General features: G+C 56.0%; 52 protein-coding genes and 1 pseudogene. 24 read left to right on the top strand and 29 right to left on the bottom strand.

The window, feature by feature from the left end; all coding sequences use genetic code 11:
- Window positions 1-232: 232 nt before the first annotated feature.
- Entirely contained in the window at window positions 233-1,804 is a 1,572-nt protein-coding gene (locus RMR24_RS12475; protein WP_310615405.1) for a YifB family Mg chelatase-like AAA ATPase, read from the bottom strand.
- Window positions 1,805-2,015: 211 nt separating this feature from the next.
- Between RMR24_RS12475 and RMR24_RS12470 the strand changes: the two genes are divergently transcribed.
- The 5 genes from RMR24_RS12470 (at window position 2,016) to glcF (ending at window position 7,247) form a co-directional block, all read left to right on the top strand.
- A complete protein-coding gene (locus RMR24_RS12470; protein WP_310615404.1) occupies window positions 2,016-2,774 on the top strand; it encodes a TorF family putative porin in 759 nt (252 codons plus the stop codon).
- A 30-nt stretch (window positions 2,775-2,804) separates the two neighbouring features.
- Window positions 2,805-3,143: a P-II family nitrogen regulator gene (locus tag RMR24_RS12465; protein WP_104796868.1), complete on the top strand. Its 339-nt coding sequence runs from the start codon at window positions 2,805-2,807 to the stop codon at window positions 3,141-3,143.
- A 16-nt stretch (window positions 3,144-3,159) separates the two neighbouring features.
- Window positions 3,160-4,626, top strand: coding sequence for an ammonium transporter (gene amt, locus RMR24_RS12460; protein ID WP_310615403.1), 1,467 nt, complete (start codon window positions 3,160-3,162; stop codon window positions 4,624-4,626).
- Between the two features lie 191 nt (window positions 4,627-4,817).
- Window positions 4,818-5,981 (top strand): glycolate oxidase subunit GlcE, encoded by a 1,164-nt coding sequence (gene glcE / locus RMR24_RS12455; RefSeq protein WP_310615402.1) that lies wholly within the window; start codon window positions 4,818-4,820, stop codon window positions 5,979-5,981.
- A 21-nt stretch (window positions 5,982-6,002) separates the two neighbouring features.
- Window positions 6,003-7,247 carry a glycolate oxidase subunit GlcF gene (gene glcF / locus RMR24_RS12450; protein ID WP_310615401.1) on the top strand — a complete coding sequence of 415 codons (1,245 nt, stop codon included), beginning with the start codon at window positions 6,003-6,005 and terminating at the stop codon, window positions 7,245-7,247.
- A gap of 30 nt (window positions 7,248-7,277) precedes the next feature.
- On the opposite strand, the gene RMR24_RS12445 is transcribed toward glcF, so the two are convergent.
- The 3 genes from RMR24_RS12445 to lplT are packed head-to-tail and all read right to left on the bottom strand — an operon-like array spanning window position 7,278 to window position 10,003.
- Window positions 7,278-7,763, bottom strand: a complete 486-nt coding sequence (locus tag RMR24_RS12445) for a glutathione peroxidase (protein ID WP_310615400.1) — start codon at window positions 7,761-7,763, stop codon at window positions 7,278-7,280.
- The gene (locus RMR24_RS12440; RefSeq protein WP_310615399.1) at window positions 7,760-8,677 is read right to left on the bottom strand and encodes a DMT family transporter; all 918 of its coding nucleotides are present in this window, start codon (window positions 8,675-8,677) and stop codon (window positions 7,760-7,762) included. The genes RMR24_RS12445 and RMR24_RS12440 overlap by 4 nt, the downstream gene beginning before the upstream one ends.
- Window positions 8,678-8,695: 18 nt before the next feature.
- The gene (gene lplT / locus RMR24_RS12435; RefSeq protein WP_310615398.1) at window positions 8,696-10,003 is read right to left on the bottom strand and encodes a lysophospholipid transporter LplT; all 1,308 of its coding nucleotides are present in this window, start codon (window positions 10,001-10,003) and stop codon (window positions 8,696-8,698) included.
- Between the two features lie 100 nt (window positions 10,004-10,103).
- On the opposite strand from lplT, the gene alr reads away from it, so the two are divergent.
- Window positions 10,104-11,201 carry an alanine racemase gene (alr, locus tag RMR24_RS12430; RefSeq protein WP_310615397.1) on the top strand — a complete coding sequence of 366 codons (1,098 nt, stop codon included), beginning with the start codon at window positions 10,104-10,106 and terminating at the stop codon, window positions 11,199-11,201.
- 7 nt (window positions 11,202-11,208) lie between these two features.
- On the opposite strand, the gene RMR24_RS12425 is transcribed toward alr, so the two are convergent.
- Window positions 11,209-12,021: an aldolase/citrate lyase family protein gene (locus tag RMR24_RS12425; protein WP_310615396.1), complete on the bottom strand. Its 813-nt coding sequence runs from the start codon at window positions 12,019-12,021 to the stop codon at window positions 11,209-11,211.
- A gap of 98 nt (window positions 12,022-12,119) precedes the next feature.
- Between RMR24_RS12425 and radA the strand changes: the two genes are divergently transcribed.
- From radA to RMR24_RS12370, 11 genes are all read left to right on the top strand, one after another.
- A complete protein-coding gene (gene radA, locus RMR24_RS12420) occupies window positions 12,120-13,496 on the top strand; it encodes a DNA repair protein RadA (protein WP_310615395.1) in 1,377 nt (458 codons plus the stop codon).
- A gap of 62 nt (window positions 13,497-13,558) precedes the next feature.
- Window positions 13,559-13,939, top strand: coding sequence for a DUF1924 domain-containing protein (locus RMR24_RS12415; RefSeq protein ID WP_310615394.1), 381 nt, complete (start codon window positions 13,559-13,561; stop codon window positions 13,937-13,939).
- Window positions 13,940-13,950: 11 nt separating this feature from the next.
- Complete coding sequence (locus tag RMR24_RS12410; RefSeq protein ID WP_310615393.1) at window positions 13,951-14,421, top strand: diheme cytochrome c; 471 nt, start codon at window positions 13,951-13,953, stop codon at window positions 14,419-14,421.
- Window positions 14,418-15,026, top strand: a complete 609-nt coding sequence (locus tag RMR24_RS12405) for a cytochrome b/b6 domain-containing protein (protein WP_310615392.1) — start codon at window positions 14,418-14,420, stop codon at window positions 15,024-15,026. The genes RMR24_RS12410 and RMR24_RS12405 overlap by 4 nt, the downstream gene beginning before the upstream one ends.
- Window positions 15,001-15,657 (top strand): winged helix-turn-helix domain-containing protein, encoded by a 657-nt coding sequence (locus tag RMR24_RS12400; protein WP_310615391.1) that lies wholly within the window; start codon window positions 15,001-15,003, stop codon window positions 15,655-15,657. The genes RMR24_RS12405 and RMR24_RS12400 overlap by 26 nt, the downstream gene beginning before the upstream one ends.
- Window positions 15,658-15,672: 15 nt before the next feature.
- The gene (locus RMR24_RS12395; RefSeq protein ID WP_310615390.1) at window positions 15,673-17,016 is read left to right on the top strand and encodes an ATP-binding protein; all 1,344 of its coding nucleotides are present in this window, start codon (window positions 15,673-15,675) and stop codon (window positions 17,014-17,016) included.
- A 33-nt stretch (window positions 17,017-17,049) separates the two neighbouring features.
- Window positions 17,050-17,481, top strand: coding sequence for a glycerate kinase (locus RMR24_RS12390; protein WP_310615389.1), 432 nt, complete (start codon window positions 17,050-17,052; stop codon window positions 17,479-17,481).
- 89 nt (window positions 17,482-17,570) lie between these two features.
- Entirely contained in the window at window positions 17,571-18,524 is a 954-nt protein-coding gene (locus tag RMR24_RS12385; RefSeq protein WP_310615388.1) for a branched-chain amino acid transaminase, read from the top strand.
- Between the two features lie 2 nt (window positions 18,525-18,526).
- Window positions 18,527-18,730 (top strand): zinc-finger domain-containing protein, encoded by a 204-nt coding sequence (locus RMR24_RS12380; RefSeq protein WP_310615387.1) that lies wholly within the window; start codon window positions 18,527-18,529, stop codon window positions 18,728-18,730.
- Window positions 18,726-19,775, top strand: a complete 1,050-nt coding sequence (gene waaF, locus RMR24_RS12375; RefSeq protein WP_310615407.1) for a lipopolysaccharide heptosyltransferase II — start codon at window positions 18,726-18,728, stop codon at window positions 19,773-19,775. The genes RMR24_RS12380 and waaF overlap by 5 nt, the downstream gene beginning before the upstream one ends.
- Window positions 19,776-19,788: 13 nt before the next feature.
- Window positions 19,789-20,616, top strand: coding sequence for a glycosyltransferase (locus tag RMR24_RS12370; RefSeq protein WP_310615386.1), 828 nt, complete (start codon window positions 19,789-19,791; stop codon window positions 20,614-20,616).
- A gap of 2 nt (window positions 20,617-20,618) precedes the next feature.
- Here the strand turns inward: RMR24_RS12370 and RMR24_RS12365 are convergent, their stop codons facing one another.
- The 4 genes from RMR24_RS12365 to RMR24_RS12350 all read right to left on the bottom strand — a co-directional run bounded on the left by RMR24_RS12365 (window position 20,619) and on the right by RMR24_RS12350 (window position 25,030).
- Window positions 20,619-21,623 carry a nitronate monooxygenase gene (locus RMR24_RS12365; protein WP_310615385.1) on the bottom strand — a complete coding sequence of 335 codons (1,005 nt, stop codon included), beginning with the start codon at window positions 21,621-21,623 and terminating at the stop codon, window positions 20,619-20,621.
- Between the two features lie 19 nt (window positions 21,624-21,642).
- Complete coding sequence (locus RMR24_RS12360; RefSeq protein WP_310615384.1) at window positions 21,643-22,881, bottom strand: HAMP domain-containing sensor histidine kinase; 1,239 nt, start codon at window positions 22,879-22,881, stop codon at window positions 21,643-21,645.
- 4 nt (window positions 22,882-22,885) lie between these two features.
- The gene (locus RMR24_RS12355; protein ID WP_310615383.1) at window positions 22,886-23,593 is read right to left on the bottom strand and encodes a response regulator transcription factor; all 708 of its coding nucleotides are present in this window, start codon (window positions 23,591-23,593) and stop codon (window positions 22,886-22,888) included.
- Window positions 23,594-23,656: 63 nt separating this feature from the next.
- On the bottom strand, window positions 23,657-25,030 hold the full coding sequence (locus tag RMR24_RS12350; protein ID WP_310615382.1) for an AmpG family muropeptide MFS transporter: 1,374 nt from the start codon (window positions 25,028-25,030) through the stop codon (window positions 23,657-23,659).
- 36 nt (window positions 25,031-25,066) lie between these two features.
- On the opposite strand from RMR24_RS12350, the gene RMR24_RS12345 reads away from it, so the two are divergent.
- Entirely contained in the window at window positions 25,067-25,894 is an 828-nt protein-coding gene (locus RMR24_RS12345) for a M48 family metallopeptidase (RefSeq protein ID WP_310615381.1), read from the top strand.
- A gap of 7 nt (window positions 25,895-25,901) precedes the next feature.
- Here the strand turns inward: RMR24_RS12345 and RMR24_RS12340 are convergent, their stop codons facing one another.
- From RMR24_RS12340 to RMR24_RS12315, 6 genes are all read right to left on the bottom strand, one after another.
- Window positions 25,902-27,395: a HAMP domain-containing sensor histidine kinase gene (locus RMR24_RS12340; protein ID WP_310615380.1), complete on the bottom strand. Its 1,494-nt coding sequence runs from the start codon at window positions 27,393-27,395 to the stop codon at window positions 25,902-25,904.
- A gap of 14 nt (window positions 27,396-27,409) precedes the next feature.
- On the bottom strand, window positions 27,410-28,048 hold the full coding sequence (locus RMR24_RS12335; protein ID WP_310615379.1) for an MBL fold metallo-hydrolase: 639 nt from the start codon (window positions 28,046-28,048) through the stop codon (window positions 27,410-27,412).
- A gap of 68 nt (window positions 28,049-28,116) precedes the next feature.
- A complete protein-coding gene (locus RMR24_RS12330) occupies window positions 28,117-29,895 on the bottom strand; it encodes an ATP-binding protein (protein WP_310615378.1) in 1,779 nt (592 codons plus the stop codon).
- 15 nt (window positions 29,896-29,910) lie between these two features.
- Window positions 29,911-30,552 carry a response regulator transcription factor gene (locus tag RMR24_RS12325; protein WP_310615377.1) on the bottom strand — a complete coding sequence of 214 codons (642 nt, stop codon included), beginning with the start codon at window positions 30,550-30,552 and terminating at the stop codon, window positions 29,911-29,913.
- A gap of 105 nt (window positions 30,553-30,657) precedes the next feature.
- Window positions 30,658-31,116 carry a LysR family transcriptional regulator gene (locus tag RMR24_RS12320; RefSeq protein ID WP_310615376.1) on the bottom strand — a complete coding sequence of 153 codons (459 nt, stop codon included), beginning with the start codon at window positions 31,114-31,116 and terminating at the stop codon, window positions 30,658-30,660.
- Window positions 31,040-31,378 carry a hypothetical protein gene (locus tag RMR24_RS12315; protein WP_310615375.1) on the bottom strand — a complete coding sequence of 113 codons (339 nt, stop codon included), beginning with the start codon at window positions 31,376-31,378 and terminating at the stop codon, window positions 31,040-31,042. The genes RMR24_RS12320 and RMR24_RS12315 overlap by 77 nt, the downstream gene beginning before the upstream one ends.
- A 169-nt stretch (window positions 31,379-31,547) precedes the next feature.
- Between RMR24_RS12315 and RMR24_RS12310 the strand changes: the two genes are divergently transcribed.
- Window positions 31,548-31,703, top strand: coding sequence for a hypothetical protein (locus RMR24_RS12310; RefSeq protein ID WP_310615374.1), 156 nt, complete (start codon window positions 31,548-31,550; stop codon window positions 31,701-31,703).
- 66 nt (window positions 31,704-31,769) lie between these two features.
- Here the strand turns inward: RMR24_RS12310 and RMR24_RS12305 are convergent.
- The 3 genes and pseudogenes from RMR24_RS12305 to RMR24_RS12295 all read right to left on the bottom strand — a co-directional run.
- Window positions 31,770-31,928, bottom strand: a pseudogene (locus RMR24_RS12305) (hypothetical protein); the annotation flags it as partial.
- Complete coding sequence (locus RMR24_RS12300) at window positions 31,927-32,289, bottom strand: nuclear transport factor 2 family protein (protein WP_310615373.1); 363 nt, start codon at window positions 32,287-32,289, stop codon at window positions 31,927-31,929. The gene RMR24_RS12300 and the pseudogene RMR24_RS12305, both read right to left, overlap by 2 nt.
- Window positions 32,279-32,518 carry a VOC family protein gene (locus tag RMR24_RS12295; RefSeq protein ID WP_310615372.1) on the bottom strand — a complete coding sequence of 80 codons (240 nt, stop codon included), beginning with the start codon at window positions 32,516-32,518 and terminating at the stop codon, window positions 32,279-32,281. Before RMR24_RS12295 ends, RMR24_RS12300 begins: the two co-directional genes overlap by 11 nt.
- A 313-nt stretch (window positions 32,519-32,831) precedes the next feature.
- Between RMR24_RS12295 and RMR24_RS12290 the strand changes: the two genes are divergently transcribed.
- Window positions 32,832-33,584 carry an outer membrane beta-barrel protein gene (locus tag RMR24_RS12290; protein ID WP_310615371.1) on the top strand — a complete coding sequence of 251 codons (753 nt, stop codon included), beginning with the start codon at window positions 32,832-32,834 and terminating at the stop codon, window positions 33,582-33,584.
- Between the two features lie 67 nt (window positions 33,585-33,651).
- Here RMR24_RS12290 and panD read toward each other — a convergent pair whose 3' ends face one another.
- From panD to RMR24_RS12255, 7 genes are all read right to left on the bottom strand, one after another.
- Window positions 33,652-34,056, bottom strand: coding sequence for an aspartate 1-decarboxylase (gene panD, locus RMR24_RS12285; RefSeq protein WP_310615370.1), 405 nt, complete (start codon window positions 34,054-34,056; stop codon window positions 33,652-33,654).
- Between the two features lie 82 nt (window positions 34,057-34,138).
- Window positions 34,139-35,419: a TIGR03862 family flavoprotein gene (locus RMR24_RS12280; protein WP_310615369.1), complete on the bottom strand. Its 1,281-nt coding sequence runs from the start codon at window positions 35,417-35,419 to the stop codon at window positions 34,139-34,141.
- Window positions 35,420-35,446: 27 nt separating this feature from the next.
- Complete coding sequence (locus tag RMR24_RS12275; RefSeq protein ID WP_310615368.1) at window positions 35,447-35,674, bottom strand: DUF2789 family protein; 228 nt, start codon at window positions 35,672-35,674, stop codon at window positions 35,447-35,449.
- A 68-nt stretch (window positions 35,675-35,742) separates the two neighbouring features.
- Entirely contained in the window at window positions 35,743-35,985 is a 243-nt protein-coding gene (locus RMR24_RS12270; RefSeq protein ID WP_310615367.1) for a hypothetical protein, read from the bottom strand.
- A gap of 118 nt (window positions 35,986-36,103) precedes the next feature.
- Window positions 36,104-36,391 (bottom strand): hypothetical protein, encoded by a 288-nt coding sequence (locus tag RMR24_RS12265; protein ID WP_310615366.1) that lies wholly within the window; start codon window positions 36,389-36,391, stop codon window positions 36,104-36,106.
- 130 nt (window positions 36,392-36,521) lie between these two features.
- Window positions 36,522-37,652, bottom strand: a complete 1,131-nt coding sequence (locus tag RMR24_RS12260) for an OmpA family protein (RefSeq protein ID WP_310615365.1) — start codon at window positions 37,650-37,652, stop codon at window positions 36,522-36,524.
- Between the two features lie 34 nt (window positions 37,653-37,686).
- Entirely contained in the window at window positions 37,687-39,159 is a 1,473-nt protein-coding gene (locus tag RMR24_RS12255) for an ice-binding family protein (RefSeq protein WP_310615364.1), read from the bottom strand.
- Between the two features lie 206 nt (window positions 39,160-39,365).
- Between RMR24_RS12255 and RMR24_RS12250 the strand changes: the two genes are divergently transcribed.
- Window positions 39,366-39,680: a BON domain-containing protein gene (locus RMR24_RS12250; protein ID WP_310615363.1), complete on the top strand. Its 315-nt coding sequence runs from the start codon at window positions 39,366-39,368 to the stop codon at window positions 39,678-39,680.
- 60 nt (window positions 39,681-39,740) lie between these two features.
- On the opposite strand, the gene RMR24_RS12245 is transcribed toward RMR24_RS12250, so the two are convergent.
- Window positions 39,741-39,962: a glycine zipper 2TM domain-containing protein gene (locus tag RMR24_RS12245; RefSeq protein ID WP_310615362.1), complete on the bottom strand. Its 222-nt coding sequence runs from the start codon at window positions 39,960-39,962 to the stop codon at window positions 39,741-39,743.
- Between the two features lie 182 nt (window positions 39,963-40,144).
- Between RMR24_RS12245 and RMR24_RS12240 the strand changes: the two genes are divergently transcribed.
- From RMR24_RS12240 to RMR24_RS12230, 3 genes are read left to right on the top strand one after another with little or no spacing between them, the layout of a single operon-like run.
- On the top strand, window positions 40,145-40,483 hold the full coding sequence (locus RMR24_RS12240) for a hypothetical protein (protein WP_310615361.1): 339 nt from the start codon (window positions 40,145-40,147) through the stop codon (window positions 40,481-40,483).
- Entirely contained in the window at window positions 40,483-40,866 is a 384-nt protein-coding gene (locus tag RMR24_RS12235) for a hypothetical protein (protein WP_310615360.1), read from the top strand. Before RMR24_RS12240 ends, RMR24_RS12235 begins: the two co-directional genes overlap by 1 nt.
- Window positions 40,863-41,057, top strand: coding sequence for a hypothetical protein (locus RMR24_RS12230; RefSeq protein WP_310615359.1), 195 nt, complete (start codon window positions 40,863-40,865; stop codon window positions 41,055-41,057). The genes RMR24_RS12235 and RMR24_RS12230 overlap by 4 nt, the downstream gene beginning before the upstream one ends.
- Here the strand turns inward: RMR24_RS12230 and RMR24_RS12225 are convergent.
- The 3 genes from RMR24_RS12225 to RMR24_RS12215 form a co-directional block, all read right to left on the bottom strand.
- A complete protein-coding gene (locus tag RMR24_RS12225; protein ID WP_310615358.1) occupies window positions 41,011-41,730 on the bottom strand; it encodes a Crp/Fnr family transcriptional regulator in 720 nt (239 codons plus the stop codon). The two genes, RMR24_RS12230 and RMR24_RS12225, sit on opposite strands and share 47 nt — an antisense overlap.
- 124 nt (window positions 41,731-41,854) lie before the next feature.
- On the bottom strand, window positions 41,855-42,010 hold the full coding sequence (locus tag RMR24_RS12220; protein ID WP_310615357.1) for a DUF3309 family protein: 156 nt from the start codon (window positions 42,008-42,010) through the stop codon (window positions 41,855-41,857).
- Between the two features lie 81 nt (window positions 42,011-42,091).
- Window positions 42,092-42,883, bottom strand: a complete 792-nt coding sequence (locus RMR24_RS12215; RefSeq protein WP_310615406.1) for an exodeoxyribonuclease III — start codon at window positions 42,881-42,883, stop codon at window positions 42,092-42,094.
- Window positions 42,884-42,902: the final 19 nt, after the last annotated feature.

Below are 42,902 nucleotides of genomic sequence, written 5' to 3'. Positions count from 1 at the left end.
TTTGGTATCGTTCTTCTCGGCTGAGGTGCTTGTACATTGGGCAACTTCGACTTGGCGGTTAAAGCGGCCATGATGCTCTCGCATCCTCAGCCACCTATAACCAGTTCATCTTTGTTGCACTTCGTCCTTGAATCCGCCGAAGATGAATTGACGACGGGAATGTCGCAAAGAAATTTCAGCAGATGCACACAAAAGTGTGACGAGTGCCACATGGTGAGTTTGTGAGGTGCGCTCAGTGCGACACAAGCACGCGCCGGTATTGCAGCGCTTCGGCCACATGTGCCACTTGCAAGTTGGCGCTGTCAGCCAAGTCTGCAATGGTGCGTGCCACGCGCAACGCACGGTGTGTGCTGCGGCTAGACCAGCCCAGCTTGGTGGCTGCATTTTGTAAAAACGTGGCTGCTTGCGCGTCAAGGTGCATGTGCGCTTCTAGCGCTTGACCTTGCAAGCCTTGGTTGGGCGTGCCTTGTCGCGCCAGCGCTTTGGCGTGCGCTGCCAAACAACGCGCACGCACGGTGGCGGTGGATTCACCGGGCACGCTTTGCATCAACACCTCGGTGGCCAGCGTGGGCACTTCCACCTGCAAGTCGATGCGGTCTAGCAAGGGGCCGCTGAGCTTGCCTTGGTAACGCGCCACTTGGTCGGGTGTGCAGCGGCAGGTTTTTTGGGTGGAGCCCAAGTAGCCACAGGGGCAAGGATTCATGGCGGCTATCAGCTGAAACCGCGCAGGAAACTTGGCCTGCGTGGCCGCGCGTGAGATGGTGATGTGGCCGTTCTCTAGCGGTTCGCGCAAAGCTTCGAGCGCGCTGCGCTTGACTTCAGCTAGCTCGTCTAAAAATAGCACCCCGTTGTGCGCCAACGAAATTTCGCCTGGCCGCGGCGGCGTGCCGCCACCTACCAATGCCACCGAGGTGGCAGTGTGGTGCGGGCTGCGTGTGGGTCGTTGCATCCATTGGTTCAACTCAAACCGGCCAGCGAGGCTGGCGATGGCAGCGCTCTCTAGCGCGTCGTCCAGCGACATATTTGGCAACAAGGCTGCGAAGCGTTGCGCCAGCATCGACTTGCCAGTGCCGGGCGGTCCTACTAATAAAAGAGAGTGCCCGCCTGCCGCTGCAATCTCTAGGGCGCGGCGTGGCCCCGCTTGGCCTTTGACGTCGGCCAAGTCGGGGCCGTGCTTCATGGCTTTGACTTGCAAGACTGGCGCTTGAATGCGGCACCAGCCTTCGGAGGTGTGCACTGGGTGCGTGTTGGCTTCTTCCCGCTTGGCCACCAAGCCTTTCATCTCGGGCTTGGCAAAGCGCGCCACCACATCGCTCAGGTGTTGGGCACGGTACACCTCGGCGGTCGGCACCAAGGCGGCTTCTTCCGCACTCACGGGTGGCAACACCAACCGTGTGCGCACGCCCGCGCCGCGCAAAGCCAGCCCCATGGCCAGCGCGCCGCGCACGGGCCGCAGCTCGCCCGAGAGGGACAACTCGCCCGCAAACTCGTGCAGCGCCAAGGCCGCTTCGTCCAAAAGGCCATGGGCCGCCAAGATGCCCAAGGCAATGGGCAAATCAAAACGACCCGAGTCTTTGGGCAGGTCAGCGGGGGCGAGGTTGACCGTGATGCGCTTGTTTGTTGGAAAGTCCAGCCCCGCGTTTTGAATGGCACAGCGCACCCGCTCACGGGCCTCTTTCACTTCGGTGTCCGCCAAGCCCACGAGCGTGAAACTGGGCAGGCCGTTGGCCAAATGCACCTCAACGGTCACTGCGGGTGCTTGTAAACCGAGCAGTGCACGGCTGTGAATTAACGCAAGCGTCATAAAACTTCTCTTTTTGAGTGTTTATCCCCAATGCGGGGCAAGTAATACAAAGTGACGCACCAATAAAGTGCATCAAAATGGTGAAGTAGCCAGACTACCGCATCACTTTGGGTCGTGGGTCGCGTGGAGCGAACACTTTTGTGAACAAACACGTTGGCACGGACCCTGCTAAGTAGGTGTGTCCCTCTTAAATTTTTCAATGGAGAAAACTATGAACATCAAGTCCAAACTTTTGCTGGCCCTCTTGGCCACATCTTCAGCAGCCTTCGCACAAACAGCGCCTGCTGCACCTGAAGTTCCAGAAATCACTTACAACGTCGGCGTGGTCAGCCAATACCGTTACCGCGGTATCGCTCAAACCAAGGGTGATGCAGCTTTGCAAGGCGGCGTGGATTACGCAAACGCCAACGGTTTCTATTTGGGCGCTTGGGGTTCGACTATTAAGTGGATCAAGGATGCAGGTTCAAATGCTAAAGGCCCAGTTGAGTTAGATCTTTACGGTGGTTATAAATTTGAAGCAGCTGGTGTTGCATATGACGTTGGTTACTTGCGCTATGAATATGCGAACAACACGTACAACAAAGTTTCCGGTGCAGTGAATGCAAATACAGACGAAGTTTATGGCGCAGCAACTTATGGTGTGGTCACTGCTAAGTATTCTTATGCGTTTTCTGATTTGTTTGGTACTGCCAATTCGAAAGGCAGCGAGTACTTTGATTTGAGCGCGAACTTAGATCTGGGCAATGGTTATACCTTGACACCACACGCTGGTCGTCAAGTGATTAAGAACTCTCCAAACAGCTATAGCGACTTCGCTTTAACTGTGGGTAAGGATTTGGGTGATGGCTTATCAGTAAGCGTCGCAGCAATCAGTACAACTGCAAAGAAAAATACTTTTTACACATCGACAGCGACTAGTTACGGCACAGCCAAAAACGCAGTGGTCGTTGGCGTCAAGTACGCGTTCTAAACCAACGCACTGTCTTCTCTAGGAGCAACCATGAAACTCATCACCGCCATCATCAAGCCGTTCAAGTTGGATGAGGTCCGCGAGGCCCTCTCTCAAATTGGCGTGCAAGGTATCACTGTTACTGAAGTCAAAGGCTTTGGCCGTCAAAAAGGCCATACCGAGCTGTATCGCGGCGCTGAGTACGTGGTTGACTTCTTGCCAAAGGTCAAGATCGAAGCCGCGGTTGACGCTGAACACGTCGAGCGCGCGATCGAAGCCATCGAAGGTTCTGCACGTACCGGAAAAATCGGCGACGGCAAGATTTTTGTTTACGACCTCGAACAAGTCGTCCGCATCCGCACCGGTGAAACCGGTCCAGAAGCGCTTTAAGAAAGAAGACACCATCATGAAAAAATTCTTAGCCTCATTGGCCCTCGGGTTTGGCCTGTTGCTCGGTGGCACTGCCGCCATGGCACAAACTGCCCCCGCTGCTGACGTCAAAGTCACAGCCCCTGCCGCAGCTCCCGCTGCTGCAACTGCAGAAGCGGCAGCACCTGTTGCCGTGCCTAACAAAGGCGACACCGCCTTTATGACGATTTCGACTGTGTTGGTCATCTTGATGACCATCCCAGGCTTGGCTTTGTTCTACGGCGGTTTGGTCCGCAGCAAGAACATGCTGTCTGTGCTGATGCAAGTGTTTGTCGTGAGCTCACTCATTTATGTGTTGTGGGTCATCTACGGCTACACCGTGGCGTTCAGCGGCGGCTCACCGTTCTTTGGTGGCTTCGACAAGCTGTTCCTCAAAGGCATCACGCCTGACTCCATTGCTGCCACGTTCAGCAAAGGCGTTGTGATTCCTGAGTTCACTTTCGCGGCTTTCCAAGCGACGTTCGCTGCCATCACTTGCGCATTGATCGTGGGTGCATTTGCTGAGCGCGTGCGCTTCTCTGCTGTGTTGTTGTTCTGCGCCATTTGGTTCACGTTCAGCTACTTGCCAGTGGCCCACATGGTTTGGTACTGGGACGGCCCTGACGCCATCACCGACGCTGCTACTTTGGAAACTGTGACTGCCGCTGCTGGCTGGTTGTGGGCCAAGGGTGCATTGGACTTCGCTGGCGGTACGGTGGTGCACATCAACGCTGCTGTGGCAGGTTTGGTGGGTGCTTATGTGATCGGCAAGCGTACGGGCTACGGCAAAGAATCAATGGCTCCTCACAGCTTGACTCTGACCATGGTTGGCGCATCTTTGTTGTGGGTGGGTTGGTTCGGTTTCAACGCCGGCTCTAACCTCGAAGCCAACGGTGTTGCAGCTCTGGCTTTCGTGAACACACTGGTGGCTACGGCTGCTGCTACCTTGGCTTGGATTGCTGGTGAAGCATTGTCTAAAGGCAAAGCTTCGATGTTGGGCGCAGCCTCTGGTGCTGTGGCTGGCTTGGTGGCGATCACCCCAGCTTGCGGTTTCGTGGGCCCCATGGGTGCCATCGTGATCGGTGCTGCAGGCGGTTTCCTCTGCTTGTGGGGTGTGAACGGTCTGAAACGCCTGTTGGGCGCTGACGACTCACTCGATGTGTTTGGTGTGCACGGCGTGGGCGGTATTGTGGGTGCGTTGTTGACCGGCGTGTTTGCAGCACCTTCACTCGGCGGCACAGGCATCTTTGATTACGTGGCCAACGCTGCCAGCGCTGACTACTCCATCGGCGGCCAAGTGTTGATTCAACTCGAAGCCGTGGTGACCACCATTGTTTGGTCGGGTGTGGTTTCCTACATTGGCTACAAGATTGTGGACATGGTTGTGGGTCTGCGTGTGACGGAAGAAGAAGAGCGCGAAGGCCTCGACATCAGCTCACACGGCGAAACTGCTTACCACCGTTAATTTTTCAAGTACTTCAAGGTTTCCCTTGGACTTTACAGCCCGCCTCACGGCGGGCTTTTTTGTGGGCGTTTATATAAACGTTAGCCGTGTCTGGTTGGCTTGTCGCCAGCGTTGCAGGAGCGAGTGATTTTTGAAAGCCCTGTGCAAAAAATTCAAAATGACCGTCAGGCCTAGCAGCTACCATGACGGCTATGCAAGATATCCTTCAGCAGTTCACCGATCGCATTCTTCAAGCCTCTAAATCCGGCCAGCCGCTGCGCTTGCGCGGCGGTGGTACCAAAGACTTTTTAGGTCAATCGTTGCAAGGTGAGGTGTTGGACACCACGCCCTACAGCGGCATCTTGAGCTACGAGCCGAGCGAGCTGGTGATTACCGTGCGCTGCGGCACACCCTTGGCTGAAGTGGAAGCTGCCTTGGCGCAAAAAGGCCAGTGCTTTGCTTTTGAGCCACCGCACTTTGGCAAAGGCGCCACGATCGGTGGCATGGTGGCTGCAGGCTTGAGTGGCCCTGCTCGTGCCAGTGTGGGCACGGTGCGCGACTTTGTGTTGGGCGCGCGCGTGATCAACGGCAAAGGCGAGCACCTGACCTTTGGCGGCCAAGTGATGAAGAACGTGGCGGGTTACGACGTGTCGCGTTTACTCGCGGGCAGTTGGGGTCAGTTGGGCCTCATCACCGAAGTGTCTTTGAAAGTGCTGCCAGTGACGCCCGGCGAAGCCACCTTGGTGTGCGCGGGTGTGAGCCAAGCGCAAGCTTTGAAGCTCATCAACCACTGGGGCGGCCAGCCGCTGCCATTGAACGCCAGCGCTTGGGTGCACGACACCACAGCTAGTCCAGCCCAAGACGTTTTCTACGTGCGTCTGCGCGGTGCCGTGGCGGCGGTGGATGCTGCCGTGATCAAGATGAGCGCCGATGTGCAAGCCCTGGGCGCACAGGTCACACGCATGAGCGCCGACGATGTGGCGGATGACTGGAAAGCCAGCGGCGAGCAAACCCTGGACTTTTTCAAAGCACCCACTGAGCAAGACTGCTTGTGGCGCCTCAGCGTGCCACAAACTGCGCCTGTGTTGGATGTGCGCGTGAACGGCGCAGCCTGTGCGCAATACGTCGAGTGGCACGGTGCACAGCGCTGGCTCTGGGCGCCTGCTGCACAAGCTGCACAACTGCGTGAAGCGGCGGTGAAGGCCGGAGGCCACGCCACCTTGTTTCGCACCAGTGCGGCCAGCCAACAAACCATGGGCGATGTGGACAAGCAAGCGGGCGTGTACACACCACTCAACGCGGTGCAGCAACGCATTCAAAACGAACTCAAAAAACAGTTTGACCCAGCTGGCATTTTCAACCCCGCTCGCGCTTAACCCCCAGATTCAGGCCCACACATGCAAACCAACCTGGCCCCCCAATACGTCGGCACACCCGAGGGCGTTGCCGCCGAAGCCATTTTGCGCAAGTGCGTGCACTGCGGTTTTTGCACCGCCACGTGCCCCACCTACCAACTCTTGGGTGACGAACTAGACGGCCCACGCGGCCGCATCTATTTGATGAAGCAGGTCTTCGAAGGCGCCAAGCCCACGCGCAAAACCCAGCAGCACTTAGACCGCTGCTTGACCTGCCGTAATTGCGAAAGCACTTGTCCTAGCGGCGTGCAATACGGTCACTTGGTGGACGTGGGGCGCAAAGTGGTGGACGCCCAAGTACCGCGCCCCATGGGCGAGCGCTTGCTACGTTGGGCTTTGAAAGAAGGCTTGCCATCCCCTTTGTTTGCGCCCGCCATGAAACTGGGCCAAGCGGTGCGCGGCGTGTTGCCCGCCAAGCTCAAAGCCAAAGTGCCTGCACCTCAAACTGCCGAGCGCAACGGCGTGGTGTGGCCCACCCAAACCCACGCCCGCAAAGTGCTCATGCTGGCTGGCTGTGTGCAGCCCGCTATGCTGCCCAACATCAACACGGCCACAGCGCGTGTGTTGAATGCGGCGGGTATCCAAACCCTCGTCGCGCCCGAAGCAGGCTGCTGCGGCGCGGTGAAATTTCACCTCAACGACCAAACCGGCGGCATGGCTCACATGCGCAACAACATCGATGCCTGGTGGCCGTTTGTCGAGCAAGGCGTGGAGGCGATTGTGATGAACGCCTCAGGCTGCGGCGTGATGGTGAAAGACTACGGCCATGTGCTCAAAGACGATGCTGCTTACGCCGCTAAGGCCAAACGCATCAGCGACCTCACGCAAGACTTGAGCGAGTTGCTGCCCGAGTTGGTGCCGGTTCTTAAGCCCAAGCTCAAAGCGCACGTGTTGGCCAATGCAGGCATGCAAGCATTCCACCCACCTTGCACTTTGCAGCACGGCCAGCAACTCAAAGGCGGTGTTGAAAAGCACTTGGCCGAATTGGGATTTGCCATTCAAGTGGCCAACACCGAACCACATTTGTGTTGCGGCTCAGCTGGCACTTACAGCGTGCTCAATCCCGGTATCAGCACCACCTTGCGTGACCGCAAGTTGGGCCATTTAGATGCGCTGCAACCCAAAGCTATCCTGAGCGCCAACGTGGGCTGCATCACACACTTGCAAAGCGGCACCGACGTGCCGGTGAAGCATTGGGTGGAAGTGCTGGACGAAGCGCTGAACTAAACAGGCGCGACGATCGGGCCGTAACTTATCTCAGGCGGCCAAAGCTGCTTCAATGTCACCCGCCAATTTGGCTGGCGCATCCATTGATGCATAGCGCTTGAGCACGTGCCCGTCTTTGCCCACCAAGAACTTGGTGAAGTTCCATTTGATGGCTTCGCTGCCCAAGAGACCCGGTGCTTCGGCCTTGAGCCACTTGAACAGCGGGTGCGCATGGTCGCCGTTCACTTCTACTTTTTCCATCATCACAAAGCTCACGCCGTAGTTGCGTTGGCAAAAAGCGCCAATCTCGGCGTTGGTGCCCGCGTCTTGTGCGCCAAACTGGTTGCATGGAAAACCAATCACCGCCAGGCCTTGCGCACCATAGGTTTTGTGTAGGGCCTCCAAGCCTTCAAACTGCGGCGTAAATCCACAAGCGCTGGCGGTGTTGACGACGAGCAGCACCTTGCCTTGCAGGTCGGCAAACGACAAAGGCGTGCCGTTAATTTGAGTGGCGGTGAAGTCGGTCAATACAGTCATGGGGTGTTGTCTTTCGAGGTTTGGGTTTGAGAGGCCAAAAGCGCCGCCAGAACAATCATGCCGCCACCGAGGCCGACGCGCCACGTCAGCGCCGATGCCCCTAGTGCCACCGAGGACACGCTGGCAAATACCACCTCTGACATCATCACCATGGCGGTGGCATGGGCGCTCAAACGTGCCGCACCGTATTGCAAGGTGAAGTTCGACACCAAGAAGGCAACGCTCAGGCCCACCACATAGGGTGCCCAAGTAACGGCAGCTTGCGCCACATCCACAGCATTCGGCTGCACCGCAAATACCGCAGGAATCACGGCAGTCAAAGTGGCCAACGCTGCGCAGGCCAACGCCATCCATGCGCCGCCGCCAAACATGGCCATCATCCGTGACGACTCGGGCGTGTGCTGCAAGCGCAGCAGCCAGATGTTGGTGAGTGCAAAACAAAAGCCGGCGAACAGTGCCAACACATCGGGCAAATCTTGCGGTAGTGGCCACGACGATTCAGGTGTTTTGAGTACCAACACCACGCCCAGAAGCGCCAGCCCTAGACGGGCCAAGGCTCCGCGTGTGGGCCGCTCGTGCAAGAGCCACCACGCGAGTAGAAGCGACCAAGTGGGCATGAGATAAAACAGCAACACCACGCGCACCACATCGCCCGTCGTGACGGCCCAGTTGAAGCCCACGTTGGTCAGGCCTGAGGCGGCCATGAGCCACCAAAGTTGGGGGTGTTGTTTGAAGTGCCGCCAGCCCGATGGGCTGATGAGTGTCAGCACCACGGTGGCCAAGGTGAACACACACGCAGTGGCCCATAAAGGATGCAGGCCATTGGCGTCGAGCTGGCGTAGAGGCCACCAAGACAGGCCCCACACCAACGCGTTCAGGGCCAAAGCCAACACGGCCAGTACGGGACGTGTCATGTGCTGGGTGTGCACGGCTTAGCCGTGTAGGTCGTCGTTGCGGGCGATGTGCATCAAGCGCGCCAGCTCTTCGCGGTGGTGCAGATGGTTGTGTTCGTGCCAGAGTTTGATGAGCCACATCACGAAGCCGACCAACACACCAAACGCGGTGATGGCACCAAAGGCGCTCAGGCCCATGCCGGTGCTGAAGGTGTACAAAAAGCCGAGGCTCAAAATGCAGAGCTGCTCGTTCATGTTTTGCACAGCAATCGAGCGGCCTGCGCCCATGAGGTTGTGGCCACGGTGTTGCAGCAGTGCGTTCATGGGCACCACCAAGAAGCCGCCCAAGCCACCCAAAATAATCAGGAAGGGCACAGCCAGCCACAAGTTATCAATGAAGTTCATCGCCACCACAAAGCATCCCATGGCAATGCCCAAAGGCATGAGGCGGGTGGCATGGTCGAGCCTCATCTTCATCGAGGCAACCACCGCACCCACGGCGGTGCCGATGGCCACCACGCCCACCAAGCTAGAGGCTTGCGTGGTGGTGTAGCCCAAAGCAGCAGCGCTCCATGCGAGCACGATGTAGCGCAGGTTGCCGCTCACGCCCCAAAACAAAGTGGTGGTGGCCAAAGAGATTTGGCCCAGCTTGTCTTGCCACAAGCGTTTGTTGCAATCCCAAAAATCAGGCACCAACACCAAGAGGTTGCGCACCATGCTCTTGTCGGGATCGGCGCGCATGGGAATGTAGGCAGCCCCTGTCAACGGAATGCGCTTGTTGAACCAAGCAGCCAATGCGTACAGTGGAATTAGCAAGCAAATGGCAGCCTCGGCCGAGGTGTCGATGCCCGTTGTGATGAATGGCACATCAAACGACAGCAACCAAGTCGAGAAGTTGTGGCCCACCAATTGACCGCCCAACAACACGCCCAAAATGATGGAAGCAATCGTCAGGCCCTCAATCCAGCCGTTGGCTTTGACCAACTGCGACGCGGGCAACAACTCCGTCAAGATGCCGTATTTAGCAGGGGAATAGGCCGCGGCACCCAAACCGACCACTGCATAAGCGAGCAAGGGGTGCACGCCAAACAGCATCATCAAACAGCCCACCACTTTGATGGTGTTGCTTAGCAGCATGACTTCGCCTTTAGGCCGCGAGTCAGCAAACGCCCCCACAAAGGGCGCAAGCACCACGTAGAACAAGGCAAACATGGGCACAAGCGCAGCCCGCTGCCACTCGGGGGAGCCGTCTGTTTTGAGTAATTCCACGGCTGTCACAAACAGGGCGTTGTCGGCCAACGAACTGAAAAACTGGGCCGACATGATGGTGTAAAAACCGCGCTTCATAGATAGGTCTGGCAGGCGCGCAGAGGGCCACGGGCCTGTTGATTCTTCTTTCTTTTTTAACTACCCAAGGTTATATCACGCGGGTGCCACAATATTGACCATGCCCCGTCCGATACAAGCCTTTGTTCACACCGACGCCTTGCGTCACAACTTGACACGCATGCGTGCTGCTGCCCCCGACGCTCGCGTGTGGGCGGTGGTCAAAGCCAATGCGTACGGCCACGGCATTGAGCGCGTGTTTGAAGGCTTGCGCGGTGCGGATGGCTTTGCGCTGCTTGACCTCGACGAGGCGCAACGCGTGCGCAGCCTTGGCTGGCGCGGCCCGGTGTTGTTGTTAGAGGGTGTGTTTGAGATGCGCGACCTTGAGCTGTGCTCGCGTCTCGACCTGTGGCACACCGTGCATTGCGATGAGCAAGTGGACATGCTGAGTGCCCACAAGACCCAAATGCCGCATCGCATTTTTCTCAAAATGAACAGTGGCATGAACCGTTTGGGTTTCACGCCCACGCGCTTTCGTTCGGCGTGGACACGCTTGAACCAACTGCCGCAGGTGGATGAGATTTCGTTGGTCACACATTTCAGCGACGCCGATGGCGCCAAAGGCGTGGCCGAACAAATGCGCGTGTTCGCCAAAACCACCGAAGACTTACCCGGTGAACGCACCACCTGCAACAGCGCAGGTTTATTGCGCCACGCCAGCGATGTGGCTGTGGCGGCCGACTGGGTGCGCCCTGGCATTGCCTTGTACGGCAGTGCCCCAGATTTTCCCGAGCGCACCATCGCGCAATGGGATTTGCAACCCACCCTGAGCTTGCGAAGCCGCATCATTGCCACGCAAGAGTTGCAGGCAGGCGAGACCGTGGGCTACGGCTCGACGTTCACCGCCGAGGCTCCCATGCGCATCGGCATCGTGGCCTGTGGTTATGCCGATGGCTACCCGCGCCATTGCCCGACGGGCACGCCCGTGTTGGTGGAGGGCGCGCGCACCCGCACCTTAGGGCGTGTGAGCATGGACATGATTGCGGTGGACCTCACGCCTTGTGGTGAGTTGACGGGTTATGGCTGCGAGGCCACCTTGTGGGGCAAGTCCAGCAGTGGTGCTGTCTTGCCCATTGATGAAGTGGCCCAAGCTGCGGGCACCGTGGGCTACGAGCTGATGTGCGCCGTGTCGGGGCGCGTGGGCTTCACCCAAGACTGAGGCTTACTCAGTAAGCGCCTTTGCCAGCACTGACCTCAACCAAGCCTTCTTTGTACTTGGCAGCCAGCGCCGAGGTTTGGCGCGACAAGATCATGCTGTCCACCCCCACCGCCACAAACAGGGCACCAAGAGACAGGTACTGACGCACCAAGGACTCGTCGCCCATCAAGATGCCGGGCGCTTTGCCTGCTTGGCGAATGCGTGCGATCGCGTCGACGATGGCGGCCTGCACTTCGGGGTGTGTCTGGTTGCCGACGTGTCCCATGGAGGCTGATAAGTCTGCCGGCCCAATGAACACCCCATCCACGCCGGGGGTGGCGGCGATGGCATCAAGATTCTTCAAACCTTCGCGCGTCTCCACTTGCAGCAACACGCACACCTGCGCGTTGGCTTCTTTCGCGTAGTTGGGGTAGCGGCCCCAGCGCGACGCGCGCGTGCCCGCCATGCCGCGAATGCCACCTTGGCCATCGTCTTGTGGGTAACGGCAGGCCTTCACAATCGCGGCGGCTTGCGCTGCCGTGTCCACCATGGGTACCAGCACGGTGGAGGCGCCAATGTCCAACACTTGTTTGAGTAGCGCTGCGTGGTCGTGTGGCACGCGCACGACGGCGTGGCTGTTGGGGTAAGCGGCCACCACTTGCAACTGGGCCAGCAAAGTGGTCAGGTCGTTGGGGCCGTGCTCGCCATCAATCACCAGCCAGTCAAAGCCTGCGCCTGCGCAAATGTCGGTGGTGACGGTGCTGCCCAAGCCCATCCACAGGCCTATTTGGGGTTGCAGTTGGTGAAGGGCTTGCTTGAATCGATTGACCGGTGTTTGCATGGTGTTTTGCGCCGCTTAGGTTTTTATAAATATCTGGTTGATTGTGGGCAAAAAACAAAAATCTAGACCACTGTCTATTCATCCAGTAATATCGGTGCATGGCCAAAGAAAAAACCCAATACACCTGCACCGACTGTGGCGGTATCACCGCCAAATGGCTGGGCAAATGCCCAAGCTGCAATGCTTGGAACACGCTCATTGAAACCGCGGTCGACAGCAGCGGTCCTGCCAAAAACCGCTATGCAGGCATGGCCGCTTTGGCACCCGCCTCAGAAGTGGCGATCCTCTCTGACATCGAAGCGCAAGACGTGGCCCGTACCCCCACTGGCCAAGAAGAACTCGACCGCGTGTTGGGCGGCGGCATGGTGCAAGGCGGCGTGGTGTTGATTGGCGGCGACCCCGGCATCGGCAAATCGACTTTGATTTTGCAAGCCATGGATGGCTTGCAACGCAGCGGCATGAGCACCTTGTATGTGACGGGCGAAGAGTCTGCCGCGCAAGTGGCGCTGCGCTCGCGCCGCTTGGGGTTGGACCACAGCCAAGTGCAAGTGTTGGCAGAAACGCAGCTCGAAAAAATACTAGCCACCGTTGACAAACTGCAGCCTGCGGTAGTGGTGATGGACTCCATTCAAACCGTGTACTCCGACCAGCTCACCAGCGCCCCCGGTTCGGTGGCGCAGGTGCGCGAATGCGCCTCACACCTCACCCGCATGGCCAAGTCTTCGGGCACGGCGGTGGTGTTGGTGGGCCACGTCACCAAAGAGGGCGCATTGGCTGGCCCACGGGTGTTGGAGCACATGGTGGACACGGTGTTGTACTTTGAAGGCGACACGCATTCGACCTACCGTTTAGTGCGCGCCATCAAAAACCGCTTTGGCGCTGTGAACGAAATTGGTGTGTTCGCCATGACTGAAAAAGGATTGAAGGGTGTGAGCAACCCAAGCGCCATTTTCTTGAGCCAACACGCCGAGCCCGTGCCCGGCAGTTGTGTGTTGGTCACGCTCGAAGGCACGCGCCCCATGCTGGTGGAAATTCAAGCCTTGGTGGACAGCGGTGGTCCGTCGCCGCGCCGACTGAGCGTGGGCCTAGACCGTGACCGTTTGGCCATGTTGCTGGCGGTGTTGCATCGCCACGCAGGCGTGGCGTGCATGGATCAAGACGTGTTTGTCAACGCCGTGGGCGGTGTGCGCATCAGCGAACCAGCGGCCGACTTGGCGGTGATGTTGTCGATTCAAAGCAGCCTGCGCGGTAAGCCATTGCCTCAAGGCTTTATTGCGTTTGGCGAAGTGGGCTTGGCAGGAGAAGTGCGCCCCGCACCTCGTGGGCAAGAGCGTTTGAAAGAAGCTGCCAAGCTGGGCTTTACCGTGGCCATCATCCCCAAAGCCAATGCACCTAAAAAGCCCATTCCCGGCATGACCGTGCATGCGGTGGAAAGGGTCGATGAGGCCATTAGCTTGGTACGTGAATTAGCTTGAGAGGCCTCTTAAGAAAACCCTAAGACGCGCTCACTAGCATCGGTTTTGAAAGGCACAAAACCATGCTTCAAAAGTTATTCGCGCTTCTGCTCTTTGCATCGCTTCATGCGATGGCCGCCACACCTGCCGAGTTGCTGGCGGGCTACACCGCGCAAGCGGGTCAGCCCGCCAATGCATCCAAGGGTGATGCGTTTTTCAAAGCCAGCCACGGCCAAGAGTGGCAATGCACCAGTTGTCACGGCAAATCGCCCATGATGTTTGGTCGTCATGCCAGCACCGACAAAGCCATTGAGCCCCTCGCGCCCGCGGCCAACGCCAAGCGCTTTACCGATAGCGCCAAAACAGAAAAATGGTTTCGCCGTAACTGCAAAGACGTGCTGGCGCGTGAATGCACCGCTGCTGAAAAAGCCGATGTGTTGGCTTGGCTCATTTCTGTGCGTTGATTGGAGTTGCTATGCATTCACGGTTTTCATCTTTCGTACGCACGTTGCTTGCGGCAACCTTGTTGATCAGCACGGCGACATGGGCCGACAGTTACAAAGGGCCAACCCCGCCCGCTGTGTACACCCAAGAGTGCGGCAGCTGTCACTTGGCTTTCCCGCCCAGCTTGTTGCCCAAGGCATCTTGGCAGCGCGTGATGAGCGGTCTCGACAAACATTACGGCAGCGATGCCTCGCTGGATGCGGCCACGCAAAAGCAAATCGACACTTGGCTGCAAACTTACGGCGGTCAAGGCAAGCGTGCGCGTGAAGATCCGCCACAAGACCGCATCACGCGCTCAGCATGGTTTGAGCGCAAGCACCGCGAGGTGAGCGCGGCCACGTTCAAACGTGCCGCCATCAAAAGTCCCGCCAACTGCACGGCGTGCCACCGCGATGCGGCACAAGGCGACTTTGACGAAGATCGTGTGAGGATTCCCAAATGACCGATGCCGTTTTAAACCCTGCTCCAGTCAGCTTATCCACACCTGAGCAGCCTAAGCGCAAACCCGTGGTCGATTTGGGCACACGCATGGCCCACGCCAGCATGGCTTTGGCGTTTTTGATTTCTTATGTCACGTCCGAATCGGAATACTGGCGCTTGGTGCATGTGTACAGCGGCTACAGCTTGGCCGCAGTGCTGGCGTTTCGCTTGGTGTGGGGTTGGGTGGGGCCCGCATCTGCAAAGTGGGGCCTGTTGCTGCGCCGCGTGGCCATGTGGCGTGTATGGGCTACCAAGATCAAGCAGGGCGAATGGCTCACCCGCAACTTTTGGGTGGGTGCCAGTAGCTGGGTGCTGAGCGCTGCGGTGCTGGGTATTTATGCCTTCAGCACGGTGGCCATTGCCAGTGGGTGGGCTACCTACAATGAACTTTTAGGCGATGGTTGGTTGAACGATGCCCTGCAAGAATTGCACGAAGGCTTGGGCAATGCGGCCATGGCTGTGGTGTGTATTCATGTGGGGTTGGTGGTGATGCTGCGCGTGTGGCGCGGCCCACAAGCTCTGCGACCGATGTGGCGAGGCTATGCGAATACTTCTGGCCGAGGATGATGAGCTGCTAGGCAGCGGCCTGCGTGCGGGCCTAGACCAGCGCGGCTTTCAGGTGGACTGGGTGCGCGATGGTGTCGCCGCTGAACGCGAGTTACTCAGCGCGCAGCACCAAGCGGCGGTGCTTGACATTGGTTTGCCGCGCCAAGATGGCTTGGCCGTGTTGAAGGCCGTGCGCGCGCGCGGTATCGACACCCCCGTCTTGGTGCTGACCGCACGCGACGCAGTGGCTCAACGCATCGAAGGCCTCAACTTGGGTGCCGATGACTATGTGGTCAAGCCCGTGGACTTAGACGAACTCGCGGCCCGCTTGCATGCCTTGGTGCGCCGTGCCCACGGCAAAACACAAACCACATTGCAGCTGCGCGATGTGGTGATGGACCCCAGCGCACGCCAAGTGACCCGAGGCGGCGAAGCCATCAGCTTGTCCACCCGTGAATTTGATTTGCTCCAGGCCTTGTTGCTCAACGCTGGGCGCGTGTTGTCCCGCGAACAACTGGAGCAGCACTTGTACCGTTGGGGCCACGAGGTGGAGAGCAACACCATTGAGGTTCACATTCACCACCTGCGCCGCAAAATGGGCGCGGGGCTGATCGACACCGTGCGCGGTGTGGGTTACATCGTCATGCCTTGAGTGCAGCTTAGCAACATGTCCCAAAAATTTTCTTTGCAACAACGCTTGCTCACCCGCACTTTAGGCGCGGTGTTGGTGGTGTGGATGGGCACAGCTGCCTTTGTGGGCTATGAAGCCCAGCACGAAGTAGACGAGTTGCTCGACGCCCACTTGGCTCAATCCGCCGCATTGCTGGTGGTGCAGCAAAACGCCACGCCTGACGATGACGAGCCTTTGCTTGATGCGCCCACGATCCACAAATACGCGCACCGCGTGGCCTACCAAGTGTTTGACGAAGACCGCTTGGTCATGCATTCGCCCAACGTGGCGCACACCCCTATGGCTCAGCACATGCAAGGGTTCGAGACGCTGACCTTGGCTGATGGCCATGCGTGGCGCATTTTTGCGGCACCGGGCCGAGGCCGCGATGTGCAAATCTATGTAGCCGAGCGGGTGGACAGCCGCGACGAAATTTGGCGAGCTGTGCTGAGAGGTTTTTTGCCGCCGCTGTTCATTGCGTTGCCGCTTCTGTTGGTTGGCTTGTGGTGGAACGTGCGCACAGGTCTACAGCCTTTGCAGCGTTTGCGCCAAGTGCTGTTGAAGCGCGACACCCAAACGCTAGACCCCGTCAGCCTGCCCGAAACCCCGCAAGAAGTGCAGCCGCTGTTGGATGCCCTGAATGACCTGCTGCAACGCTTGGCCCTGCGCATGGAAACCGAGCGCCGCTTCACAGCTGATGCTGCCCACGAGCTGCGCACACCCATTGCGGCTATTCGTGCCCAAGCCCAAGTGGCGTTGAGCGAGGCCACGAATGACCAGCTGCGCCAACAAGCGCTGCAAGACACCTTGGTCGGTTGCGACCGCGCCTCGCGCGTCGTCGAACAATTGCTGACCTTGGCCCGTGTGGAGGGCCCGCAACACGTGGCTTCTGAGCCCTTCCGCCTCGACCAACTGGTCCAGCAAATCTTGGCTGATCTCACGCCCTATGCCTTGCGCCGCGGCCAAACGCTAGAGCTGTTGGCGCCTGAGCCCTTGCAGGTCAATGGGCAAAGTACGCTGTGGCACATCTTGCTGCGCAACCTCATTGACAACGCACTGCGCTACAGCCCCGATGGTGCGACGGTGCGCATTCAAGCCCAACGTTTGGATGACCGCCAAGTCGAAGTGACTGTGCAAGACAGCGGCCCCGGTTTGACCAACGACGACTTAGCTCGATTGGGTGAGCGTTTTTTCCGCGTGCTGGGCACGTCGGCTACGGGCAGTGGTTTGGGCTGGTCCATCGTGCGTCACATTGCGGCCTTGCAGCACATTGATGTTCTGGTGGGTCAATCGGCCAACTTAGGGGGTTTGCAAGTTACCTTGCGCCATCCACGGGTTTGAAACTGGCCGAGCCGAGCCTGAGACAATAAGCGCATGAACTTTCAAAGATATTTGGTGCCCATTGGCACCGTGGGCTTAACCGTTTGGGCGTGGCAAACATGGCAATGGATGGGCATTGCCATGGTGGTGACCGGCGGCGTCATGTGGCTGCTGCTGTATTTCACGCGTTTGGTGCAAATCATGAAGCGGGCCAGCAACCGCCCGATTGGCTTTGTGGACAGCGCTGTCATGCTCAACGCCAAGCTCAAAGCGGGTGTGAGCCTGATGCACGTCATCGCCATGACCCGCGCCTTGGGCCAAGCTGAAACCGAAAAGGGTGCGCAGCCCGAGGTGTTCAGCTGGCGCGATGGCAGCCAATCGGTGGTGCGCGCCGTGTTTGTGCAAGGCAAGCTGCAAAGCTGGACCTTGGACCGCCCCTTCCAAGCCACCGACGTCGAGCCCGCGAGCCACGCGGCCAACGATTGACTCCAAGGCTGAGCCTGTTCAAGGCTCGCTAAAATGCACCATTACGCCAAAACTGGCGACCACTACAACATCAGTCCAAAGGAAATCCCATGAGCGTCGTGATCCCATCATCCATGTCTGACCGTGACGGCAAAATCTGGATGGACGGCCAGCTGGTCGATTGGCGCGATGCCAAGATTCATGTGTTGAGCCACACGCTGCATTACGGTTGCGGCGCTTTCGAAGGCGTGCGCGCTTACAAAACCGAACAGGGCACCGCCATCTTCCGTTTGCAAGAGCACACCCAGCGCCTGTTCAACAGCGCCAAGATTTTGCGCATGGCCATTCCGTTCACCCAAGACCAAGTCAACGAAGCCCAACGCACGGTGGTGCGTGAGAACAAATTAGAGTCAGGCTACATCCGCCCCCTGACTTGGATTGGCGACAAGAAGCTGGGCGTCAGCCCCAAAGGCAACACCATCCACTTGATGGTCGCTGCTTGGACTTGGGGTGCGTACCTCGGCGAAGAAGGCATGAAGCGCGGCATCCGTGTGAAGACCTCTAGCTACACCCGTCACCACGTCAACATCACCATGACGCAAGCCAAGGCCGTGAGCAACTACACCAACTCCATCTTGGCCAACATGGAAGTGACCGACGAAGGTTACGACGAAGCCCTGTTGCTCGACACCTCAGGCTTTGTGTCTGAAGGCGCTGGCGAAAACATTTTCGTGGTCAAAGATGGCGTGATCTACACCCCTGATTTGTCGGCTGGCGCTTTGAACGGCATCACGCGCAATACCGTGTTCCACATCGCCAAAGATTTGGGCCTTGAGATTGTGCAAAAGCGCATCACACGTGACGAGGTGTACATCGCTGATGAAGCCTTCTTCACCGGCACTGCGGCTGAAGTCACGCCCATTCGCGAACTCGACCGCATCGAGCTCGGCAAAGAAGGCTATGTGGGCAGCCGTGGCCCGATCACAGAAAAAATTCAAACCGCGTTCTTTGACATCGTCAATGGCCGCAACCCCAAGTACGCACATTGGCTGACAAAGGTTTAAACATGAGCAACCCAGTTGAACTCTTGGCGAAAGACTTGAATGGTCATGGCGGCGTGTATTGCCCCAGCGACAAAGCCGACATGAAACTCTGGAACAGCCACCCCAAGGTCTACTTGGATGTGGCTAGCACGGGCGTTGCCAAGTGCCCTTACTGCGGCACCGAGTACAAACTCAAAGCCGGCGAGCACGTTGGCCACGGCCATTAAAAACGCGCTCATCATTGCGCCCCAATGGATTGGGGACGCAGTGATGACCGAGCCCTTGCTGCGCCGCTTGGCTGCGCGCGGCGAGCGGCTCACCGTCGCTGCCTTGCCATGGATTGCACCGGTCTACCGTGTGATGCCCGGTGTGGCCGAGGTGATTGAAATGCCGTTCAAACACGGCGGCTTGCAACTGATGGGCCGCTTGAAGTTGGCGCAGCAACTGCGCGGCAAGTTTGAGGTGGCCTATGTGTGCCCCAACTCGCTCAAGAGCGCATTGCTACCTTGGATGGCCGGCATTGCCAAACGCGTGGGCTACACCGGCGAAATGCGTTTCGGTTTGTTGACCGACCGCTTAGACAATCCAGACACCGAAGAACGCCCACCCATGGTGGAGTGGTACGCGGCGTTGAGCCTTGTTGGCCAAACCCGCACTGGACCCATGAAGCTGGTGGGCGATTTGCGTCCCGTGCTCAAAGCGGGTGTAGGTGTGTTGGATGATTCGCTGGAAGAGCTCGCCACCAACATGCCCACGTTGCCGACTTTGGCCAAGCACAGCTATGTGGTGTTTGCGCCGGGCGCTGAATACGGCCCCGCCAAGCGTTGGCCCGCCAAGCATTTTGCAGAACTCGCCGCCAAGATCGATCGACCCGTGTTCTTGTTGGGCTCAGGCAAAGAGTTCGACATCTGCCAAGAAATTGCGACGACCGCCAACGCTGCCAAGCCTGGCCACTGCTTCAACTTGGCCGGTCAAACCAACCTCATGCAAGCCTTCGCGCTCATTGCCTACGCGCACCGTGTAGTGAGCAACGACTCAGGCCTCATGCACGTCGCCGCTGCCTTTGGCGTGCCACAAGTCGCGGTGTTTGGTTCTTCTAGCCCAGAGCACACGCCACCATTGAATGACCGTGCACGCGTGGTGTGGTTGCGTGTCGATGGCAGCTACCAGCCCCCGTTGGCTTGTTCCCCTTGCTACGAGCGTACCTGCCCGTTGGGCCACATGCGTTGCTTAGAAGACGTGTCGGCTGAGCGTGTGTACCGCTTGCTTTGAACTTCAAATGGCCATGACCGAACAACAACCCAAACTCAGCATCATCACCGCGGTGTACAATCAGCTGGCGATGAACCAAATTTATTGGGAGAACTTGGTCAAGCACACCCAGCATTCGTTTGAACTCATCGTCATCGACAACGCATCGACCGACGCCAGTGCCGATTTTTTTGAATCGGTCGGCGCACGTGTCATTCGCAACGCGGGCAACTATTCGTACCCTGTTTCGCAGAACCAAGGCATTGCCATTGCCAAAGGCGAATGGTTGGCGTTCTTGAACAACGACATCATCGTGAGCCCAGGCTGGGATGACACACTCATTGCCAATGCCGAGCACAACCAGCTGGATGTCATCACATCTTGCGGCATTGAGCGCATTGAAAGCAAGGCGGCCACCAAACAATTGCGTCGCCGCTGGAATCGCATACGTGGCTTGCTGGGTTTGTTTGGCACAGGCCGTAACAGCTTGTTGCTCATGCACAAGTGGATGTATGGCAACTGGGCGGCGTTTTCTAAAAATCGCCAAGACAAGTTCAAGCACCAAGCGGTTGAGGGCTTTGTGGGCAACACCGTGATGTTCTCGCGCCGCGCGTTACAGATTTTGGGACCTTGGGATGAAACCCAACAGGGTGCAGACTTTGATTTGTTTTTGCGCACGGCCATGCGTGCGCGCGAAGTGGGTGACATTCGGCCCATGCACATCGCGTTGGACTGCTTCAACCACCACTACATCCGCTTGACCATGAAGGGTGGCTATCCACCTTTTGTGGACAAGGACAAGCTCATTGCACTGGATCAAAAGTGGACAGCTGAGCAGCGTGCGCTGCTTGTCGAAAACTGAACTTAGTTTTCTAGCAAGCTTTTCGCTTGCTGTGTGATGCGATCAATCAGTGTCTGCGCGGCGGGGATGTCGGCAATCAAACCCACAGCTTCTCCTACCGTGGCGTGTGCCCGCGCGAAGTCGCCAGCTTTCACGCCTGCGTCGTAGCTGGCGCGTGCTGCTTCTGGGCTGGCTTTCAACCCAGCAATGTTGCTTTCAAGTGAACGATGCAAGTCGTTGCGAATGGCGCGAAAGTCATACGGTGCAGGCCAGTTTTTGCGGCGCAAGATGTCAAACACCTCGCTGCGTGCCGTGCCGTCACCGTTGGTGTGTGTGGCTTGGGTTTTGGCACCTGTGGCGGCCAAGCTCTCCGTTGTGGCCCACAAGCGTGAACCCACCAACACACCATCTGCCCCCAACCTCAATGCGGCTGCCAAGCCACGGCCATCTGCCACACCGCCTGCGGCGAGCAGCAAGGTGTTGGGTGAATGGGCGGCTAGGTAATCGGCAATCTCAGGCACGAGGGTGAAGGTGCTGCGGCCTTCCAGTGCGTTGGCACCGTGGCCACCGGCTTCGCCGCCTTGCGCGACGATCACGCAGGCACCCGCTTCAATGGCGTGAGCCACTTGCTCTAGGCGCTGCACTTGGCAAATCAGTTGCGCGCCTGCATCAGCAATGCGTGCCGCGTAAGGGCGAGGGTCGCCAAACGACAGCATGATGGCGCAGGGTTTTTGTGTCAGCACCCAGTCGAGCGCCTCGGCGTTTTCATCGAGTTTCCAAGTGATGAAGCCACAGCCCAAACGCGCCTGGCTGGCGGCATCGTCTTTGAGCAGCTCGGTGGCCAAGGCATATTCCCGTTGCGTCCAAGCGAGGTCGCCGTAGCCGCCGCCCACCAAGCCCAATGCACCGGCTTGTGCGCAAGCCGCCGCCAACGCGCCGCCCGTGGCGAGCGCCATCGGGGCTAAGGCAATCGGGGTGGTGAGGTGAAAACGCTGGGCAAAGCGGGTGTTCAGGGCGGCATGTGTCATGCCCAATATTGTGACGCGATTAGCCAGCCGGCAGCATCACCACAAACTGTGCGCCACCGCCCACGCGGTCTTCGCAGTGCACGTGTCCGCCATGGCGATGCACGATGGAGCGCACGAGCGACAAGCCCAGACCCACACCGCCCTCGCATTCGCTCGCACCCGGCAGTCGGTAGAACGGCTCGAAGATGCGTTCGCGCAAATCAGGCGGCACACCCGGGCCGCGGTCGCACACGCACAGTCGCACCCAGTCGCGGTTCTTCTCAGTCACGTTTGAGAGTTGCACCTCGATGTCAGACGTGCCATAGCGACGCGCATTCTCCAGTAAGTTGCGCAGCAGTCGGCGCAAGAGCTTGGCCACGCCCGGCACCATGATGCTGTGCGGGTCAAGGCCCAGTTCTAACTGTGCATCCACGCGTGCGCATTCTTCGCTGGCAAGACCGGTTAGGTCCACAGACTCCACCGTGCCTAGGTCGGCTTCTTTGGCATCCAAACGGCTAGCCAGCAAAATTTCGTCAATCAGTTGGTCCAGCTCACCCACGCTGCGCGAAATTTCGGCCTTCATCGCAGGCGAGGGGGAATCGCCCATCAGCTCCAGTCCCATGCGTATGCGGGTGAGCGGCGAGCGCAATTCGTGCGAGGCATTGGCCAGCAACGATTTGTGTGAGGTGACCAGTTGTTCCACTTGTTCGGCCGCGTGGTTGAAGCGCTGCGCGAGGAAGGCCACTTCGTCATGGCCTTGCTCGGCCACGCGAGCCGACAAGTTGCCCGTGCCCCATTGCTCCACGCCCTTTTGCAAATTTTCTAATCGGCGTGTCAGGTGCCGCACGATGGGGTAAGTGCCCAGCGCCACGGCAAGTGCCACAAGCCCCAAGGTCCAAGCAAATCCAAACGGTGGGCGCGACCAAAAGCTGTGTGGCGGGCGAGGTAAGTGCACATGCATCAGTTCTCCGTTGTGCATGCGCACCATGAACTCGGGGCCTGAACCAAAGTAGCCTGGCGGGTGCGACATGTCGGGGCTTTTGAGTGGCGGTGCTTCCACCGGCAAGCCATCGGGCGGGCGCAAACGTGCTTTGCCTTGGCCCACCAGCTCACCCGATGTGTTGCGCACCATCACTTCGCGCAGCGGTGGCTCGGCGGTCACGCGCAGCACCCAACCTGTGAGCAGTGTCAGCACCGCCACCGCCAACACTACCGCCAGCCAAATGCGCACATACAAAGGCAGGTGCAATGCGCGCTTGGTGGGTGAAGTTGAGGGCATGTTTTTAATCTTGTTGTTTGGCAAACACATAGCCCACGCCGCGCACGGTCAAGATGCGTTTGGGCGCTTTGGCATCGTCTTCAATCGCGGCGCGAATGCGGCCCATGTGCACGTCGATGGAACGGTCAAACGCTTCAAGCTCTTTGCCGCGCACGGCCTCCATGATTTGGTCGCGCGACAGCACGCGCCCCGCACGCTCGGCCAGCACCCATAGCAAATCAAATTGGTAGGCGGTGAGGTCACACACGTGGCCGCGCACGCTCACGGTACGTGCGTCGCGATCAAGGTCTAACGAGCCAAACTTGAGGGGTTGATGCGTTGCAGCAGCAGCTTCGCCAGGCGAATGGCGGCGAAGCACGGCGCGAATACGAGCCAGCAGTTCGCGTGGCTCAAAGGGCTTGGGCAAGTAGTCGTCGGCGCCAAGCTCCAAGCCCACGATGCGGTCCATCGGGTCGCCCTTGGCGGTGAGCATGAGCACGGGTGTTTGGGCCAACGCGCCGTGCAAAGCGCGTATGCGTTTGCACACCTCTAGGCCGTCGATGTCGGGCAGCATCAAGTCCAACAGCACGAGCGCAGGGGCTGTGTCTTGCAGCATCTTGAGGCCGCTCAGGCCATTGGCGGCGTGTTGCACCGCATAGCCAGATTTCTCGAGGTACTCGCTCACCATGTGGGCGAGGCGGTGGTCGTCTTCAATCAAGAGCAAGGTGTTCATGGTCTGTTCATCATGCCTTGCGATGTGTGTGCTTGTCCGTCGTTAACGTAAAGACAAGGTAAATCAAGGCCGCGAGTCGACGGCACTGTCGCCGTGTGCTACCGGCAAGATGCGTGACGCCAACCACACCAACAACAGCACAGGCGCACCTAGCAGCGCGGTGCTGGTGAAGAAGGCTTCGTAGCCATGTGCGTCCACATACACGCCCGAGAAGCCAGCCAGCCACTTAGGGGCGAGCAACATCATTGAGCTAAACAGCGCGTATTGCGTGGCCGAGTAGTTCACATTCGTGAGGCTCGACAAATACGCAATGAACGCCGCAGACGCAATGCCACTGGCCAGGTTGTCGGCCGAGATCACCCAGACCAAAGCCGTCAAGTCATGTCCGCGCGTGGCCAACCAAGCAAACAGCACGTTGGTGATGGCGCTCAGCACTGCGCCCAGCATGAGGATGCGCATCACGCCCAAGCGCATCGACAGCACGCCCCCGATGAAGGCACCCAACAGTGTCATGACCACACCAAACACTTTGGTGACGGCGGCTACTTCGTCTTTGGTGTAACCCATGTCCACATAAAACGGGTTGGCCATGATGCCCATCACCACATCGCTGATGCGGTACACCGCAATCAGGCCAAGAATGATGGCCGCTTGCCAGCGGTATCGGCGGATGAATTCGGCAAAGGGTTCAACCAACGCGCCTTGCAGCCACTCTGCCGCGTTGCGTGCAGGGGGCATCTCGCGTTGCGCAGGCTCCGGCGACAGCAGCACGGTCAGCACGCCCAGGCTCATAGATGCCGCCATCACCAAATATGCGGTTCGCCATGCCGCATGCAGGTAAGCCGTTTCATCCGCACCTGCCACGCGCGCGGCCACCCACAACACACCCGCACCGGCCCAAATCATGGCGAGGCGGTAGCCGGTTTGATAAGTGGCAGCCAAGGCCGCTTGGTGCTGGGCGTCGGCAGACTCGATGCGAAAGGCATCGAGCGCAATGTCTTGCGTGGCTGATGCAAACGCCACCACCAAAGCGCACCACACCACGGGCTCTAGCGCCACTTGTGGGTCGAGCAACGCCATGCCCACTAGTCCCGCGACCACACCAAGTTGTGCCAACAGCAGCCAACTGCGGCGGCGACCCAGCCAGCGCGTGAGCAGCGGCAAAGGCAAGCGATCGACCAGTGGCGACCACACCCATTTAAAGCCATAGGCCAAACCCACCCAGCTCAAAAAGCCAATCGTGCTGCGGTCAATGCCCGCTTCGCGCAAGCGAAAACTCAGCGTACCCAAGACCAACAAAAGTGGCAAACCGGCGGAGAAGCCAAGGCACAACATGCGCCAAGAGGCGGGCTCTAGGTACACATGCAGCGCGGCGAGCCAGCCCAGTTTCTTAACGGGACTTGACGTTGTGGAGGCTGGACTTGTTGTATCGTTCATACCTCTATTTTCAGGCTTTCACAAAGAGACTTCTCCATGCTCACCAAACGTGCTTTTCTTTACGGTTGTGTTGGCTGCGCTTGCGGCCTGGGCAGCTGTGTGTTGTTGGCCCGTGAGGGTGTGGAAGTCAACCGAGAAGCCTCGGTATTCGCGGGTTTGGTGCCTGCCGCGGAGGTAGAACAATCGGCCCGCAAACAATACGGCGACATGATGAAAGAAGCGGCCAGCAAAAATGCATTGGCGCCAGACAACCACCCGGAAGTCATTCGTTTGCGCCGCATTGCCAAAGACATCATCCCGCACAGCATTGACTGGAACCCACGCGCCAAAGAGTGGAAGTGGGAAGTCAACCTTGTGGGCTCCAACCAAATCAATGCGTTTTGCATGCCCGGCGGCAAGATCGCGTTTTACAGCGGTATCCTCACGCAGCTCAAACTCACCGACGACGAAGTGGCCATGGTCATGGGCCACGAAATTGCCCACGCTTTGCGTGAGCACGCCCGCGAACGCATGGGCAAAGCCACGGCGACTCAAGGCGTAGCCGCTATTGGCAGCACGGTGGCGGCGGTGTTCTTTGGTGTGAGTCCACAAATCACCGATTTGGTGGCCAACCAAGGCGCTAAATTGCTCACCCTCAAGTTCAGCCGCGACGACGAAACCGAGGCCGATTTGGTGGGTATGGAAATCGCGGCACGCGCGGGCTACGACCCACGCGCTGGCGTGACGTTGTGGCAAAAAATGAGTGCCGCCAACAAAGGTGCGCCACCGCAGTGGCTCAGCACCCACCCTTCAGGCAACACGCGCATTGAAGAAATTCAGGCCAACTTGCCCAAGGTCATGCCGCTGTACGAGCGAGCCAAATAAGCCGCCTTCAATAAACCATGGGTTCCGTCGTCACGGGCAGGGTGACGGTAAAAGTGGTGCCCTTGTCTGCGCTGGTCACGAAATGGATCGCGCCTTGATGCGCTTCCACAATCGTGCGACTCAGCCACAAACCTACGCCCATGCCCTCTATCTTGTTGGTGCGTAACAGCTCAAACAAAGACCCAGCGATATCGGGCGAAATGCCCATGCCGTTGTCGGTGACGCTGATCACCGCCGTGTCGTTGTGCAATTCAGTTCGCACCACCACCACCCGCTTGCCACTGGTATGCGAACTGGGAAATGCGTCATTGGCATTGGTCATGAGGTTTAAGAACACCTGTTGCAGCTGCGATTTGTCGCCCGTGCAGTGCAGTGGTTGAGGGTGCAAATTCAGCTCTAAGTCGATCAAGTTGCGCCCCAGTCTTGCTTTGCACAGCAAGAGCACATCGTTGACCAGCTCATTCAAATCAAAAGAGGACAGCGACTTGCGACCGCCGCCAAACATGTTGCGCGGCGTCTTGATGATGGTGGCTGCGCGCTGGTTGTCTTTCATCAAGTCGACCATGGCCTCTTTGATGCTGGCATCACTCAAAGCGTCTGCGCTGTCTTGCGTGAATGCAGAGTCAATCAACTCGGCATTGAGCTGAATGGCAGTCAAAGGCTGGTTCAACTCATGCGCCAAGCTGGCCACAAGCGCACCCATGCCTGCCGTTTTGTTGAACAGCGCCAGTTGACGAATGATTTCTTCACGCTCTTGCAGCAGCTCTTGCAGTTTCAAGCTGTTTTGATGCACGTTTTCAGACCGCTCGGTGGTCACTGCCAGTTCGCGGATGGTGGTCATTTTTTTGCGTTCTTCAATCTCTAAAAAGATGCGCAAGAAGGCAATGTTGCTCAATGTGATGGCGGTGAATTGCCCAAACACCATCACCGCTTGGTGCCAACTGGGCGAGTAAATGTCATCGATCGTGCCCGCCATCCAGACACCCAAGGTGCGTATGCCTAGCGTGATGCTGAAGCTCAAGCCTGCCCACATCAGCAAGCGCCCACCAAGCGACGCTTCGCGGCGGTTGACCTTCGCGCCAATTCGGAAATAGTCAAAGCACAACACGGCGTAAAAGCCGTTGAACAGCATCAGCGCTTCCCACTCGGCTTGCTGAACATAAATCAAATAACAAAACACGGCCATGTACGCCACGTTGGCGATCGTGTAGCTGCGATAAGCGCTGTTTTGTGGCTGCGGCAAAAGGTACATGCGCAATGCCACCATGCGGCCCCAGTTGCCCAACACCATCAACAGTTGAGCCACAAACATGAAAACAAACTCAGGAATCTGGCCGCGTATGGCCAACAAAATCACGGCCAAGCCGCTGACCATGCCTGAGGCACACCACAACTTGACCTGATGGCTGCGGTATTCCTGCAGGGCGAGCCAAATGGCTCCGTGCAACATCACGTACACGAAGCAGATCATGAAGATGGTGGTCTGCGTATCTAAGCGCATCAGCTGCCTGGCGTTTAGGTTCCACCCACATACGGGTTGGTTTTGCGTTCGCGACCAAAAGTGCTTTCAGGTCCGTGGCCCGGAATGAACACCGTGTCGTCGCCCATGGGCCACAGGCGCTGGGTGATGCTGTTGATCAAGTCTTCGTGGTTGCCTTGCGGAAAGTCGGTGCGACCAATGCTGCCTGCAAACAGCACATCGCCCACAAACGCACGTTTGATTTCGGGCGAATAAAACACCACATGGCCAGGTGTGTGACCTGGACAATGGCGCACTTGCAGCGTGTGTGCGCCAAGCGTCACGGTGTCGCCATCGTGGAGCCAACGCGTAGGCGTGAACGCGCGTGAGGGCGTAAAGTTGTAGTTGGCAGCAGCTTGTGCCAAGCCGTCAATCCAAAACTGATCGCCCTTGTGTGGGCCGATGATCGGCAGGCCCAGCTTGTCAGCCAAATCGGCTGTGCCGCCTGCGTGGTCGATGTGCGCGTGGGTGATCCAAATTTGCTCTAGCGTCACACCCAGTTGTTTGCAGGCCGCCTCCAGCAATGGCAAATCACCACCGGGGTCGATGATGGCGCCTTGCATCGTTTCATCGCACCAGACGATGGAACAGTTTTGTTGGAAGGGTGTGACGGGGACGGTTTCGTACTGCAGCATGTGGAAATGTTAGCGGCATTCACATGCGAAAAACTTAAACCTTCAAAAACCAATGGCAGACGTGCGTGTCAACCTACGGCTGTTAATTTTTGAATCGCAAGTGCGACCTCTTGGAAGCTCACCGGCTTGTGCAAAACTTGCACATTCAGATTGGCAAATAAACTGAAATGGGAGGGTGAGGTGTCGGCTGTCACGATCAATGCAGGAATTTCTTGGTTGTAGCTTTCCCTGATCTTTTGTATCAAAACGTCACCGGTTGTTCGGCTCAAACGGTAGTCGCTCAAAATCAAATCGATGTTGTCGATGCTTTCAAGCTGAACCTCAAGTTCTGCTTCTGTTTCTGACAGCACGTGCACATAGGCGCCTTCGCTGGCAAGCGTTTGTTTATAGGCGTCAACAATGACAGGGTTGTCTTCAATGACCGCAATGCATTTGCCTTGAAGCATTCGCTGAGCATGCATCGGTTTGACTGACCGTCGAGTGGCGTTTTCTATCTCTTCATTCACCAATGTGACGTAAGGCGTGAGAACCACAAACTTCGAGCCTTCATTGGGTTGCGAAGAGAGGGTGACTTCGGCGCCAATCAAGTCGCACAGCCGTCGAACGATGGACAAGCCTAGCCCAAGTCCATCATGCAAAGATCGGGTGCTGTCGGCACGGTAAAACTCACCAAAGATGTATTGCTGATCTGAGGCGTCTACGCCGCAGCCTGTGTCAATCACTTCGATCGACAAGCAACCCTGGTGGGTTGCAAGCAAGACCTGAATGGTTCCAGATGTCGTGTATTGAATGGCATTTGAAATAAGGTTGCCAACGATTTGCTGCAAAACCAATTTATCGCCACACACATTCAGATCAAGGGACGAGGTTAAAAAGCTGAGCCCTTTTTTTGCTGCGCGCGTTTCGTAAAGGTCGCGCAAGGTGTTTGCAAATTCCTGAAGCCCAAACATGCGGTTGTTGATCGGCGTGACATGCGCATCTAATTTGCTAATGTTCAACAAAGAGTCAAACATTGAATTGAGTGAGGTGACGCTGCTTTTAATCTTCGTCAACAGCAACTTGTCTTGCTCTGGGAAATTGTCTTCATTCACGATGTCTAGATAGACGTTCACGGCATGCATGGGTTGACGCAAATCGTGACTGGCAACAGCAATAAATTTAGACTTGGCAACATTCGCCGCAACAGACTGATCCCGCTCATTGGCTAGTTCTTGATAAAGACGTTCATTGCGAAATCTCAGACGAACCGAGTCTTCGAATGTTTGCGAAAAACTCTTAGAAATTCCCAGCACCACAATGTAGACAGTGGCCAATCCAACAGAGAAGGTCCAAGGGAAAATATCGACAGACCACAAACCGGTGGTGAGCGAGGGGATCATGATGGGAAGGGTAAACGTATAAAACGTCGGTTTGTGCACGCTATAAGCAAACATGCTTCCCATCAAAGCGACGGTGATCATGTAGACGTAGATCACGCGATTGACCAGCATTAAGTCAGGTGCCATCAACACCCAGCCCATGCCCCAGCCGACACCCATGCTGGCCAGCGCAAACGTCATCAGATTGAGGTTGTGTTGCGGATCAACAATGTCTTTGGATTCGAATTTCAGCTTGAAAACAATCCATGTTCGTACAGCCACCACCACAAGCATATAAGTCAGCCAGATACCCAAATGCATGGGCCTGACTTCGTCCTTAAATGCAGGAATACAAAGCAGGGGCGCTAAAACGTTGGCAATGGTTGCAGAACGCGCGGCCTTCGTGATGTGGCTTGCTTTTTCACGCAACAAATAAAAGTTATTCGATTGAACTTCACCTACACCTGCATACTTGCTGTCGTCTGTCATAGATTTATTTATAAATTACGATGACCTGGCCTCAACAAGCAAGTGGTGCTTTTGGGCTTTGATGACGGCTTGCGTTCGATTAAAAACACGCAACTCTTTGAAGATTTGATTGATATGTATCTTGACGGTCTGCTCACTGATGCCAAGGTAGTCAGCAATGATTTTGTTGGGGTGACCTTGTGCAATCAGGTCAAGAACTTCGAGTTGTCTTTGAGTGAGACGAAACTCCTTAGGCTCAGCACTTTCTCTGGCGCCAACATAGCTTGAATCAATGGCCAACAGTGGTTTGAGTTTGAGAATAATGAAATCTGCGGTGCTGTCTTTTGATAAAAACAAAGTGGCGCCTGCGGATGCTGTTTTAGGTTCCCACGCGCTCACATCAAGTCCTGAAATTGACACAACGTGCTCGACGTTTGCAATGTTCTTAAAAACTTTGATGCCAGCAAGCCCACTTAAGCCGGGCATCAGCACATCCAACAAAACAACCCAAGTCTGACTCGACTGCTCTAGCAGTGACAAACCTTCATTGGCGTTGCTGGCAACTGCAACTTCAATGCCTTCTTTAGAAAATTCACTGCTTAATTTTTCACGCAGCGCATCGCGATAAACCGGGTGGTCATCGATGATGAGAAGTGACTTTGATTTATTTGCGTCCATTGATAAGTAATGCTACTCATTCGGCCTCATCTGTTCAACTAAACTTTGGTTGTAGACAGGCCGCAGACGCCAATTGGCACGCAGGCAGTAACTATAAATAGCTGGTTAATGCAGCGCCAGAGAAGTGGTGCGTGAATTTTTGAGAACAGAAACGCATTTCTCAACACGTTGTTTGATCTGTGCCACCTGCTGTTGCAAGTCAACTTGTGTTTGGCTGACTTCGAGCAAAAATTGATTCGCTTCGGGCGTCAAACTTGCACCTTTGCTGGTTTTGCCCCAAACAATTAAGTTGGTGTTCAGCTCGGTCTCCCAATGCTTTAACTCACCCCAAACGTGACGGTAAGACAGCTTCAACTGCTTGGCTGCTTTGCCGATGGACCCGGTTTCGCTCACACTTTCAAGCAGCAAGATAAGCGGGTGCTCCAACCTATTGCTTGTAGGCTTATCCGAGAATTTGTATTCAATGGATAAATGAATCATCAGCGGCTTATTCCCAATAATTCTGATTGATGATTTCTGCCAGCTGTCGGCAAACGCGAACCGACATGGTTTTGGGTGAAGCATTTGTGCTGACCTTGCCCTTGCCAGCGGGCCCTTCGTAGTCGTAAAACGACTGACGAACTCCCGAGACATCCTTTTCGTAAGACACCAGTCGGTAGTTCTCGCCGTTTGGACATTGGCCTGCGAAGGTGAAAGTTTCTTCGTCATTGCCAAGCGCAGCTTGAAGCTGTGCAGTGGGTGTAATTTTTGCCCCCACATAGGGCGCCAACGCCATGCTGGCAAGCAAACATGCACCTAACAAAACACCTGTTTTCAATTGTTTCATCACAGTCTGACTCCATAGGTTGAATTCAGACGGTGATGCTAGAGATGGGGTTTCAATCGCTCAATACAAAATTGGGTCTAGAACCAACGGGGTAGGCGCTTAGAAAGATTGGCTTTATTGGGCGGGTGTGTTGCTAGGTGCCCCAGCCTCTGTGCCTTCGCCCCATTTGATGTCTATTGAGGGCAAAGGCGAAGTTTTCTTCGTGGTTGATTTCGAAGTGATGCCGGAAAAAAGCACAGCAGTTGTGGTGGAGCTTGCAATAAAAAGCAGGATTGCGATGGCAAATTTCATGAGACTGGTTGAATTTGAAAAACCAGAATCCTAGTTTTAGCAATCGGCAAATTCAATAACAAAAATGCTCTAGAACCAATGCTGTAAGCGGTGATTCAGCTCAGCATTCATCCGTCCCATGACCCGGCGCCGCCTGCGTAGGTACATGGTGGCGCAAGCTCACTTGCTGGTTGTGTTCGTCCACAAACACCAACTGAGGTTCGTGGCCAGCCACTTGGTCTTCATGCACTTGCGCGAATGACGCAATGATCAACTGGTCATTCGAGATTGGCATCTATACGAACGATTAACTGGTCGGTATTCACGGATATCTCCAAAATACCTATCTCTTTTCCGAAATCGCCAGAGAAGTCAACTCTCACACGTATCCTCTTGTCACCCAAGATATCCATTGAAATGATGCGGGTCTGCGTGTGATACCCAATGAAGTACTGCTCAATATATGTGCGGATGCCGTCATGGCCTTTGAAACTGTGACCGGTAGATGGATCGTCAATTAGCGCATTAGAAGTAAACAGTTTCAGCGTTTGCTCAACATCAAAGGCATTGGTTGCCACCACCAAGGCTTCGGCCGTCTTTCTTAAGATGGCTGCTTGATGGATTTCCATATCAATGATCATGTTGCCAACTCTTGTAAACGAATTCCAGACTATAGCCATCTGGATCCAGCACATTAGCGGCGTAGTAGCGCGGGTCGTAGTGGGCACGCACGCCAGGAGCACCATTGTCGGTGGCTCCTGCATCTATGGCTGCCGCATAGGCAGCATTCACATCTTCCCTGCTTCGTGCAACTAATCCAACGTGGACGGCACGTCCCTCAACCACCCCCTCGCGCAGCCAAAAGAACATGCGTCCGTTCGCACCAACGCCCTTGAGGTCGGGATGGCCGGAAGGTCCATTCCTGCCGTCATAGTCATGCCTGTATCACGATACCCAGCGGTGCTAAAGCTGCGGTGTAAAAAGCTATGGAGCGGTTCACGTCGCTAACGGATAGAAATATATGGTCCAGCATGGGGTCTCTTCTTTCGATTTGAATGCACGTCTCGTTGCATCTGAGAACAAGCGGTTCACACATGTAGAAGTTGTCGATCGGGTTAACCCTGCGCGAGTGCAACTTTGCAAGTCATTAGACTGTCACTTAGAGTCAAATAAGAGGAATGAAATGTCAATTTTTAGAGTTATGTCGGCTGTTTTTTTCGGCTACGTGTTCTTATCCATTCCAGCTAACGCTACCGAGAGCGAAGTCGGCGTATCGAAAAAGAATAATTGGAGCGGGATTTACATTGGTTTAGATAGCAGTCATGCAGCCCAGGCTGAAGCTACGGAGTGCATTTCAGGTACTTGGAATTGCAGCGGACTTCCCATTGCGAACCCAATGCAAAAAGCGAGTGGAGCCACTTATGGTGCCCATATCGGCTACAACTGGAAAATTCAAGCAGATTACATCCTTGGTGTAGAGGCGAGTGTTCAACGTCCACATATTAGTGGCGCAGCAATTTTCCCTACTGTTGGACAATATAAATCTTCAGAAACAAAGTATGACTCACTCAAAACCTTGCAGATAAGAGCGGGTCGAGATCTAGGCGATAGCTTGATCTACCTAAGTGGGGGTCTTGCTTGGACAAAATTGACGACAACATTTATCAATAGATATGACAATGGTGACATCATTAATTTCCCGAATGGTTTTCTGAGTACAAGTAACTCAGCAAGAGGTCATGTTTTTGGAGTTGGAGCTGAGCATGTTTTAACAGAGTCACTGAGTCTTAACGCTGAGTTCTCAAGGGTGTATTTTCCATCGCATCAATTTGACGTTTCTACTCAAATAAATGGTGGCGTTGCGCAAAATTGGGCTTACGTCAAAGTCAATCCAAATCTCAACATCGCCAAGCTTAGTGTCAACTACAGGTATTGATGCAACAGTTATCGTCGTTCCAGTAAAAAGCCCTCATATGAGGGCTTTTTCTTTGCTTGATTATTGCTCAACACTCATCCGTCCCATGCCCAGGCGCCGCCTGCGTGGGCACATGGTGGCGCAAGCCCACTTGCTGGTTTTTCTCATCCACAAATACCAGTTGAGGCTCATGCTTGGCCACTTGGTCTTCATGCACTTGCGCGAATGAAGCAATGATCAACAAGTCACCCACACTCGCACGGCGTGCGGCCGAACCGTTGACAGAAATCATGCCCGAGCCACGTTCGCCTTTGATGGCGTAGGTGATGAAGCGTTCGCCGTTGTTGATGTTCCAGATGTGGACTTGTTCGTTCTCACAAATGTTGGCGGCGTCCAACAGGTTTTCGTCGATGGCGCAGGAGCCTTCGTAATGCAATTCGCACTGCGTGGTGACAACGCGGTGGATCTTTGACTTGAGGAGTGTGCGGAACATGGTGAGAACGTTTCAAGAAACTAAGCAATAACTCAATCATAGAGCCCGAAGCTGAGCGGAGGCTAACAGGGCCCAGTTTGCTTCAGTGGCCCAAGAGCCGCGCTGCGCCTAGGCCCGCCACGCGGCCACTGGCCAAGCAGGCACTCAGCAGGTAGCCGCCTGTGGGGGCTTCCCAGTCCAGCATCTCGCCGGCTATAAACAAGCCGGGCAAAGCAGTGGCCATCAGGTGCGCGTCCAGCGCTTCTAAGCGCACGCCGCCTGCGCTGCTGATGGCCTCGTCGATGGGGCGCGTGGATGTGAGTGTGATGGGCAAATGTTTGATGGCCGCTGCCAATTGGGCAGAGTTGTTCATGGCTTCTTTACTCAGCACTTCGTGCAACAAACCTAAATGCAAGGCCGTGAGGTTGAGCCGACTTTTCAAATGGCTGCTGAGTGAGCGTGTGCCACGCGGGTGCGACACCTCGGCCAACACGCGCTCGGGCGAAAAGTCTGGCTTGAGGTCAAGGTGCAACGTGGCTGTGCCATGGCGTGCTATTTCGTCACGCAGCAAAGCCGATGCGGCATAAACCAAGTTGCCTTCCACGCCTGTGGCGGTGACCACAAATTCACCGCGTCGGCTAAAGCTGTGGCCTTCACTGTCGGTGAATGACAAAGCCACCGACTTCAGCGGTGCGCCTGCAAACTGGCTCGACAAGTGGCTGCTCCAACCTGCATGGCCATCACGGCCTTGCACATCAAAGCCGCAATTGCTGGGGCGAAGGGGTGACACATCAATACCCAGTGCGCCCAGCCACGGTTGCCATGCGCCGTCCGAGCCCAGCTTGGCCCAGCTGCCGCCACCGAGCGTCAACAGCACGGCATCGGCATGGGCTGTGTGTGGGCCTTGCGGTGTGTCAAAGCTCAAAGTGAATTTTTTGTCGGCGTGTTGCAACGCACCGTTCCAACGGTGGCGCATATGAAAAGTCACAGGCACGCCTTGCGCGGGGTGACGCAAGCGGTGCAACCATGCACGCAACAAAGGTGCGGCTTTCATGTCGGTGGGGAAGATGCGCTGCGAGCTGCCCACAAACGTGTCCAACCCTAAGCCCTTGACCCATTCGCAAATGGCAGCCGCATCAAATGTTTTCAGCCATGTGCCACAAGCTTCGCTGCGCTCGGCGTAGCGGGTGGTGAAGATGTCAAAAGGCTCGGCGTGTGTGAGGTTAAGCCCACCCAAACCTGCCAGCAAAAATTTGCGGCCAACGGAGGGCATGGCGTCGTACACATGCACAGAAACGCCTGCTGCGCTGAGCATTTCAGCAGCCATCAGGCCGGCGGGGCCTGCGCCAATGATGGCGATTTGTTGGTTGGTATTTGTAGTCACCCGTTAAGTGTAGGTGGACAACCACGCTCAGTCTTGCCTCAGCGCCAGGCTCAATCGGTCAATCAGCTCAGCCCAATCGGCATCGCTGGCCATTTGCTCTTTCAAAAAGTGGCGTTGGCCTAAGCTCCAAAAAGGCGCATCTTCTACGCGTGTGGCCGTTGAGAGCGGGCGACGCAACTTTAAGAAGGCCGCGATCGACATGGCATCGTTGGGCAGCCCCAGTTGCTTGAACAGCTCGGTGAAGGTGTGGGTCATGTTTTCCATATCAAAAAGCCGCTAGCCCTTTTCAGCGCTAGCGGCTTCTTTAGTTCATCTGTGAAGATTTACTTAGCTGCAGCAGTGGTCTTCTTCGCAGCTTCAACCACATGGTCGTGTGCTTTGGCGACATGCTCATGCGCAGTTTTCACGTGTGCGTGTGCCGCGGTGTGGTCATTGCTGTTCACGCACTTGGCGGCTTCTTTGTGTGACTTGGCAGCCAGCTCCAAATGCTCGGCTGCTTGTGTGTGATGTTGTTGCACGGTGGCAGCAGTAGAGGTGTCGTGAGCTTTGGTTTCGTGAAGTGTCATTTGGATATCTTTCAAAATTGGAAAAACTGGAGCGTGTAGGCCATGTGCACCTGAACTACACCGTGATTGTTTCTACGTCTCAGCAAACGGTCTGTCTGCTAACGCACGATTCGACCAACTAAAGGCCAGCGCGCAGCAGATCGCCCATGAGTTGCAAGTAACGATTGCCTTTGTCCGTAGGCGCTAAATATTTGGTGCGTCTGTCGGATCCTTTGAACACCACACAAATCATGCCGGCCTCACGCAGGTCATCGATGCGTTTGTGCAGCGCCGCGCTGCTGGCCATGTCTGGCAGCCCCATCGTCTGTGACACGGTCATGGCTTGGCCATCAGCGTGCTTTGTCGCGATCACCACAAACAAGGCCATGAGTTTGGATGAAATATGCGCAGAGGATTGGTTGATCAATGTCTGCTTGTGTTCGCATCGAAGTAGAAAATCAAAATACAAATTTTGGTAGGACATGCCATGCGCTCATGAAAAAAGGCGCTCAGCTTTTGAGCTGTGCGCCTTCATGTGATCAAAGATAAAACGTGCGTTATTTCTTTGCTGGCTTAGAGCCCATCACGTCCAAGTCAACGCGACGGTCTGGTTCAAGACAGGCAATCACAGCGGCTGAGGTTGGCAGACCTTTGCAAACACCAGCGCTGGTCAACGGCTGCGAGCTGCCTTTGCCAACAGTGGTGATTTTGTTTGCAGGAATAGCGTCGCGTGACACGAGGTATTCTTTGACAGCGTCAGCGCGTTGCAAAGACAATTTTTCGTTGTAGGCCTGTGTGCCGATGCGGTCGGTGTGGCCTTCGATCGTGATGTGGTCATAGTCGGTGCCACTGAGGTCGGCAGTGAACTTGTCCAGTGCCACTTTGCCCGATGGGCTCACGGTGGCTCGGTCAAAACCAAACAACACATCCGCATTCAAGCTCACGCGCAAGCGATCTGCGACGGGTGCTTCTGCTGGTGGGGCGACGACCACGACCACGGGGACTTCTTGAAACACCACAACCTCAACCACTTTGGGTGCAGGTGCAGGCGTGCGACCAAATGGAAACACCAAGCTTAAAGAAGCCATGTTGATGTCGCCCTTGTTGCCCACAGCGTCGTTGATGCGGTAACGCTCAAGCTCACCACGCAAGGTCATAGATTGGCTGAACTTATATGCAAAGCCAAAACCTGCTTTGTAGTTTTGTTGTGTGGATTCGGGGTTGGGGTTGGTAACCGTGAGACCGCCAGTGCTTGAGAAAGTGTCACGTGCACGTGCTCTGACCATGCCCACTCGGCCCAGTATCGACAGTTGGTCGTTCACAGGCATAGTGCCCACCAAGTCGAGGTTCATGCCGTCAACTTTGATGCGACCATCTAGGTTGCCAGCAGATGTGATCGATTTGAAACCGAACTCACCTAGGTTGAAGTAACCGCCTTCCACACCTAAGTAGGGGTTGAACTGGTAGCCGCCAAACACTTTGTAGGCAGCGTCGCGCTGGTCGTGGGTCATGCTGGTGACGGTCGCGCCCTGACCTACCAAGGTAGCGTTGATGCGATCGTCATCAATCTTGGATTGAGACCGGCCTGCGCCGACGCCACCATAAAAGTGACCTTCGTTTTGTGCAAGCACATGGGTTGATCCCAGTGCGGCCAAGCTGGCCAAACATAAGGCGTGTAGTTTTTTCATAGTTTTCTTTCGAGGGTTAAAAAGGGGAGGGCGTTCAAGGAACGGTGACGGTGGTGTTGACCATGGTGACGGAAGCGTCTAAGCCAATAGCACGTCCTGCGAGGGTGGTTTGTATGGTTTGACCAGCGGTTGAAATGGTCACGCCATCGCTGGCGATGATGGTGCCGACCATCGTGCTGCCGTTCTCAATGCGTGCCGCACTGCCCACCTGCCAATACACGTTTTTGGCTTGCGCGCCGTTGATGAGCAAGACGCTTCGACTTGTTCCGATTAACCCAATGGTGAGTGACGCTGGAACTTGGAACACCCACACCGCATCCGCATCACCCTCAGCATCAAGCGTTAAATTTCCTGAACCAAGAAGAAATGTTGAAGCAGAAGGCCTATATGTGCCTGGTCGCACTGGGGGTAAGCCGCCCAACTCGCCGGAGGTAGGCCCAAGCAAGACCGTTGGTCTTTTAGCTGCTAGCTCGTCGTATGCTGCCCGTGCATTAGCTAGTCCTGTAATTGCTGTGCCAATCGTGCCGGTGGCGCAGTAAACATGACCGGTGACATCACCAATGTTCAGGGGTGTTTCTGTATAAAAGTTGTTGGCATCATCAAAGCCTGTAATCAACGTACAAGCTGCAGTGGTTCCCAAATCACCATAAATAACGGTGTTGACACCCGAGTTGGTCACGCCCGCACCGCCGCCGAATGCGCCGTAGGTGGCAATCGCTCCTAGGTTCACTGTGACACTCGGCGTGCAGGAAAGCGCGTCTGTGGTGAACAAGGAAGTTGCTGGCACCGCTGGAGTTTCAGCCATGTCTTTTGCACCTGCAGTCACATTTATGGTGTGTACGGTACCGTCAATAAATGAACTATTCGCCGTAAAGGTTGCGGTGTTGTTGCGCGCGTCGTACGTGATGGTGCCCGGTAAAGACGGCGTGGCAAGGGTACCCACGAAGAAGCTGGCCGACGTGATGGTGGATGCTTTCATTGGTTTACTAAATGTCACGCTGACACTTTTCGTTAAGCAGACATGTGTTGCCGTACTCGTCGGGCTGAAGCTAAGGATGGTCGGTACCGTCGCATCTGAATTTGATTGCGTAGTAAAACTCCACAAGTAATCGGCCACTAGCGGAGCACCTGCCGTGTTCGTAGCTGCGGTGCTGACCTTGGCTTCACACGTTGTATTGGCGGGGAAAGGTGCAGCGTGTCGCAGAATGGCCATCTTGTTTGCCGCGTCATATGTCACGGTGCTCGTGACAGGCGTGTTAGCTGGGCAGGCGACGGTAAAGCTGGTCGTGTTCAAGCTAGACGGCGCCATAGCTGCATTGAACTTTGCCGTCAGCCGCGCATCCGTGGCGACCCCTGTCACGATGGGCGACTGCTTAACGGGGGTGGTCGAAATCACCCGTGGTGTGATGTCTGAATTGGGCGTACCAAGAATAGGATCTTGCCCCCCGCCGCCGCCACAGGCAACAAGCAAACACGACAGCGCTGTAACAAAAATAGACAGTCTCATATGAATCCTTCGTTTGGAGCATTCACGCGAATGCATTCCATGCGGTGGATTTGAGAAGAGTTCACATGTTGCGTCTGTCTGCTAGCGAACGTAATCAAACTTTTAAACATGTGGTCTAGCGCACAGACCGTTATCAGATGCGTCATTAAATTTGCAGCCAAAGACGGTCGTCTTTTATTTCGACATATCACCTCTAAGGAAACACCATGAAATTACGTTCTGCATTCGTCGCTTCCATCACCGCGTTGGTTCTGGTTGCCACAACAGGCTGCGCTGTCACACGCAACCAAGAAACTGTGGGTGCTTACATTGATGACAGCGTGATCTCCACCACAGTCAAGGCGCGTTTCTTCGACGACAAAAGCGTCGATGGTTCTGCCGTCAGCGTAGAAACTTTGAATGGCACTGTCATGCTGTCGGGCTTCGCCAAAAATGCCACTGAAAAGAAAAACGCAGAGAACATTGCTTGGCGTGTCAAAGGCGTCAAAGGTGTGAAAAACGAGCTCTCGATTCGTCCGTAATCAACGGCAAGGTTCTCCAGGTTGCCCCGATGTGGTTATCTGCATCGGGGCTTTTTTTCGTTATTTGAGTTTCTTAATTTCATGACCCAAATAGCCACCCACCGCGGCCCCACCTAAAGTGCCAGCCGTGCTGCCGCCCGTCAAGATAGAGCCTCCAACGGCACCCGCGCCTGCACCGATGGCTGTGGATTTTTCTTGTGCCGTCATGCCGGCGCAGCCAGTTAAGAAAACGAATGAAATTGTGCCGCTCAGCACAGCGAAGGTTTTGGTGAAGGTATGCATCGTGAGCCTCTTTGTTTGAAATATCGACAGACGTTCGCACGGTGCGAACACACACAAGGTACGTTGGGCCGTATGCGTGGTCTGTGCGTTTAGACACTTTGTGCGATATCAGACAGACCGCCCGTGTGATGCGTCTTACGCTCAAGTTTGAATTCACCCACCACTCAGAAAGAAGCCAAGAAATGACCGACCATAAATCTGTGAACGACAAAGTAGAAGCACTCGGCTCTGACATTGCCGGTACGGTGCAAGACCTGATGCGCGAAGCCAAGCCCTTGATGTACCACGCGGCCGATTGCATGACTGACCGTGTGAGCGAGTTGGCGCAAAAAGGCATGGACGCTGCTGCACGCGGGCAACACCAACTCGAGCATGCAGGCCACGACATGAGCGACCACGCGGCACACATGATTCGCAACGAACCCTTCAAGGCCATGCTGATTGCAGCAGGCGTGGGCGCTGCGGCTATGGCGGTGTACGGTTTGATGTCGCGCTCCAACGCGCACCATCGCTCACATTGATGCTCAGCGTGCTGTTCAAACTCATCGTCATGCAGCCCGAGGTGCTGCTGACCCACGTCAAAAATTATGCAGACCTTGCCGTTGAAGAGTTGCAGCATGCGTTCGCCGCTTGGCGTATGCGCGTGTTGCTGTACGCGGTGAGTGCTGTGTTGTTGGGGCTGGGTGTGTTGTGCGGCCTGATGTCTTTGCTGTTGTGGGGGGCATTGCCTGCGCTCAATACCGACAACGCTTGGGTGTTGGTGGCCTTGCCACTCGTGCTGTTGGCGGCGGGTTGTTTGGTGGGCATCGTCGCCAAGCGCCAAGCCATGTCGCCCTTGTTTGCGGGCATCCAAGAGCAAATCGACTTGGACATGCTGGCCATTTGCCAAGCGAAAGCGAAATGAACAAGCAAGCACCGCTGATGGGTGAGATGACCGCCAAGCAGCGCTTGGCGGTGTCTCGGCAACTGCTGTCTAACTCGATCAACGAGCCGTTGTGGGCCAGCTTGGCCCGCTTGTATATCCGGCGTGGCTTGAAGAAGTTAGAGGCTAAATCGCAATCAGATCGGGCAGCAAACGGTCGTACTCGAGTTTGACCACGCCGTAGCATTCGCAGGTGCGTGCTTCAATGCCAGCGCGGTCAAGTACTTCGATTTTTCCGCGCGCATAGCTGATGAGCCCCGCTTTTTGTAGGCGACCCGCAGCCTCTGTGACGCCCTCGCGTCGCACGCCCAGCATGTTGGCAATCAGCTCTTGCGTCATCACCAAATGGTTGCCCGTCAAGCGGTCCATGCTCAGCAAGAGCCAGCGACACAGCTGTTGGTCGAGTGAGTGATGGCGGTTGCACACCGCGGTTTGCGTCATTTGTGTGATCAAGGCTTGTGTGTAGCGCAACAACAAGTGCATGACGGGCAGCGAGTTGTTGAACTCTTTCTTCAGCTTGTAGGCGCTCAATTTCACGCATTTGCCTGCGCTTTGAACCACGGCTCGGCTAGGGGTTGTTTCGCCTCCCATGAACAGCGACACGCCCACGATGCCCTCGTTGCCCACCACGGCGATTTCTGCAGATGAACCATTTTCTAAAACAAACAACAGCGACACGATCGCGTCGATTGGAAAGTAGACGTACTGCATCGTGCCGCCCGACTCGTATAAGACTTGGCCGAGCTTTAAGTTCACCAGCTCCATGTGCGGCAACCAACGTTGCCATTCAGCTTCAGGCAACGCAGCCAATAGATGGTTGCTCGATTTATCAATGCCTAAGGCCATATTTATTCCTATGAAAAGAGTAAATATAGGGGTTAACCAGATTTTGATATGTACGTTGACGAACATAAGCGTAAATCGATCCGGGCTTATAGCCCGTGTCTAGAACAAAGGTGTGTTTAAGCTGTTAGATGCGGCCCGCAAGCATCAAAAACAGCAAGATTAACAGCACCAAGCCCAAACCGCCGCTGGGGTAATAACCCCAGGCTCTGCTGTGTGGCCATGCGGGTATCACGCCCAGCAACATCAGGAAAAGCAAAACCAAAACGATATTGAGCAACATTGAAATTCCTTGGTGTGACCCATGTAAGAACTTCGAATTTAGAGCCGATGCCGCCTTGCGTCTGTGCGCCAACGCACTTGATTAAATCAAGCCTTCATACGCAATGGTGATGGGTGCGTGGTCTGAAAACTTCTCGTCTTTGTAGATCGCCTCATGGCGCGCTTTGCTGGCAATGCTGGGCGTGGCCAAGTGGTAGTCCAAACGCCAACCCACGTTGTTGGCATAGGCTTGGCCGCGGTTGCTCCACCAGGTGTAGCAAGCGTCGGTGGTGTCGGGCTGCAGATGTCGGTACACATCCACCACGCCGCCGTCGGTGGTGAGCTGCGTCATCCACGCGCGTTCTTCGGGCAAGAAGCCGCTGTTCTTTTTGTTGCCCTTCCAGTTTTTCAAGTCGGCTTCGTTGTGCGCGATGTTGATGTCGCCGCACAACACAAACTCACGGTTTTGTTTCAAGGCGTTGAGGTGTGGGTACATGGCGGCCAAGAAACGAAACTTGGCGTCTTGGCGTTCAGGGCCGGACGAGCCGCTGGGAAAGTAGCTGCTGATGATCGACAGCTTTTGTGTGGGCGTGTCAAAGCGCAGTTCGATGTAGCGGCCTTCGGCATCAAACTCGCCGTTGTCAAAGCCTACGATCACATCGCTGGGCTCGTGCTTGGTGAACACGCCCACGCCCGAGTAGCCTTTTTTCTCGGCGTAGTGAAAGTGGCCTTTCAATCCCGCCAAGGTGTCGAACGTGCCTTCGACGTCTGGGGCTTGGGCTTTGATTTCTTGGACGCAAATACAATCAGGGCTGGCTTTTTCGAGCCAAGCTTCCACGCCCTTGCGGGCGGCCGAACGAATGCCGTTGAGGTTGAGGCTGGTTAGTTTGAACAAGGAATTTCCCCATGAGTCA

Origin of the sequence: Limnohabitans sp. (assembly GCF_031539105.1) — a bacterium.
GTDB lineage: Bacteria > Pseudomonadota > Gammaproteobacteria > Burkholderiales > Burkholderiaceae_C > Limnohabitans.
The sequence above is the reverse complement of the archived record's forward strand: the minus strand, read 5'-3'. Positions and strand labels throughout refer to the sequence as shown.

Bases quoted from the DNA above. Each gene is read 5' to 3' on its own strand.
- RMR24_RS12385 (WP_310615388.1), top strand. From the start codon at position 17,571: ATGAGCGTCGTGATCCCATCATCCATGTCTGACCGTGACGGCAAAATC.
- radA (WP_310615395.1), top strand. From the start codon at position 12,120: ATGGCCAAAGAAAAAACCCAATACACCTGCACCGACTGTGGCGGTATC.
- RMR24_RS12405 (WP_310615392.1), top strand. From the start codon at position 14,418: ATGACCGATGCCGTTTTAAACCCTGCTCCAGTCAGCTTATCCACACCT.
- RMR24_RS12350 (WP_310615382.1), bottom strand. From the start codon at position 25,030: ATGAACGATACAACAAGTCCAGCCTCCACAACGTCAAGTCCCGTTAAG.
- RMR24_RS12235 (WP_310615360.1), top strand. From the start codon at position 40,483: ATGCTCAGCGTGCTGTTCAAACTCATCGTCATGCAGCCCGAGGTGCTG.
- RMR24_RS12440 (WP_310615399.1), bottom strand. From the start codon at position 8,677: ATGACACGTCCCGTACTGGCCGTGTTGGCTTTGGCCCTGAACGCGTTG.
- RMR24_RS12300 (WP_310615373.1), bottom strand. From the start codon at position 32,289: ATGATCATTGATATGGAAATCCATCAAGCAGCCATCTTAAGAAAGACG.
- RMR24_RS12465 (WP_104796868.1), top strand. From the start codon at position 2,805: ATGAAACTCATCACCGCCATCATCAAGCCGTTCAAGTTGGATGAGGTC.
- RMR24_RS12320 (WP_310615376.1), bottom strand. From the start codon at position 31,116: ATGCTTCACCCAAAACCATGTCGGTTCGCGTTTGCCGACAGCTGGCAG.
- RMR24_RS12250 (WP_310615363.1), top strand. From the start codon at position 39,366: ATGAAATTACGTTCTGCATTCGTCGCTTCCATCACCGCGTTGGTTCTG.
- RMR24_RS12400 (WP_310615391.1), top strand. From the start codon at position 15,001: ATGCGAATACTTCTGGCCGAGGATGATGAGCTGCTAGGCAGCGGCCTG.
- RMR24_RS12380 (WP_310615387.1), top strand. From the start codon at position 18,527: ATGAGCAACCCAGTTGAACTCTTGGCGAAAGACTTGAATGGTCATGGC.
- glcF (WP_310615401.1), top strand. From the start codon at position 6,003: ATGCAAACCAACCTGGCCCCCCAATACGTCGGCACACCCGAGGGCGTT.
- RMR24_RS12470 (WP_310615404.1), top strand. From the start codon at position 2,016: ATGAACATCAAGTCCAAACTTTTGCTGGCCCTCTTGGCCACATCTTCA.
- RMR24_RS12355 (WP_310615383.1), bottom strand. From the start codon at position 23,593: ATGAACACCTTGCTCTTGATTGAAGACGACCACCGCCTCGCCCACATG.
- RMR24_RS12240 (WP_310615361.1), top strand. From the start codon at position 40,145: ATGACCGACCATAAATCTGTGAACGACAAAGTAGAAGCACTCGGCTCT.
- RMR24_RS12275 (WP_310615368.1), bottom strand. From the start codon at position 35,674: ATGACCCACACCTTCACCGAGCTGTTCAAGCAACTGGGGCTGCCCAAC.
- RMR24_RS12475 (WP_310615405.1), bottom strand. From the start codon at position 1,804: ATGACGCTTGCGTTAATTCACAGCCGTGCACTGCTCGGTTTACAAGCA.
- RMR24_RS12390 (WP_310615389.1), top strand. From the start codon at position 17,050: ATGAACTTTCAAAGATATTTGGTGCCCATTGGCACCGTGGGCTTAACC.
- lplT (WP_310615398.1), bottom strand. From the start codon at position 10,003: ATGAAGCGCGGTTTTTACACCATCATGTCGGCCCAGTTTTTCAGTTCG.
- RMR24_RS12245 (WP_310615362.1), bottom strand. From the start codon at position 39,962: ATGCATACCTTCACCAAAACCTTCGCTGTGCTGAGCGGCACAATTTCA.
- RMR24_RS12220 (WP_310615357.1), bottom strand. From the start codon at position 42,010: ATGTTGCTCAATATCGTTTTGGTTTTGCTTTTCCTGATGTTGCTGGGC.
- RMR24_RS12425 (WP_310615396.1), bottom strand. From the start codon at position 12,021: ATGCAAACACCGGTCAATCGATTCAAGCAAGCCCTTCACCAACTGCAA.
- RMR24_RS12270 (WP_310615367.1), bottom strand. From the start codon at position 35,985: ATGACACTTCACGAAACCAAAGCTCACGACACCTCTACTGCTGCCACC.
- RMR24_RS12395 (WP_310615390.1), top strand. From the start codon at position 15,673: ATGTCCCAAAAATTTTCTTTGCAACAACGCTTGCTCACCCGCACTTTA.
- RMR24_RS12315 (WP_310615375.1), bottom strand. From the start codon at position 31,378: ATGAAACAATTGAAAACAGGTGTTTTGTTAGGTGCATGTTTGCTTGCC.
- alr (WP_310615397.1), top strand. From the start codon at position 10,104: ATGCCCCGTCCGATACAAGCCTTTGTTCACACCGACGCCTTGCGTCAC.
- RMR24_RS12230 (WP_310615359.1), top strand. From the start codon at position 40,863: ATGAACAAGCAAGCACCGCTGATGGGTGAGATGACCGCCAAGCAGCGC.
- RMR24_RS12365 (WP_310615385.1), bottom strand. From the start codon at position 21,623: ATGACACATGCCGCCCTGAACACCCGCTTTGCCCAGCGTTTTCACCTC.
- RMR24_RS12335 (WP_310615379.1), bottom strand. From the start codon at position 28,048: ATGCTGCAGTACGAAACCGTCCCCGTCACACCCTTCCAACAAAACTGT.
- RMR24_RS12255 (WP_310615364.1), bottom strand. From the start codon at position 39,159: ATGAGACTGTCTATTTTTGTTACAGCGCTGTCGTGTTTGCTTGTTGCC.
- RMR24_RS12410 (WP_310615393.1), top strand. From the start codon at position 13,951: ATGCATTCACGGTTTTCATCTTTCGTACGCACGTTGCTTGCGGCAACC.
- RMR24_RS12260 (WP_310615365.1), bottom strand. From the start codon at position 37,652: ATGAAAAAACTACACGCCTTATGTTTGGCCAGCTTGGCCGCACTGGGA.
- amt (WP_310615403.1), top strand. From the start codon at position 3,160: ATGAAAAAATTCTTAGCCTCATTGGCCCTCGGGTTTGGCCTGTTGCTC.
- RMR24_RS12290 (WP_310615371.1), top strand. From the start codon at position 32,832: ATGTCAATTTTTAGAGTTATGTCGGCTGTTTTTTTCGGCTACGTGTTC.
- RMR24_RS12340 (WP_310615380.1), bottom strand. From the start codon at position 27,395: ATGCGCTTAGATACGCAGACCACCATCTTCATGATCTGCTTCGTGTAC.
- RMR24_RS12295 (WP_310615372.1), bottom strand. From the start codon at position 32,518: ATGTTCTTTTGGCTGCGCGAGGGGGTGGTTGAGGGACGTGCCGTCCAC.
- glcE (WP_310615402.1), top strand. From the start codon at position 4,818: ATGCAAGATATCCTTCAGCAGTTCACCGATCGCATTCTTCAAGCCTCT.
- RMR24_RS12325 (WP_310615377.1), bottom strand. From the start codon at position 30,552: ATGGACGCAAATAAATCAAAGTCACTTCTCATCATCGATGACCACCCG.
- RMR24_RS12360 (WP_310615384.1), bottom strand. From the start codon at position 22,881: ATGCCCTCAACTTCACCCACCAAGCGCGCATTGCACCTGCCTTTGTAT.
- RMR24_RS12415 (WP_310615394.1), top strand. From the start codon at position 13,559: ATGCTTCAAAAGTTATTCGCGCTTCTGCTCTTTGCATCGCTTCATGCG.
- RMR24_RS12345 (WP_310615381.1), top strand. From the start codon at position 25,067: ATGCTCACCAAACGTGCTTTTCTTTACGGTTGTGTTGGCTGCGCTTGC.
- RMR24_RS12445 (WP_310615400.1), bottom strand. From the start codon at position 7,763: ATGACTGTATTGACCGACTTCACCGCCACTCAAATTAACGGCACGCCT.
- RMR24_RS12370 (WP_310615386.1), top strand. From the start codon at position 19,789: ATGACCGAACAACAACCCAAACTCAGCATCATCACCGCGGTGTACAAT.
- panD (WP_310615370.1), bottom strand. From the start codon at position 34,056: ATGTTCCGCACACTCCTCAAGTCAAAGATCCACCGCGTTGTCACCACG.
- RMR24_RS12330 (WP_310615378.1), bottom strand. From the start codon at position 29,895: ATGACAGACGACAGCAAGTATGCAGGTGTAGGTGAAGTTCAATCGAAT.
- RMR24_RS12225 (WP_310615358.1), bottom strand. From the start codon at position 41,730: ATGGCCTTAGGCATTGATAAATCGAGCAACCATCTATTGGCTGCGTTG.
- RMR24_RS12310 (WP_310615374.1), top strand. From the start codon at position 31,548: ATGTCTATTGAGGGCAAAGGCGAAGTTTTCTTCGTGGTTGATTTCGAA.